The organism is Arthrobacter yangruifuii, assembly GCF_009192775.1.
GTDB classification, from domain to species: domain Bacteria; phylum Actinomycetota; class Actinomycetes; order Actinomycetales; family Micrococcaceae; genus Arthrobacter_B; species Arthrobacter_B yangruifuii.
The window spans coordinates 285942-343612 of sequence record NZ_VTFX01000004.1; the positions used below are offsets into that span (position 1 = coordinate 285942).

Here is a 57671-nt window from a genome sequence, read left to right on the forward strand (position 1 = left end):
CCGGACGCATGCGTCGTTTCGGCCGAGACCGGCTGGTCGAGGTGGAAGAGGTATGCCTGAAGCCCGAGGCACACGCAGCCAAGGATGGCGATGTGTGCGGTGATGTGCTGGCGCGGCATGGTGTTTTCCTCCCCTCCCACTTTCCCATAGGCAGTGGCCCAACAAAAACCTTGTTTCCTTCAAAACCCAACGATAAATTTAGGCGGCCGATCCTTTTCCGTTCCGCAGCACCGAAGGAACCATCATCAGCGACGCCGGGAAAACCTCCTCTACTTTGACCGCGCTTTGGATAATTCAATCCGTTCTCGCCATTATCGGTTCAGCGTCGTCGCTCGCAGTGTCCCTCGTTCTCTTCGAGAATTCGGCCAGTGCCGCGGTCCTGGCAGCCTCCACGTTCCTGGGCGCCGCGGCCGCGATCTACCTGGCGCCGCTGATCGGGGGTGTGACCGACCTCTTTTCGCGCCGCACCGCCATCTGTGCGGTCAACATCGCCAATGCGGGCGCGATGGCGGCGATGGCCTGGGCGACCGTCATTCACAGCATCGCCCTGATGCTCATCTTCGTTTTTGCCGCCTCCGTCTGTTCCACGGCCCTCGCGCTCACACTGCAGGCATCCGTCCGTGTACTGCGGACCGAGAAGGACCTCACCAAGGTCAATGGAATGCTGGCCCTCATTGATTCGGCGCCCGTCCTGGTAGGGCCGCTGCTGGGAGCAGTCCTCTATTCGCTGAAGCTGCCGGTTGCGGTGTTTCTGGCGGATGCAGCGTTGAGCCTCGTCGGTGCCGCCCTGGTGCTGCTGCTCGCGTGGCCTGCGGAGGAAGCCCGGGGCGGGAAGGCGCAGTATTTCGGCGGCAACCTGAAAGCCGGTTTCGGGTTCATTTACGCACGCCGTGACCTGCTGCGGCTGCAGCTCTCCTTTGCGGTCCATAATTTTGCCGGCGGGCTCTGCGTTCCGGTGGTGATTGTTTTCGTCCTTTCTTTTCCGGGCACCGGCACACCGGAATGGAACCTGACGGCGAGCAATATCGCCGGCGCACTGGGATTGATGGCCGGAGCGGCTTTAGTCACCAGATTCGGCACATCCATTCCGCGGGTAACCCTGGTCTGCGGGTCAACCTTCCTCGGCTCACTGTTCGGGCGTGCCCTGGTGGTCCTGGCTCCGACTCTTTGGCTCGTCATTCCCGGGATGTTCCTCCGCAACGCCATGGTCCAGGCCGGCAACGCCGGGTTGTCGGCCCTCTGGCAGGAACGGACCCCGCCCCGGATCCAGGGCATCGTCTTCGGCTGCCGGCGCCTCCTCGGCCAGGGTCTCTTTCCGGTTGCGATCCTGCTGGGCGGGCTGCTGGTCGACGCGCTGGCAGCACTGGACGGCATGGACCGGCTGAGTGCGGCGAAGGCGGTGCTTGTTATCGGCGGGGCACTCGAGATCGGGTGCATTGCCTATATCCGTTTTTCACGCACTAGCCGCGTCTTCGCGCCCCTTCCGGAGCCCGCCGGGGAAGCTGTGGAGCCCGCCGGGGAACCTGCCGGGGAAGCTAGGTGATTCTGGTTTTCCGCGAGAAGACCTTCTGCAGCAGGATGAACAGGAGCAGAAGCGCGCCGATGACTATCCGCGTCCACCAGGAGCTCAGGGTCCCCTGGTAGGAGATGAAGGTCTGCACAATGCCCAGGACCAGAACCCCGGCAAGGGATCCGACAACATATCCGTAGCCTCCGGTCAGGAGGGTTCCCCCGACCACCACCGCGGCAATGGCATCCAGCTCCATCCCCTGGGCGGCGAGGCTGTAGCCGGAGAGGCTGTAGAAGGAAAAGAGGATGCCGGCGGTGGCGGAGCAGAAGCCGCTGACCGTGTAGACCAGCACTTTGGTCCGCGGCACCGCCAGTCCCATCAGTTTGGCCGAGGCTTCACCCCCGCCGATCGCATAGACCGTCCTGCCGAAGCGCGTCTGGTGCAGCACGAAGAACGCGGCCGCGACAAACAGCAGGGCAATGATGACCCCGGGCGAGACGAACATATGCCCCGGCAGCCGGATGCGTGCCTGCGCCATGGAGGTGAAAAACGGGTCAGTGACCGTAATCGCGTCAAGGCTGATCACATAACAGAGCCCGCGGGCAAGGAACAGCCCGGCCAGGGTGACGATAAAGGGCTGGATCTCGAATACCTGGATCACCAGTCCCATCAGCAGTCCGAAAACCGCTCCGGTCAGCAGCACCACGGCGATCACGGCCAAGGGGTTCCATCCCTCCTGCAGCAGGGCGGCCGCAATCATCATGGACAGTGCGACGACGGAGCCCACGGACAGGTCAATCCCGCCGGTCAGGATCACAAACGTCATTCCCACGGCGAGCACAATGAGGAAGGTGTTGTCGATCAGCAGATTCAGGAACACCTGCCCGGAAAAGAATCCCGGATAGATCACGGACCCCGCGGCAAACATGGCAAAGAACAACACAATGGTCGCCGCCGTCGGCGCGTATCTGGCCTTGCCCTGCAGCCGGCTGATCCGTTGCCGCGTGGCAGGTGCTGACGGGCTGGTGAGGACAGACATCTAAACCGCCGCCTTCGTTTCGGGAAGCACGGGGACCCGCCGTCTGCGTTGCCGCAGCAGCGTCCGTGCCTTCGGGGATTGGAGCAGGCACACCAGGATGACCACGAGTGCCTTGAAAACCAGGGTCACCTCGGGCGGGATGCCGAGTGTGTAGACCGTGGTGGTCAGGGTCTGGATGATGAGGGCGCCGACCAGCGTGCCTACGAGGCTGTAGCGTCCGCCGGCCAGGGACGTGCCGCCGATGACGACGGCGAGGATCGCATCCATCTCAATGAACAGCCCGGCATTGTTCGCATCCGCTGCAGTGACGTTTGAACTGATCATCAACCCGGCGGCGGCCGCACAGAAACCGCTGAAAATATAGACGATCCACAGGATCCGCCGTGCACTGAGCCCGGACAGGCGGCTGGCCACGGGGTTGATCCCCACGGACTCGATCAGGGTGCCCAGTGCCGTGCGCCGGGTCAGCAGCGCGGCTCCGGCAAAGGCTCCGGCGGCAATCAGGATGGATATGGGAAGGGTGAGGAAGAACCCCGACCCGATGGCGTGGAAGGGTTCGTTTGACACCGAAATGATCTGCCCGTCGGTCACCAGCTGGGCCAGCCCCCGGCCCGCCGTCATCAGCACCAGCGTGGCGATAATGGGCTGGATGCCGATGACGGAAACCAGCAGTCCGTTCCAGGCACCCAGCACCAGACCCGCGGCCACTGCGAGGGCGACGGCGGAAGCCGCCGTCGAAAAGGAGCCGGGATTATCCGAGTTGTAGATGTAGGTGCAGGAAACGGCCCCCGCGATGGCCGCCACGGCTCCCACCGACAGGTCGATTCCGCGGGACGCGATAACGAGCGTCATACCCAGCGCGATCAGGAGGGTGGGTGCACCGTTGCGCAGGATGTCGATCAGGCTGCCGTAGAGATGCCCGTCCTGAAGCCGGACCACCAGGAAGTCGCTGCGGAATCCCTGGTTGAGCAACAGCAGCAGCACCAGGGCCAGGACCGGCCAGACCAGCCGGTGCCTGAGCACGCCGCTCACTCGCCTGTCCCGGCAATAATCGTCATGACATCCTCCATACTGACTCCCTGATTGGGCAGGTCGGCAACCATCCTGCGGTCCTTGAGGACGGCAATACGGTCGCTGAGGCGCAGCACTTCCTCGAGTTCCGCGGAAATGAAGACAATGGACATCCCCTGATCGGCCAGGGCGCTGATGTGCATCTGGATCTGCGTTTTGGCGCCGATGTCGATGCCGCGGGTGGGTTCGTCGAGGATAAGCAGCGCCGGGTCGGTGATCAGCCAGCGGGCCAGCAGCACCTTCTGCTGGTTGCCGCCGCTGAGGTCCCGGATCAGCGCATCCTTGTTCGCGGGGCGGATATCCAGCGCTTCAATGAACTTGTCCGCAAGCTGGTCCTGCACCTGCCGGGGCACCTTCCTCAACCACCCCTTCCGCGCCTGCAGGGCCAGGACCATGTTGTCCCTGACGGAAAGATCGGCCACCAGGCCCTCTTCCTTGCGGTTCTCCGAAGAGAAACCAATGCCCTGGTCGATAGCGGCCCGGGGGCTGCGCAGGGAGCGCTCCGTACCGCGGATACGGAGGGTCCCCTGGTCCGCATGGTCCGCGCCGAACAGCAGCCGGGCGGTTTCCGTGCGGCCGGAGCCCAGCAGGCCGGCGAGACCGAGGATCTGTCCCGGCCCGATGGAGACGGTGATGTTCTCCACCGACCCTTTCCGGCCCAGGTTTTCCGCCTGCAGCACGGGTTCGGCGTCCTGCGCGCTGCCGGCCGTCCGGGTGTCCCCGCGGTCCAGTTCCTCCAGGACTTCCAGGTCCTTGCCGATCATCTTCTTGATCAGGTCCATGCGGGGCAGGTCCGCCGTCAGGTACTCCCCCAGCAGGGCGCCGTTGCGCAGCACGGTCATCCGGTCGGAAAGCTCGTACACCTGCTCCAGGAAATGCGAGACGAAGAGAACGGCGACCCCGCGGTCACGGAGTGCGCGGACCACGCCGAAGAGCTGCTGCACTTCATCGGCGTCGAGGCTGGACGTGGGTTCGTCAAGGACGAGAACCTTCGCGTCCACCTGGACGGCCCGGGCAATGGCCACCAGCTGCTGGATGGCAATCGAATGGGTGGACAGCACCGAACCCGGATCGATATGGCCGAGCTGGAGCTGGGCCAGCACGGCACGGGCAGTTTTCCGGACCTCCTTCCACCGAATATGGCCGAACCTCCGGGGTTCGCGTCCCAGCAGGATGTTCTCTTCGACAGTCAGGTTCGGGCACAGGTTCACCTCTTGGTAGACGGTGCTGATCCCGGCCTCCTGCGCCGCCGACGGCGTCGCAAACTGCCGGGGCCGTCCGGCAACGGTGATGGAACCGCCGTCCGTCCGGTAGACCCCCGTGAGCGCTTTGATCAGGGTCGACTTTCCAGCTCCGTTTTCGCCCATGAGGGCGTGGACCTCGCCGGGAAAGAGACGGAAGTCCACGCCGTCGAGCGCTTTCACCCCTGGAAAGGCCACGGTGATCCCGTGCATTTCCACCACGGGAGAGGTTGTCCCCATGGTCAGTACTTGCGGGTCGGCAGGGCTTCCTTCGCCTGCTCGGACGTGAAGGTGGTTTCCTCGGTGACCACGCGGGCAGGGACATCTTCGCCGTTGACAACCTTCTCGGCCAGGTCCATGAGCTGGGCTCCCAGCAGGGGATTGCACTCGGCAATGAAGTTGATTTTCCCTTCCGAGAGGGCCGTCATGCCGTCCTTGACCGCATCCACCGTGATGATCTTGATGTCTTTGCCCGGCACCATGCCCGCGGCCTCGATCGCTTCGATCGCCCCGAGCCCCATGTCGTCGTTGTGGGCGTAGACCACGTCGATGTCGGGAGTGTTCTTCAGGAAGGCTTCCATCACCTGCTTGCCGCCGCTGCGGGTGAAGTCACCGGTCTGGGAAGAGACAATTTTCAGGTCCGGATCCGCTGCGATGGCCGCTTCGAAGCCTTCCTTCCGGTCGAGGGCGGGGGCGGCACCGGTGGTTCCCTGCAGTTCCACGATGTTCACGGGGCCGTCCGTGGCTGCACTGTCTTCAACCAGCCATTCGCCGGCGCTCTTGCCCTCCTGCACAAAATCCGAGCCCAGGAACGTGGCGTACAGGGATGTGTCCGCTGAATCCACGGACCGGTCGGTGAGGATCACCGGAATGCCGGCGTCCTTGGCCTCCTTCAGGACGGTGTCCCAGCCGGATTCCACCACGGGCGAGAACGCAATGACATCCACCTGCTGCTGGATGTAGGACCGGATGGCTTTGATCTGGTTTTCCTGCTTCTGCTGCGCATCGGTGAACTTCAAATCGATGCCGGCTGCCTTCGCCGCGTCCTGCACATCCTTCGTATTGGCCGTCCGCCAGCCGCTCTCGGCACCCACCTGGGCAAAGCCCATGGTGATGCCGTCCTCCGAGCCGCCGCCGGCATCCGAGTTGTCTCCGCCTCCGCAGGCGGAAAGAGCGAGGGCGGATACGGCCAGGGTTGTCATAAGGGATTTCCGAAACACTGCTGCCTCCTGGTAGTTGAACCGCAGCCAGGAAAACGCACCTTCATCGCTGCGCGGGCACCGTGCCCTGCCAGCAGTGTGACCGTTCACATTCCTGTGGTCAAGGGAAATTTCTCTCGGTTCGTCCCCCGGGAAACCGGCGGACGGATCCGGACGGGCGGCCGCCGGGGCAAGGCTCGGGTCGAGCCGGGGTTAAACAGCCATGGGCCGCTGCAGTGCAGCGGCCCATGGGGGTGTCCTTCAGGGACAGGTCAGACGGAGACCGTCTCCTTTTCCTGCACGGCAGGGGTTTCGGTGTCCACAGGGTGGGCCTCTGTGCGCGGCGGCTTGAAGTGGTCGATAACCGCCACTACTGCCAGCGACACGGCACCCCAGATGCCCAGGGTTCCCAGATGGGACCAAACGGTGTCGGAGCCGAAGTAGAGAATCGAGCGGATCGATTCCACCGCAGCCGGCATCGGCAGCACTCCATGCAGGAACCGGAAGATTTCCGGCTCCATGTAGATGGACATGGCCGCACCGGAGGCCGGCACGCCCAGGAACATCAGGATGCCGATCACCGGAAGAATGGCCAGCATCCCCATGAACCGCTCGAAGACCGTGGTGAACATGGCCACGCAGAAGATCGCGACGGCGCCGGCTCCCCAGAGCGGCAGGAAGTGTCCGTCAATTGCCCCCACGAATACGGCGGCGATGACCCAAAGGAACGCGGACATTCCCACGGCCCAGGCGGCGACAATCGGAATCAGCATCCGCAGCGGTCGGCTGGCCGGGGCCGCCGTCGAACCGACCACAATGATCATGAATCCGGCCATGATCCAGCCCATGGCCAGGTACATGGTGGCCATGCCCATGGAGTCCGAGTCTTTCAGCGGAGCGACGTTGTCCTGCGTCAGTTCCATCTGCTGGCCGGCGGCCACCTGACCGAACACGGAGGTAAGCACCTGTTGCTGGCTCATGCCCGCCGCCTGGTTGGTGATGAGGGTGGCGGCGGGGTTTTCGGCGGACGGCAGCACATAGGCACCGACAACCGTCCGGTCCTGCACCTGGTCGCGGGCATCGTCCGCGGAGTCCAGCGGGCGCAGATCAAACAGCCCGGACATGTTTTCCTCCAGCCCGTCCACCGCCTGCTCTGCCTGCTCAGCGGTGGCACCGACGACGGCCACGGGCATGTCCCGCGGTGTGGGTTCGTACATGGCGCCGAGCATGAAGGAAAGCATCATGGTCACCATGGCCAGCGGGAAGAAGGCGAGGGTGCCGTAGCGCCACCCGCGGCTCTTCGGGCGCGGCCCGCCGTGCAGCGAGGCCACGTTGATGGCCGGCGGAGCGGCGTTCGGCTTGCGGCGGCGCTTGCCCGCATCAAGGATGAGGGTGAGCAGCAGAGCCGCGACGGCGCCGATGATGAGCACCATCAGATGCGGCCACGCGCCGCTGCCGTCGAAGTAAAGATAGGAACGCAGGGATTCGCCGGTGGCGGCTGCGGGCAGGAAGCTGTGCAGGTACGGGTAGAGGCCCGGCATGGTGTGCACGGACATGCTCATATTGGACGCCGGAACCCCCAGCACCATCAGGAACAGCATGCCGGCGAGGACGGCCATGGGGCCGAGGATCCGCGTCAGGAACAGCTGGACGCTGCCGACGGCGAAGACCGTCAGCCAAGACACGCCCAGCACCGCGGCGGAATGCCCCTCGATCACGCCGAGCATCGGTCCCGTCACGGCCCAGACGAGGCCGGCGATGAGTGCGGCCCATCCGGCGAGCAGGGGAACAAAGCGACGGAAGCGCAGCAGCTCGGGCGAGTTGGACAGCACCAGGCTCAGCGGCATGTAGCCGGCCAGCATCAGGGCCGTTGTCAGGAACATTGCGCCCAGGCCGGCCATGTCATTGTCCGGCAGCGGGGCAAGGTCCTCGGACTGCAGGGCCAGGCCCTGTGCGAGTACCTGCGGGGCCAGCAGCGCAGTCACGGTGCTGGACTGCGAGGCGCCGGCTGCACTGGCGGTGTAGAGGGTCGCCGCCGTGCCGTCAATGGCGACGGCACCGGACACCTCGCGGTCGAGTACCAGCCGGCGTGCGTCGGCGTCGGATCCCACTACCCGGACGTCAACGGCGTCCGGGTCGGCGCTTTCCAGGGCATCGGCGAACCGATCCGCGTCCTGCGCCGACCCGCTCACGGCGATGGGCATGTCGTTCGGTGTCGGTGCGTGCATCGCGGCAAGATAGCCGCCCACCAGCATGGAAACCATCAGCAGCGGCATGAGGAACATCGCCACGTACCGGCCGATCTTCTCCGCCTTGGCGCGCTTGAGGGCCGCCGCGTCCGCGGTTGCCGCATCAGCAGTTTCGGAGTCCGCAGTTTCGGCGTCCGACGGCGCGGCGGTGGCCTCGTCGGCCGGATCCGGCGGAGAACCCGGGGAGGTCGGGGAAATACTGGTCAAGGACGTGCTCCTGTAGCTGAATTCAAGGGTGATGGTGCGAAGTGCGCGTCGACCGAACAGTCGAGGCGGGGTCTGTGGGACCGACTCGTCAAAATTACGCCATGTGGCGTAAATTAGATAATCGAAGCCGAAGCAGCGCCAACACAAAGGGATTCCACATGGGACAACACGGCGAGAAGGCACGCGAAATCCTGCTCGATGCCGCCGAGGAGCTCTTTGCCCGGTACGGCATCGACGCGGTTTCCAACCGGCGGATTGCGGAGCATGCCGGCACCGCCAACCATTCCGCCGTCGCGTACCATTTCGGCGGCCGGGATGAACTGCTGCGCACCCTTCTCACCCGGCATCTGGCGGACACCACCAGGCGCCGAAGTGCGCTGTTCGAGGCACTGCCAGCGGACGCCGGGCTTCCGGACCTGCTCGCCTGCCTGATCCTTCCCTGGACCGACCATCTGGCATCACTGCCCCTGCCGAGCTGGCGGGCGCGCTTTGTGCAGCAGATGCGTTCCGTCCCGTCCATGCACAGCATGCTCGGGCAGGCAGCGGTTGCCAGCCCGCTGACGGACGAGCTGGTGAAACGCGTGCATGCCGCGCTCGGTGGCGTTGCCCCCTCGGTCCTGTACGGACGCTCGTCGATTCTCGGCACCATGGTGCTGGGGGTCTGCGCCGACTACGAGGAGCGTGTGCAGGACGGCGTCGAGGAGCCAAACTGGACCGGCGTCGGCTATTTCCTGATCGACTCCTGCGCGGGCATGCTCTCAGCCCCCGTGACCCATCCCGGGGACTTCCTGGCCGCGCCGTCCTCGGTCTATCTGTTGTAGGGCTCCGCTCGCTGGCCGATTCGAAGGTGTTCAGCGAGCAGGTGCGGCCGGACCGGTTAGGACGACGGCGCCGTCTGCACGGCCCGATACCCGAAGGCCTTGTCATAAACGGCCGCGAAGATCATGGCCAGGGCCACGGCAATCAGCATGATAATGAGCATGCCGATGATGCCGCTCTGCACTCCGGCGTCAGCGTCGGCGTTGAAATAGAGCACCGCCCGGTTGGCCATGGTCATCTGGTACAGCGGTTCGCCGCGGGCTATGAAGGTGAAGAAGCCGGGCAAGGCCTCCAGCGGCACCACCCCGCTGGCCGCCGGCAGGCCCATAAACACCACGTAGAGCAGTGAAAGCACCATGCCCGCGCTGCCGAAAAGCGTAATCAGCGCCATGGTCACGGCTGACACGGTGACGATGGACAGCCACGTAGTGAGGAAGAACCACCCCCCGTGCGGTATCGGCATGCCGACCGCGGAAGCCACCCACATCATCAGTCCGGCAGTGGGCAGCGCGCCCAGGACCACCAGCCCCCACTTAAGCAGGTAGGTCTGCCAGCGGGCAGGCTGCAGCGGCCGGCCCAGCGAAAAGCGGGGACCCAGTTCCACGGGCGCCACCCCCAGCCGGGCATCCACGAGGAAGTGGATGGCCACCGTGCCGCTGAGTCCCACCACCATCAGGAGCACGGAATAGAAGAAGGCCCCCATGCCCAGCGCTGCGCCTTCCGGCGGCGCGTTGTAGACGGCGCTCTGGACAGCGATCGGCTCCGCCAGCAGGTCCGCGGACGTTCCGGTGACCTTCGGAGCCACCTGCTGCTGCAGCTCGGCCGGCAGATCGGCTCCCAGCCGTGCCAGCTCCTGCTCGAGCTCACCCTGGGCCTGGCCCTGGGCTTCACGGGCCGAAGTTGTCAGCTGTTCACCCAATCCCCGGTTGACCTGCTCCACAGCCGGATCCAGCGCGGAGGTAGCCAGGCTGCTCGCCAACGGTCCGGCCAGCGGGTTGGTGTAGACGGTGATTTCCGGCCGCGAAACCTCCGTGTCACTGAGTGTCCCGCTGACCAGGGCGGCCGCATCTGCGGAGAAGGATTCCGGGATGACCACGGTGCCGTGGATCTGCCCCTTCCCCATCTGCTCCTTCGCCTGGTCCCAGGACAATACCCGCAGGTCAATCTTGTCGTTGCCGTTGAAGCCCTGCTGCATCTGGTCAGTGATGTTCTCGCCAAGATTCTCCTGGCCGCCGCCGGGCATCTGTGTTCCCGCGTCCTCGTTCACCACGGCAACCGGGAAGTGCTTCAGGTGGTCCCCCGGGCTGCCCAGGCCGCCAATGTACAGGGCCGTACCCGCTCCGCCGAGCAGCAGGAGGACCAGCAGCGGCAGCAGCCACATGCGCGGTGACAGGTAGGTACCGGATCTCGACGGCGGGGGCCCTTGGCGGCTCTCCGTCGGCCGGGTTCCGGGCTGATCCGGTTGCGCTGAATATGCGGGCATGGGGATACCTCCCGGAAACCGAGCTGAACTGTGGATGCACGTTCTCACTCCTACCGTTCGAGGCTAACCGCCCGCCCAGCCCGGCCGATACGTTCCGGCATCCCGGGGCGGGTCGAAAGGCCAGATTCCCCGGCGCACACACCGGGAGGGCTCACGGGCCGGGCCGGGCCCCCGGCACAGCAGCACAAGCAGGTCTTGACCTTGACGCTGCGTCAACTTCTACGCTGGAAGGACAGGCAGAGGGAAGGACAGCGGAAGGAGGAGCGCGTGGATCTGTCCATCCAGGAGGTGGCGAAGCTGTCCGGGACCACGTCCCGGACGCTCCGCCATTACGACAGCATCGGCCTGCTGCCGCCCACACGGATAGGCAGTAACGGGTACCGGCGGTACGGCCCGGAGGCCTTGGTGCGGCTGCAGCGCATCCTGCTGCTGCGCGACCTTGGCCTGGCGCTGCCGCAGATCGGGAAAATCCTGGCCGGTGAACAGGATGACGCCGCGGCCCTGGCCCGGCATCTGGTCCAGCTGCAGGCGGAACAGGACCGGCTGCAGGCCCAGATCACCGCCGTCCGCGCAACGCTGGCGGCCTTGAAGACAGGAGAGGGAATCATGGCGGAGAAGATGTTTGAGGGTTTTGATCACACGCAGTACCGCGAAGAGGTGGAGGAGCGCTGGGGCCGGGAGGCCTCTGCTGCATCCGACAGCTGGTGGAGTGACCTGGACGAAGCGCAGAAACGCGGCTTCACCGCCGAACACGCGGCCCTCCAGGATGCCTGGGATGCGGTGCAGCGCAGCGGTCTGGATGCTGCGAGCGCCGAAGCGCAGGAACTGGCCCGGCGGCATGCACAATGGATTGCCGCCGGCACCGGGAAGCGGCAGCCCGATCCGCAGATGCTGGCCGGACTGGCGGACATGTACGCCGCCGACGAACGGTTCGCAGCGCATTACACCCGCGAGTTCTCCGGCGGAGCAGAGTTTGTCCGGGACGCGCTGCAGCACTACGCCCGGTCCCTGGCCGGTTAGGTCGGTTCCGGCATCCCCGGATCCAGCACCCGCAGCAGCGCATCCAGCACCTGCCCCTGGCCGCGAACCAGCTTGAGCCTGGCCTCAGGTTCCGGAAACCAGCCGGCCCGGTCGATCTCCGGATACTCGCGCACCTGACCCGAGCCTTTCGGCCATTCCAGCTCAAAGGTATTGCTCTGGATCCGCTCCGGAGCAAAGCCGGCCTCGGCGATGAAGACGGTGATGGTCTTCTGCGCGGACTGCCGGAAGCTGCCCAACAGCACATACTCGGCCTCCGGTGCCGGAGTGCCCATCTCCTCGGCGAATTCCCGCAGTGCAGCGGCCAGCGCTTCCTCCCCCGGCAGGTACTCCCCCTTGGGAAGGGACCAGGCGTGCTCCTCCTTGCGCGCCCAGAACGGCCCGCCCATGTGGCCGATCCACACCTCCAGCCCTTCCGGGCCCCGGCGGTACAGCAGGATCCCGGCGCTCATCGTCATGGCTGAAGCCTTTCTCCACCTATGGCGTCGGCAAACCCGAACGCGAGAATCGGCGGCAGCCCTGTCCGCAGCCGCTCCAGGACATACCTTTCATGCGGTACGACGGCGTCCGGCAGGTCGTCGAGGGAAAACCATTCCAGCCGGGCCGCCTTATCGGGTTCCTGGATCCGCGGTTCGCCCTGCCAGGCACTGCACAGGAAGAAGAAGTCCACCCGCTCATCCACGGGCCGGCCGCCGCCGTTGCTCCGGTGCATGGCGGTCAGGGGCACGACGTCGCCCGGCGCCACCTCGATGCCCAGCTCCTCCCGCGCCTCCCGCACGGCGGCCTGCACCGCAGACTCCCCCGCTTCCACGTGCCCGGCAGCCGCCGTCGCCCAGTAGCCGTCCCGATAGCCGGTGCCCTGCCGCAGTTGCAGCAGCACGGAGCCTCCTCGGCGGAAGAGCAGATAACTGGCAGGCACTACGGAGAACCGGTCGGTCAACGGAAATCGACTCCTCAAGGGGTGGCGCCCGGTGAAAGGCGGAAGCTTCAGCCTATCCACGCCGGACCCGGCCGGCATGCCCATCGAAGCGGGATTCATGCGAGGATCTGCCCTATGACCCAGCGCCTTATGCTCCTGGATACCGCGTCGCTGTACTTCCGTGCCTTCTACGGCGTGCCCGACAGCATCCGCCGCTCCGACGGTACACCGGTGAATGCCGTACGTGGACTGCTCGACATGATTGCCCGGCTCACTACCGACTACGCAGCCACGCACCTGATCGCCTGCTGGGACGATGACTGGCGTCCGCAGTGGCGGGTCGACCTGCTGCCCACGTACAAGGCGCACCGGGTAGCCGAAGAGGTCAGCGGACACCCCGACGTCGAAACCGTCCCGGATCCCCTCGAGGCGCAGATCCCGATGATCCGCCGGACGCTGGAGCTGGCGGGCATCGCCGTCGTCGGCGCCGCCGAACACGAGGCCGACGACGTGATCGGCACCTACGCGTCCACAGCCGACATGCCTGTGGATGTAGTGACCGGGGACCGGGACCTGTTTCAGGTGATTGACGACGACGCCGACGTCCGGGTCATTTACACGGCCCGCGGCATGAAGAACCTGGACGTGATGACGGATGCGTCGGTGGTCGCCAGGTATCGGGTGCTGCCCGGGCAGTATGCGGACTATGCCACGCTGCGCGGGGATGCCTCGGACGGCCTGCCCGGTGTCTCCGGGATCGGCGAGAAGACGGCGGCGTCGCTGCTGGGCGAATACGGCACGCTGGATTCCCTGCTGGAAGCGGCGGCGGACCCGGACAGCGGACTCTCATCCCCCGTGCGGTCCAAGCTCGCCAAGGCCTCGGACTATCTGGCGGTTGCCCCGAAAGTCGTGAAGGTGGTACGGAATCTCGATCTGCCGGCTCCGAAAAAGGCCGGGGCAAAGCTGCACGCCGTCACCGGGGAGGAACGCCGCGAATTGGAGCGCCTCGCCGGGGACTGGAACCTGGGCGGGTCCGTGAAGCGGCTGCTGGACGCCTTCGACCGCTACGCATGACCGGCCTGTCATCCTGAACGTCTCCACCGTGAGATGCTCGGCTTCATGACCACAGCCACACGCCTTCGCCCCGCCGGGGTCAGCGATCTGCCGTTCATTTTCAGCAAGGAACTCGAGTACATGGAGACCATTGAGCCTGATGGGCTCCAGGGGTGGATGTCCGCTATCGAGCCGAATCTCGCAATGTGGATTGAGTGCCTTCCCAGCACGATGTTCTGCGTTGACGACGACGGACGGCCGCTCGGGTACGCCATGTGGACTTTGGAGGAAAAGAGCGCAACCCTGGCCTCGATCCATGTCCTGGACAGCCATCGCCGTCGAGGACTTGGACGGCGGCTTCTGGATGCGTTCGAGCAGAGCGCCAGCCCTCGAGGAGAGCGCGTTGTGAAACTCGGCGTTCACCGAAGCAATCCGGCCCGCCTGCTCTATGAGGCTGCGGGCTACGAAACCGCGGGCCGGGACGGCGACTATGTGCTGTTCAGCAAGGTCCCTGCTGCTCCACAGTGACGGCTGTCGAGCGCCTGCGCCGGTACTCCACGGATACCTGCCGTGGCCGCGCCGGCCCGCAGCCCGGAACTAGAAGACCCGGATGGGAACCTCCGCCGGGTCCATCAGCAGCGACTCAATCTCGTCGTCGAGCTTCACCAGCGTGATGGACGCACCGGCCATGTCCAGGGAGGTGCAGTACTCCCCCACATAGCTGCGGCCCACGGTGATGCCCTGCTCCGCGAGGCGCTTGTGCGCCAGCCCGTACAGCAGATACAGCTCGCTGATCGGAGTACCGCCGAGTCCGTTGACCATGAGGGCAACGCGGTCGCCCTCAGTGAAGGGCAAGTCACGCACCACCGGGCCGAGGAGCTCCTCGACGATCCCGCTGGCGTCCATCATCTTCGCCCTGCGCCGCCCCGGCTCGCCGTGGATGCCGACGCCCATCTCGATCTCGTCCTCGCCCAGCTCGAACAGCGGGCTTCCCTTCGCCGGCGGCGTGCAGGCGGTCAGGGCAACACCCATCGTCCGGGTCACGGAGTTGACCTTCTCTCCGATGCGGATCACCTCGTCCAGGTCCGCCCCGCGCTCGGCCGCGGCGGCCACGGCCTTGATGACGAAGAAATTGCCGGCCACACCGCGCCGGCCGATCGTGTAGGTGGAATCCTCCACGGAAACGTCGTCGTTGATGAAGAGCGTCTTGACCTCCATGCCTTCGGCGGCAGACATCTCCTGCGCCATCTCGAACACCATCTTGTCGCCCGTGTAGTTATTCACCAGCAGCAGCACGCCCTTGGGCGAGGCCATGAGCTTGGTCGTTTCGTACACGTAATCGAGCGGCGGCGCTGCGAACACGTCGCCCGGGCAGGCGGCGTCGAGCATGCCCTTGCCCACGATCATCACGTGGGCCGGCTCATGCCCGGAGCCGGAGCCCTGGATGATGGAGACCTTGTTCCGGTCCGGGCCGTCGGCGCGCATGATCAGGTTGTACTCCGGCACGTATTTCAGGGTGTCCGGGTTCGCGAGGGCGAGGCCTTCGAGCATATCGGGGACGAACTGCTGCGGATCATTGACGAACTTCTTCATGGGGGCTCCACGTTGTTGGAAGGTGGCAGGAACAGGACTTGATGCGGGCGAAGGGTTGTCAGGGCCAGTCGGCGACCATTTGTTCGATGATGACGGCGACCGCCGCCGCCCCGGCGTCCGGGGAACCGATGCTGCGTTCTCCGCTGTAGCTTGCACGGCCCCGCCGAGCTTCCAATGCCGAGGTTGCATCAGCGCACTCGCGGGTCTTGGCGGCGAACGCGGCCCGGCATTGAACCGGTGACGCGCCCGCTGCGAGTTGGCGTTCTAGTTCGTCGGTCGCGGGTATCAGGGCATCCAGCAGGGTTTTGTCACCGAGTTCGGCGTTGCCGCGTGCCTTGATGCCGTCGGTGGCCCCGCGCAGCATGGTGACGACGGCGGTGCCGTCAATCGTGTCCATGGTCTTTGCGGCAGAGGACGCCCGCAGGAACGCCGTACCCCACAGCGGACCCGAGGTTCCGCCGATCCTGCTGGAAATGGTGAGTGCTATCTGCTGCAGGAAGGTGGCGACGTCGTCGCGCTTGAACGAGTCCCAGTCCGCCAGGACCTTCTCAAAACCGCGGGCGAGGGAATACCCGAGGTCACCGTCACCCACCACGGCGTCGAGGTCGCCGAAGTGCTTTTCCTTGTCGACGGCCGTCTGGGCCAGGGATCGGACAACGAATTCGACGTCGGCCAGGTCGGTGTCGCTCATGGTGTCTCCGTTTCGTGCGTCGTGGCGGGGAGGGCAAGCAATTTCTGCAGGGTGGCGAGGGTGACGACGCCGGACGGGCGGACGCCGTGCGGATCCGCGAGCACCTCGGCCTGTTCCCCATCGGGATCGCCCAGCGAGGACACCACGAGTGCCGCGCCCGCGAAATCCTCCCCGCGGGTGAAACCGCTGACCGTCACGACGGTGCGAAGCCCGGCGGCGACGGCGGCATGCAGCCCGTTTGCACTGTCTTCAAGGACAATTGCGTCCTGCGGTTCGATGCCGAGTTCCCTGAGCGCGAGGAGGTAGATGTCCGGCGCGGGCTTCTTCTTCGGCACCACGTCCCCGGCGAACACGGAGAAGTGCGAAGCGAGGTCCTCCCCGACGGCGTGCGCCAGGACGGCACGGACAGCCGGTTCCGCCGAGGTGGAGGCGACAGCGAGCGTCCACCCGGCGTCGTGCGCTTCCCGGGCGATCCGCGCAATGCCCGGCCGAGCGGGCATAACGCCGCTCTCCACCAGGGCCTTGTAGGTCTCGGTCTTCCGCTGGTGCCAGGAGGCAATCGCGTTGTCGACGGCGTCCCCATCCTGCAGACCCAGGGATGCGGCGAGCGACGGCGTAAGGATGCTGCGCATCCGCTCCTTGCCCCCGCCGATCTGCACCTTCTCCGCGTACTCCTCCACCGACCACTGCACGGGAACGCCGAAATCGGCGAAGGTCCGGTTGAAGGCGGGCAGGTGCCCGTACTGTTCGGTGTCGGCGAGCACACCGTCGCAGTCGAAAATGAGGGCGGGCATGGTCAGCGGCCGCCCTTGCCCGCGCTGCCGAACTGGGTGCAGAGGTCCGTGACCATGGAGACGACGTCGGCCCGGGTGTGCTGAAACAGCGACGGCGGATCCCACTTGTTGTTCTGCTCGGCCTTTGTGAGGAAGGCCAGGCTGGACTGCATGTACGTTTCCTTGAGCGCGGTGGAGATGTTGACCTTCGCGCAGCCGCGGGCGATGAGGTCCGCGAACTGTTCGGCGCTGAGGCCGCTTCCGCCGTGCAGGGCGATGGGTATATTGCGTGCCTCGACAATCTGCGTGACGCGTTCGGCGTCGAGCACGGGTGCCGCCTTGTAGCTGCCGTGGGCGTTGCCGATCGAGGGAGCAAAGACGTCTATCCCGGTGGCGTCGATGAAGGCGAGTGCCACGTCGAGGCTCTGCTGCTTGGAGACGTCGTCGGACCCGTGGTCATCTTCGACGCCGGTGATTGCCTCGATTTCGCCCTCGACCTGGGCACCGTAGCTGCGGGCCTCGGCGACAACCTCGATGGTCTGGCGCTGGTTCTCCTCGACGGGGAGGTTGGAGGCATCGAAGAGCACCGAGTTCCAGCCGGCCCTGAGGCACTCGGTGACCACCGCACGGTCCGGGCAGTGGTCCAAATGCAGGGTGACGGGCACCTCGATGCCGCGGGTCATCGACTGCCACATGTCGAAGAGGACCCGGGATCCGATGCTGCGCACGGTCTTGACCGAGGTCTGCAGGATCACCGGCGAGTTTGCCTCCACCGCTCCTGCGAGCACACCCTCCATGGTCAGGTCGTTGAAGATGTTGATGGCGGGCACCCCGTAGCGCTCCCGGAATGCCGGATCAACAATGTCCTTCAGCGGTACAACGCCCACAACTCTTCCTCCTGGCTTGGCTTCTGCCCACGCTAGGCGTGCTGCCTCCGCGCCGGAATGGGTGGTATCCCTCCCTCCGTCTGGGGGTAATCACCACCTCGCCGGCGCACGGAGACGGTGGTTGAATAGGCGCGGCCGCTCCGGCCACCGCGTCTTCCATTTCCAATGACGAAGGACACCCATGCCCCAGGGATCAGTGCTCGAGACCATCACCGCCGAGGAAGCCCGCCGCGTGATCGACGCGGCCGCAGCCAAGGCCACGGAGATCGGACAGCCGATGGACATCGCCGTCGTCGACGCCGGCGGAAACCTGAAGGCGCACGTCCGCATGGACGGTGCCAACATCGGCAGTATCACCATCGCGGTCAACAAGGCCTACACGGCCATCGCCTTCCAGTGCGAAACGGCGGACCTGCAGGGCGTCACCCGGCCGGACGGTCCCATCTTCGGGTTGAGCGACGCGCACGGCGGCCGGCTTGCGGTGTTCCCGGGCGGCATACCGCTGGTGCGTGACGGCAGCATCATGGGTGCCGTGGGCGTCTCCACCGGAACCATTGAACAGGACCAGGAGGTCGCCTCGGCAGGCGCGGCCGCTTACTGAGGCTTCTCCTGGCGCAGTGTCGCCAGCATGGTGCGGTTGCGGGCGCCGGTCTTCCGCAGCATCGCGCCCACATGCTTCTCCACCGTTTTCACGGAAATCCCAAGCCGCGTGGCAATCTGCTTGTCTGCCAGGCCGTCCGCCAGTAGGTTCCGCACCTGACGCTCCCGGACGGTGAGGCGGGCGGTACTGACCGCCGGCGCAGCGGCGGCGCGGCCCTCCGCAAGGCGGCTGAAGACCGCCCCGTCGAGCAGGGCGTCCCCGCGGGCCGCCGCAACCACCACCCGCGCCACCTCCGCGGGAGTCGAGGACCGCGAAATGAAACCCCGCACCCCCGACGACGCCGCCAGCGCCAGCTGCTGATCGGTCAGGTGATCGGTCACCACAACGACGGGCCGTTCGACCGTGTCACCGCCGATCAGCTGTGCCGCCGCGTAGTCGCCGAGCAGGAAGTCATCAAGGACAATCAGGTCCGGTTGGAGCAGCGACACGGATTCCGTGAGGTCCTCCAGGGTGGCCGGTTCGCCGAGGACCTGCACGGACGGCTCGGAGGTCTCGAGCAGCCGGACAAGCCCGGCCCGGATGAGCGGCTGGGTACACGCAACGAGGACTTTCCAGCGCTCCCGGGACGCGTCGCCGTTGGAGGAATACGGCACCTGCACGCGGATGCGGGTGCCCCAGCCCGGCGTCGAGTCCACGTGGAGTTCGCCCCGCAGATAGTGAGCGCGTGCGGCTATGCCGTGCAGGCCGAGCCGGCTGCCCTGCGCACTTCCAACGTCGCCCTCCGTGTTCGGGCGCTCGAATCCGCGCCCGTCATCCTCGACGACCACGCTGACGCCTGCTGCGTTGTAGAAGATCCCGACCCGGCAGGCGGTGGCACGGGAATGGGCCACCACGTTGGCCACGGCTTCCTGGATCACCATGAACAGCTGGTGTGCCACCACCGGTGCCAGATCGTGCTGCTCGCCGGTGACAAGGAACGTGATGATGATGGGATAGCTGGCACGCACCGTGTCGAGTTCCTGCCGGACAGCCTCCTCGATGGTGCTGCCGGCGAGGCTGGAAGGAGCGAGGCCAAGCACAGTGCGACGGGCCTCAAAGAGGGCTTCGTGGGCGAGCACCCGGGCGGAGTCGATGTGCGCGATGGAGGGCGAGCCGCCCGGCGTGGCCTTGTCCGCGCGGTCGAGGTGGAGCAGGAGGGAGCTCAGGGACCGGCCGATGGCCTCGTGGACTTCCTGTACGGCCCTTTCCCGCTCACCGGCAACCGCTGCCTCACGCTCCTTCGCCGCGGCGGCCTGATGGAGCCTGCTGTTCATGATGGCGATGGCGGCGTGGTTGGCAAAGAGTTCCACGAGCGAGGCGTCTTCGGCGGTGAAGACCCGGCCGGGTCCGTTGCTGAAGATGGCCAGGGTGCCGATGATGGTGCCGTCCCAGGCAATCGGCACACCAATGACAGCACTTCCCCATCTCGGATCGCCGGGATCGATGTGGCCCTCGGGCACGGACGCGTAGCGGTCGAGGAGAACCGTCCCCCGCGTCGCGACGATCCGGCCGGTCAGGCCTTCGGTCAATGAAAACGTCTGGCCCTGGGGGCATCCGACGCCCTGGTCCACTTCCTTGCGGTAGTACCCCTCGGTTTCGTGCACGATGGAGATGGATCCGCTCTCGCAGCCGAGGAGGGCGACGGCGTGCCCGAGCACGCGTTCAAGGAGCGGCACCAGGTCAAACCGGCCGGCGAGGTCACCGGCGAGGTCCGTGATGCGGTCGAGTTCCGAGACCGGAGGGTGGCTTGGGGAGTTCCGGATAATGCCGGGCGTGGGAAGCTGCTGCATGTTCGGCACCTGTCTCCTGCGGCGCAACGCTGCGCCGGGGCCTTTTACAATAGCTTGTCGGTCAAGGCCTGCACCGGGCATGTCCGGAACTGCGAAATCGATAATCCGGCCCCGGGAAACTCCGGACCATAACCTATCCACCCGGAAACAAAAGAAAACACCCCGGTCCGAAGACGGGGTGTTACGGAGACTCATCACAGCGGTGCCCGAAGTGGGACTCGAACCCACACACCTTTCGATACTGCATTTTGAGTGCAGCGCGTCTGCCAATTCCGCCATTCGGGCGTGCCCTGCGTCACGAAGTACGTGTACTTACCGTGTTGGGCGCAAAACAACTGTACATGCGGATACGCTGAATGTGTGAACTGTCGGTCTGCCGGCAGGAGAGACCGTATCTGAGGAGCATCTGTGTCTGAGTCCCCCGAGTCCGCGCCCGCCGCGTCGTCCAACGCTGCACCCGCAAACGCTTCCAACCGCCCTGCCCGCCGTGTGCTCGTCGCCGAAGACGAGACCCTCATCCGCCTGGATATTGTGGAGATCCTCACCGGCGAGGGTTACGACGTCGTCGGCGAGGCAGACAACGGCGAGAAGGCCGTTGAGCTCGCCAAGGAACTGAAGCCGGACCTGGTGCTGATGGACGTGAAGATGCCGCTGATGGACGGCATCACCGCCGCCGAGCAGATTGTGAAGGCCCGGATTGCCCCCGTGGTGCTGCTGACCGCGTTCAGCCAGAAGGAACTGGTGGAACGCGCCCGTGAAGCCGGTGCCATGGCCTACGTGGTGAAGCCTTTCACCCCGGCGGACCTGATTCCCGCCATCGAGATTGCCCTCTCCCGCCACGAGGAGATCAAGGCCCTCGAAGAAGAGGTCACTGATCTGAAGGAACAGTTCGCCACCCGCAAACTGGTGGAGCGCGCCAAGTCGCTGCTGACCACCAAGATGGGGCTGACCGAACCCGAAGCCTTCCGCTGGATCCAGAAGACCTCCATGGACCGCCGGCTGAGTATGCGCGAAGTCGCCGAAACCATTATCAACCAGGTCAACTAAGTCACTTAAGTCAGTTAAGCCTCCCGCGGCATAACGCCTCCGCCGCAGTAGCCTGAGGCGGCAATAGGAAAGGTCCCGTCCAATTGGACGGGACCTTTCCTATGTGAACAGGGGAACCGGGACCTTAGATGGCCTTGGCCTTGCCCTTCTTGCTTTCCTTGACCGGCCACGGGCCGACCTTTTCCTTGATCCGCTCCTGGCCTTCGTAGCGCTGGCCGGCGTCGGCAATGTCGCCCACGCGGTGCACCTTCAGGCTGTTGGTGGATCCGGCCTGTCCGGGAGGCGAACCGGCTGCGATGACCACCAGGTCATTGTCTTCCACCAGGCCCTCTTCAAGCAGGGTGCGGTCCACCTGGGCGGTCATCTGATCGGTATGCTCGGCGAACTCCACCAGCATGGGTGCCACGCCCCAGAAGAGCGTCATGTACCGGTAGGTTTCCTCCACGGGAGTGAAGGCGAACACCGGCTTGGACGGGCGGAGGCGGGACAGGCGGCGTGCGGAGTCACCGGACTGGGTGAAGGTACAGATGTACTTGGCATCCAGCTGGTCGGAGATCTCGACGGCGGCACGCGTGATGGCGCCGCCGCGGGTGCGCGGCTTGGAACCCAGCGGCGGAACGCGGTTCAGGCCGTGCTCCTCGGTGGACTCGATGATGCGCGCCATGGTTTCGACGGTTTCAATGGCGTACTTGCCCACGGACGTCTCACCGGAGAGCATGACGGCGTCGGCGCCGTCGAGCACGGCGTTGGCGCAGTCGGAGGCCTCGGCACGCGTCGGGCGGGGGTTGTCGATCATTGATTCGAGCACCTGGGTAGCCACGATGACGGGCTTGGCCCAGCGGCGTGCCAGTTCAATGGCGTTCTTCTGGACCAGGGGAACCTCTTCGAGCGGCAGCTCGACGCCGAGGTCACCGCGGGCAACCATGATGGAGTCGAACGCGTCGATGATTTCCTCGAGGTTCGCCACGGCCTGCGGCTTCTCGACCTTGGCGATCACCGGTACGCGGCGGCCTTCCTCATCCATGATCTCGTGCACGCGGGAAATGTCACCGGCGTCGCGGACGAAGGAGAGGGCAACCATGTCGACGCCGCGGTTCAGGGCCCAGCGGAGATCGTCCTCATCCTTTTCGCTCAGTGCCGGAACGTTGACGGCAACACCTGGCAGGTTAATGCCCTTGTTATTGGACACCTTGCCGGGGACTACCACCTGGGTGACCACATTGTTGGCAGTCACGTCCACAGCCCGCAGCTTGACCTTGCCGTCATCGATCAGCAGGAAGTCTCCGACTTTCACGTCACCCGGCAGGCCCTTGTACGTGGTGGAGCAGATGTCCTTGGTACCGGGAATGTCATCGGTGGTGATGGTGAAGGTATCGCCCACGTTCAGGAAGTGGGGTTCCTCGGTGAACCGGCCCAGCCGGATCTTGGGTCCCTGGAGGTCGGCGAAGATGCCTACGGGCATTCCCAACTCGGCAGAGGCCTTGCGCACGTTCTCATACGTGGCGTTGTGTACGGAGTGGTCGCCGTGGCTCATGTTCATACGGGCAACGTTCACGCCCGCGCGAAGAACCGCTACGGTGTTCTCGTAGCTGGCGATCGCAGGTCCAAATGTGGCAACAATCTTTGCGCGTCTCATACTTCTAGCCTAGTCTCCCTTGGCAGTTTGCGCATGGGAACAAGCTGTTGGCCACGCCCGAAACCCGGGCGTGGGCCCCGCCGAGCACTTGCTGACCCCGACCGGTAGTGGGATGGCCTGCACAGATTCCCAGAAAGTGCGCGAAGCTCGGGATTCCGGGGGCAGATAGGTGGCTCACCTGCCGGCGGTCGTGGGAATCTGTGCACGCGGATCAGGCGCAGGCCTGGCCCTAAGCGGGCTGAACAGCCTCCGCCAGCACGCAGTGGGTCTTCCCGTAGACGGTGAACATGCACTTGTTGCAGTGAATACAGAGACCGGGCTTGGTGGGGTCCTCCGCCAGGCGGTTGATCAGGTCCGGCTCGCGCAGTAGTGCCCGGCCCATCGCAGCGAACTCGAATCCCTCGGCCATGGCGGCCTCCAGGTGGAGCATATTGTTCACCCCGCCGAGCAGGATGAGCTTCGCATTCTTCACCACCGGGCGGACCTGCCGGGCGGCCTCCAGCATGTAGAGATCGTAGTAGGGGTATTCCCCCAGGATCCTCTTTCCCAGCATCTTCACGCCGGTCTTGAACGGCTCCTTCATAACGGCCGCCATTCCGTCCACCGGCACGTCGCCGCGGAAGAGGAACATCTGCCGCTTCACCGAGGAACCCATGGTCAGCTCGATGGCGTCCAGCACCTTGTCCGAGTCCAGCAGCTGGGCGGACTGCAGGGATTCATCCAGCCAGATGCTTCCCTTGATCCCGTCATCCATACTCATTTTGGCAATGACGGCAATGCGGTCGCCAACGGCGTCCTTCACCGCCTGGGCAATTTCCCGGGCGAAGCGGGTGCGGTTCTCGATGCTGCCCCCGTATTCGTCCCTGCGCTTGTTGATCCAGGGGCTCATAAACGAGCTGGGAAGGTACAGGTGGCCGAAATGCAGCTCGACGGCGTCGAATCCCGAGTCCACCGCAACGAGCGCCGCATCCCGGAACTGCCCGACGACGCCGCGCATCTGCTCCCGGGTGATCTCCTTGGAAAGCTGGAATGACGTGGGGTTCAGGAAAGTGCTGGGCGCCAGGGCCGAAGTCCCGGTCACGGCACGGCTGGCGACGACGCCGGCGTGGCCCAGCTGTGCGGAGATGGCGGCGCCTTCGGCATGGACGGCGGCGGTGAGCCGCTGCAGTCCCGGCACGGCTTCGGCGGACATGATGATCTGCCCCGGGGCGCTGCGGCCCTCCTGCGCCACCGAGCAGTAAGCCACCGTCGTCATGCCCACGCCGCCGCGGGCAAACCCGACGTGGAAGTCGATGAGATCCTGGGTAACGAGTCCTTCCGGCGACCTGCCCTCCGACGTTGCGGCTTTAATGATCCGGTTGCGCAGGCGGACCGGCCCCAGTGTCTCCGGGGACAGCGGCGACGGTACGGGCGGACGGGTACCCAGGGTGACATCAACAGACATGGCAGAGACTCCTTGGTGGCGGGAAAGACGCTCAGTACCAGGAACTGTAGACCACAGCCTCCGGCGGATCAGTTCATCCGGCGCCGGTAAATGGCCGTGGCGCCGCTGTGCGGCCGGAACCGGGTTACCCGTCCGCAGCCTCGTCCTCGCCCGCGAGGACGAACATGTCTCCGGACTTTACGATCAGCACCGGATGCAGGGCACCCATGATGAACACACAGGCGATGCTGAACACCCAGGTGGGCAGGTCCGAATCCGCCGACAGCAGCAGTGCTGTCCACAGCAGCACACCGATGGCGCCGATGAACAGGACCACACCGCGGAATCCCCGAGGGCGAAACCGGATCTGTGACCTCCGGTGCGGATGCTTTTTGTCCACCTTTCGGAGCTTTTTCAGGAAAAGGCCGAGCGCAATGATGCCAACCGTAAATGCCCCGCAGACAAACGTTGCAACAACTCCTGCCACCATGCGCTCTCCCCCAACGTGCTCATCGGAAAACGCAGCCGCGTGATCCACCGCGTAGTCTACCCAGTCCCGGCGGGAGCGGACCTACAGTGCGGTGATGGCCCGGTCGGTCGGCGCCACCGGTGCCGGCAGGCGGGTGGAGCCCATGAGCCACTGGTCTACGGCTGCCGCGGCCGCCCGTCCCTCGGCGATTGCCCACACGATCAGGGACTGCCCTCGCCCGGCGTCGCCGGCGGCGAACACGCCCGGGGTGCCGGTCATGTAATACCCGTCGCGGACCACGTTGCCGCGCTCGTCGAATTCCGCGGAGACCTGATCGGCCAGCCCGGCGGGTTCCGGGCCGGTGAAGCCCAGGGACAGGAACACCAGGTCCGCCGGGAGAATCCGTTCAGTACCGGCCTTGGGCAGCCGCTTGCCGTCCACGAACTCGGTTTCAGCCACCTTCACCCCGGTGAGTTTCCCGTTCTCCCCCACGAACTCCACCGTGGAGGCCAGGAAGGTGCGTTCGCCGCCTTCCTCGTGGGCGCTGGCCATCTCGAACAGCGTGGGGTACATCGGCCAGGGCTGGTGGGCGGCACGCTCGGCGGGCGGCTGCTGGCCGATCGCCAGCGTGGTGACCGAGGCGGCCTGCTGGCGGTGCGCGGTGCCGAGGCAGTCCGCGCCGGTGTCGCCGCCGCCGAGGATGACCACGTGCTTGCCCTCGGCCGTGATCTGGTTCTTCACGGTGTCACCGGCCACGGCACGGTTGGACTGCACCAGGTAGTCCATGGCGAAGTGCACGCCGGACAGTTCCCGGCCGGGGATGGGCAGGTCACGGGGCACGGTGGCTCCGGTGGCGATCACCACGGCGTCGTAACGGCGGCGCAGCTGCTCCCAGCTGATGTCCTTACCCACTTCGACGCCGGTGCGGAAGCGGGTGCCCTCGGCGCGCATCTGTTCCAGCCGGCGGTCCACCTGGATCTTTTCCATCTTGAAGTCCGGAATGCCGTAGCGCAGCAGCCCGCCGATCCGGTCCTCCCGTTCGTACACGGCCACGGTGTGTCCGGCGCGGGTGAGCTGCTGGGCGGCGGCAAGGCCGGCGGGGCCGGAGCCGACGACGGCGATGGTCCGGTCCGTCAGCCGCTCCGGCGGGTGCGGGGTAACCCAGCCCTCGCCCCAGGCTTCGTCGATGATGGAGACCTCCACCTGCTTGATGGTCACCGGCGGCTGGTTGATGCCCAGCACGCAGGACGCTTCGCAGGGGGCCGGGCAGAGCCGGCCGGTGAACTCCGGGAAGTTGTTCGTGGCGTGCAGCCGTTCAATGGCTTCGGCGCCCTTGTCCCGCCACATCAGGTCATTCCATTCCGGAATGAGGTTGCCCAGCGGGCAGCCCTGGTGGCAGAACGGAATGCCGCAGTCCATGCAGCGTCCCGCCTGGGCCTGCAGCACGCCCTTTTCCTGCGCTTCGTAGACCTCCTTGTAGTCCATGATGCGCACGCTGACGGGTCGCCGCGGCTGGGTTTCACGATCGCGTACCTTCAGGAATCCGCGTGGGTCAGCCACCGGTAACCTCCAAAATCTTGTTCCAGGCCTCGGCGCCGTCGGGATCAAGTCCCGCTTCGGCGGCGGAGGCGCGGGCGCCGAGCACTGCGGCGTAATCCCGCGGCAGTACCTTGGTTATGCGGGACACGGTGTCCTCGAAGTTTTCCAGCATTTTCCGGGCCAGGTCGGAGCCGGTTTCCTCGAAGTGTCGGATCAGCAGCCCGCGGACAATGTCGATGTCCTCGGCGTCCGGCGCCTCGAGCCGCAGCTCGCCGCGTTCCAGGGATTCCTTGTTGACGTTGGCCGGTTCCAGGTCCGCCACGTACGCGGTGCCGCCGGACATGCCGGCGCCGAAGTTCCGGCCGGTGGGTCCCAGAATCAGGGTCTGCCCGCCGGTCATGTACTCGCAGCCATGGTCGCCGATGCCTTCGACGACGGCGGTGGCTCCGGAGTTGCGGACCAGGAAGCGTTCGCCCACCTGGCCGCTGAGGAACATCTCGCCGCTGGTCGCGCCGTAGCCGATTACGTTGCCGGCAATGACATTCCGGTCCGCTGCAAAGACGTTGCCGCGGTCCGGGCGGACAATGATCCGGCCGCCGGAGAGGCCCTTGCCCACATAGTCGTTCGAGTCGCCGAACAGCCGCAGGGTGATCCCGGCGGGCAGGAACGCGCCGAGGGACTGCCCGGCCTGGCCGGTGAGGGTGACGTCGATGGTGTCCGGTGCGAGGGTTTCCGCTCCGAACGTCTTGGTGACGGTGTGCCCGAGCATGGTGCCCACGGAGCGGTCCGTGTTGACCACGTCCAGGGCGATCCGCACCGGCGCCCGGTTCTGCAGGGCATCGGCGCTCATCTCGATGAGCCGGTTGTCGAAGTGCTGATCGAGTTCGTGGTTCTGCGGCACCATGTTCCTAAGCGGCGCGCCGGGGTCAACCTCGGGACCGCGCAGGATGGGTTCCAGGTCCAGTCCGTCGGCCTTCCAGTGGTCGACGGCGGCCCGGGTGTCCAGCAGTTCCGTGTGGCCGATCGCCTCTTCCAGGGTGCGGAATCCGAGGTCGGCGAGGATTTCGCGGATCTCCTCGGCGATGAACTCGAAGAAGTTCACCACGAATTCCGGCTTGCCGGTGAACCGTGCCCGCAGTTCGGGGTTCTGCGTGGCCACGCCCACCGGGCAGGTGTCCAGATGGCAGACGCGCATCATGACGCAGCCGGAGACCACCAGCGGTGCGGTGGCGAAGCCGAATTCCTCCCCGCCCAGCAGCGCGGCCATCACTACGTCGCGGCCGGTTTTCAGCTGCCCGTCCACCTGGACCACCACCCGGTCCCGGAGTCCGTTGAGCATCAGGGTCTGCTGGGTTTCTGCCAGGCCGAGTTCCCAGGGAGCCCCGGCGTGCTTGAGCGAGTTCAGCGGGGAGGCGCCGGTACCGCCGTCGTGCCCGGACACCAGGACGACGTCGGCCTTGGCCTTGGTCACGCCGGCCGCCACCGTGCCGATTCCGGCTTCGGAGACCAGCTTCACGTGGACCCGGGCGCTCGGATTGGAGCGCTTGAGGTCATAGATCAGCTGGGCCAGGTCCTCGATGGAGTAAATGTCGTGATGCGGCGGCGGGGAGATCAGTCCGACGCCGGGCGTGGAGTGGCGGGTGCGGGCAACCCATGGGTAGACCTTCTGCGCCATCAGCTGGCCGCCCTCCCCGGGCTTGGCGCCCTGGGCCATCTTGATCTGGATGTCCTGCGCGTTGGTCAGGTAAAGGCTGGTGACTCCGAAGCGGCCCGAAGCCACCTGCTTGATCGCCGAGTTGCGCTCGGGATCCAGCAGCCGCTCCGGGTCCTCGCCGCCCTCACCGGTGTTGGACTTGCCGCCCAGCCGGTTCATGGCGACGGCCAGGGTTTCGTGGGCTTCCTGGGAGATGGAACCGTAGCTCATGGCACCCGTGGAGAAACGTTTGACGATGCTGGAGACGGGCTCCACCTCGTCCAGCGGCACGGGGGTGCGGTCCCCGGTGCGGAAGTCCAGCAGCCCGCGCAGGGTCATGAGGTTCCTGGACTGATCGTTGACGCCGCGGGTGTACGCCTTGAACACGTCATACCGGCGTTCACGGGTGGCGTGCTGGAGCCGGAACACGGTCTCGGGATTGAACAGGTGCGGCGGTCCTTCCCGGCGCCACTGGTATTCGCCTCCGTTGTCCAGGGCGCGGTGGGGCTCCTCGACGCCGTCGCCCGGATAAGCGTCGGCGTGCCGGGCGGCCGCCTCGGCGGCAATCACGTCCAGGCCGACACCGCCGAGCTGGGTCTGGGTGCCGTGGAAGAACTCGTCCACCAGTTCCTGGCCCAGGCCGAGGGCTTCGAAGGTCTGCGCCCCGCAGTAGGAGGCGACCGTCGAGATGCCCATCTTGGACATGATCTTCAGGACGCCCTTGCCCAGGCCCTTGATCAGGTTGGTGACGGCCTGTTCGCCGGTGACCCCGGTGATGTCGCCGTTGCGGACCAGGTCCTCGCAGGTTTCCATCGCCAGGTACGGGTTCACGGCGGAGGCACCGTAGCCGATCAGCAGGGCCACGTGGTGGACCTCGCGGACGTCGCCGGCTTCCACCAGCAGGGAAATCTTGGTCCGGTTGGCGCTCTTGAGCAGGTGGTTGTGCACCGCGGAGAGCAGCAGCAGGGACGGGATGGGGGCCCACTGCGCGTTGGAGTCGCGGTCCGAGAGCACAATGTACTGCACGCCGCGGTTCACCGCCCCGGAGACCTTTTCGCAGATTTCGCTGATCCTTGCCCGCAGTTCGGCTTCGCCGCCCTGGGGACGGTAGAGGCCGCGGACCTTGAGCGCTATCCGGTCGCCGTCGTCGTCCGTGAGGTTGGCGATCTTGGCCAGTTCGTCATTGTTGATCACGGGGAACTTCAGCGCGATCTGGCTGGTCTTCACCTGCTTCAGGGACAGCAGGTTGCCGTTGGGGCCAATGGAGGCCTGCAGGGAGGTGACCAGTTCCTCGCGGATGGAGTCCAGCGGCGGGTTGGTGACCTGGGCGAAGGACTGCACAAAGTAGTCGAAGAGCAGCCGCGGCCGCTTCGAGAGGACGGCAATGGGAGTGTCCGAGCCCATCGCGCCCAGCGGCTCGGCGCCGTTGCGGGCCATCGGACCCAGTAGGATCCGCAGTTCCTCCTGGGTGTAGCCGAAGGTCCGCTGGCGGCGGTTGATCGAGGCCTTGGTGTGCAGCACGTGCTCACGCTCGGGCAGCTCTTCCAAACGGACCTGGTTTTCCCTCACCCAGTCCGCCCACGGGTTGGCAGCGGCGATCTCGGCCTTGATTTCCTCGTCTTCGATCAGCCGTCCCTCGGCCGTGTCGACGAGGAACATCTTGCCGGGCGAGACGCGGCCCTTGCGGACCACCTTCGCGGGGTCAATGTCCACCACGCCCACCTCGGAGGCCAGCACCACCAGCCCGTCATCGGTCACCCAGTAGCGGGCGGGGCGCAGCCCGTTGCGGTCCAGCACCGCCCCCACCTGCACCCCGTCGGTGAAGGACACGGCGGCGGGACCGTCCCACGGCTCCATGAGCATGGAGTGGTACTGGTAGAACGCCCGGCGGGCCGGGTCCATGGTGGCGTGGTTCTCCCAAGCCTCCGGGATCATCATCATGATGGCGTGCGTGACGGGCCGGCCGGAGAGCATCAGCAGCTCGGCGACCTCGTCGAAGGACGCGGAGTCGGACGCGCCGGGGGTGCAGATCGGGAAGAGTTCTTCCGGAGTCTGCCCCAGCAGCGGGTTCTTCATCTGCGACTGCCGGGCCCGCATCCAGTTTCGGTTGCCCTTGACGGTGTTGATTTCACCGTTGTGGGCGATGGCGCGGAACGGCTGGGCCAGCGGCCAGGACGGGAAGGTGTTGGTGGAGAAGCGCGAGTGCACAATGCCCAGGCGGGTCTTGAACCGGGGATCGGACAGATCGGGGAAGAAGGGTTCCAGCTGCGCGGTGGTCACCATGCCCTTGTAGACCATGGTCTTGGAGGACAGGGAGGGGAAATAGACGCCGAACTTGTTCTGTGAACGCTTGCGGACGCGGAAGGCACGCGCGTCCAGGTCCTCGGTGCCGATGCCGTCTTCGGGGGCGAGGAACACCTGTTCGAAATGCGGCATGCAGGCCCGGGACATGGCGCCTACAAGATCGGCCACGACGGGCACCCCGCGCCAGCCCAGCACGCGCAGGCCCTCGCTGGCGGCAATCAGTTCGACGCCGGCGCGGGCGGTCTGCTGCTCCCGGTCCTCGGTGGGGAGGAAGGCGGTGCCGACGGCGTACCCTCCGGCGGCGGGAAGGTCGAAGTCCGTGACCGCACGGAAGAATTCGTCGGGAACCTGGGTGAGGAGGCCGGCGCCGTCGCCGGTGCCTTCGTCGGCTCCCACGGCACCGCGGTGCTCGAGGTTGCGCAGGGCGGCGAGGGCGGCGTCGACAATCCCGTGCGTGGGTTCGCCGCGCAGGGTGGCGATGACAGCCAGGCCGCACGCGTCCTTTTCATTCTCCGCCCGGTACAGTCCGGCATCCTGGGGAAGCGCGGCAAAGCGGGTAAACGGTGACACGACCGTGTTCGGGTATGCAGACAGGGAATCAGCCATACGTGAGTCCTTCCCCCTTGGTAGAGCGTTGGGAGGGGACAGCGCTGGCCCCGGCGGAAATTCCCGAGAGGGACCTTCCGCGGCATTGATTGATTTTACGGCTCACTCCACCCTGATAAACCCGGAAACTGATCCGTTTTTATGAGGAATTCCTGTGCCGTCAACCGCCGCTTTCCGGAAAGGGGTGGCCCCGGTGCTGCAGCAGCGTTTTGGCGCCACGCCTATGTGGCTTCCGCCTGCAGCACCGGGGTTACCGGGCTCTAGGCCGAAGGTCCGTTGTCCTTGGACCGGTGAGGATGGGACTCCTCGGTTTTTGTCTTTGCGAGATTAGCACGCACCGGACGGTCAGTTGGCGCGGATCCGGTATTCCCGGCTTCTGTTTCACTCTTGTTACCGGCGGTGCCAACACCGCCCGCGGGCTCCGGCTCATGGCCATGAAGGTACAGCGAGCCCTCACCGCCCTTGCGGGCCTTGCCGGTGAGGTAAATAAAGATGCCTACGGAGGCTGCCAGGATGAGCAGGCTGGTCCACACATTGAGGCGTTGTGTGACGCCGAGCAGCGTAATCATTTCGGCGTCATCAATGCGCAGCAGTTCAATCCAGAGCCGTCCGGCCGTGTAGAAGGCCGCGTAGATCCAGAACAACCGGCCGCCGCGGAGCCGGAACCGGCGGTCCAGCAGCAGGAGCAGGGCAACGCCGGCGAGGTTCCAGAGCGACTCGTAGAGGAAGGTCGGGTGGAAGGTGGTGCCGGGGGCTGCGTCGGCGGGGAAATTCGCGTTGTCCGGATCGATCTCCAGCCCCCAGGGCAGGTCCGTTTCCGAGCCGAACAGTTCCTGGTTGAACCAGTTGCCCCAGCGGCCCACAGCCTGGGCCAGCAGCAGCCCGGGGGCGGCGGCGTCGGCAAAGGTGGAAAGCTTGATCCCGGCACGGCGGCAGCCGATCCAGGCACCGACAGCACCCAGGGCCACTGCACCCCAGATACCCAGGCCGCCGCGCCAGATCTGCGGGATGAGGGACAGGTCCCCGTCCGCACCGAAGTAGGCGTCCGGGGAGGAGATGACGTGGTACAGCCGGCCGCCGATGATGCCGAAGGGAATGGCCCAGATGGCGATGTCCCAGACGGACTCCTCCGGCAGTCCGCGGGCCTTCCAGCGGCGGGAGGTCAGCCAGAGGGCGATCATGATGCCGGCCAGGATGCACAGCGCGTACGCGTGGATGGTCAGCGGCCCCAGCGAGAAGCTGCTGAACTCCGCAGGCGGGCTGGGGATGCCGGCGTACACGGACAGAGGGTTCATCGGCTCGCCTTCGCGGTTCCGGAGCTGAGGTCGCGGGTGAGGGCGGCCACGGCGTCGGTGCCGCCGTCGCGCAGGGCAGCCACCAGGGCGGTGCCCACAATGACGCCGTCGGCGTAGGCGCCGATCTCACGGACGTGCTCGGCGCGGGAGACGCCCAGCCCCACACAGACCCGCTCGGCACCGGCGCCGCGGGCGGCGCTGACCACGCTTTGGGCGGCGTCGCTGACACTGTCCCGGGCGCCGGTGACGCCCATGATCGAGACGGCGTAGACAAAGCCGCGGCTGGCGGCCACGGTGCTCTTCATCCGGGCTTCGGTGGAGGACGGGGCAACCAGGAACACCCGGTCCAGGCCGTATTTGTCGGAGGCTTCGAACCATTCGGATGCTTCGTCCGGGACCAGGTCCGGAGTGATCAACCCTGCTCCCCCGGCTTCGGCCAGGCGGCGGGAGAACTCGTCCACGCCCATCCGGACCACGGGATTCCAGTAGGTCATCACCAGCACGGCGGCATCGGTGGCGGCAGTGATGCCGGCGACGACGTCGAACACCTGCGCTACCCGGAAGCCGTCTGCCAGCGCCTGCGTGGTGGCGGCCTGGATGACATGGCCGTCCATGACGGGATCCGAATAGGGAATGCCGATTTCAATCAGGTCCGCGCCGTTCTCCGCCAGGGCGATGCCGGCGGCGATGGTGGCTTCCACCGTGGGATACCCGGCGGGCAGGTAGCCGATGAGCGCAGCGCGTCCTTCGGCGGCGGCCCGGTCAATGGCTGCGGCGGACTTGCTCTGCGGTGCCTCGGTGCTCACAGCTGTTCCCCTTCTTTGCCGATTTCCGCTTCGGCTGATTCGTTGTCCAACAGGTTGAACCACTCCGCGGCGGTGGCCACATCCTTGTCGCCGCGGCCGGAGAGGTTCACCAGCACAATCTTTTCGGCGGCGTCACCCTCCTCGGCGGCAAGCCGCTGGCCCACCTTGATGGCGCCGGCAAGGGCGTGGGCGGATTCGATGGCCGGGATGATGCCTTCGGTGCGGCAGAGCAGCCGGAAGGCCTCCATGGCCTCGGCATCGGTGATCGGTTCGTAGCTGACCCGGCCAATATCGGCCAGGTAGGCGTGCTCGGGTCCGACTCCGGGGTAATCCAGACCGGCGGAGATGGAGTGGGACTCGACCGTCTGGCCGTCGTCATCCTGCATCAGGTAGGAGCGGGCGCCGTGCAGCACGCCGGGGCGGCCGAGGGTGATGGTGGCGGCGTGGCGGCCGGTTTCGACTCCGTCGCCACCTGCCTCGAAGCCGTAGATCCTCACTTCGGGATCATCGAGGAAACCGTGGAAGATGCCGATGGCGTTGGAGCCGCCGCCAATGCAGGCGCACACGGCGTCCGGCAGCCGGCCGGCCTGCTCCAGCATCTGGGCGCGGGCCTCTTCGCCGATGACCTCGTGGAAGTAGCGGACCATGGCCGGGAACGGGTGCGCCCCGGCGGCGGTGCCCAGCAGGTAGTGGGTTTTGTCCACATTGGCGACCCAGTCCCGCAGTGCCTCGTTAATGGCGTCCTTAAGGGTCTGGGAGCCGCTGGTCACCGGAATGACCTTGGCGCCGAGCAGTTCCATCCGGGCCACGTTCAGGGCCTGCCGGCGGCAGTCCTCGGCGCCCATGTAGACCACGCACTCGAGGCCGAGCAGGGCTGCGGCGGTGGCGCTGGCCACGCCGTGCTGTCCGGCTCCGGTCTCAGCGATGACCCGCGTTTTACCCATCCGCTTGGCAAGCAGCGCCTGGCCCAGCACGTTGTTGATCTTGTGCGAGCCGGTGTGGTTGAGGTCTTCGCGCTTGAGGAAAATCCGCACTCCGCCGGCATGTTCGGAGAACCGCTTGGCTTCAGTGAGCAGGGACGGGCGGCCGGAGTAGTTCTTGTTGAGGTCCGCCACCTGGGCGGTGAACTCCGGATCGGCCTTGGCCTTCTCGAAGGTGTCTTCCAGCTCGTCCAGCGCCGCGATCAGGGACTCGGGCATCCAGCGGCCGCCGTACTCCCCGAAGTACGGGCCGGAGGCGTGGCGCAGCGAGGACACTCCCCCGTTCAGGAAGGCCTCCGTAACGCTTCCGCTTCCGGACTCCGCGGCAGCACCGGCTGCCTGTGCCTGTTCCGACTTCCCGATCATGGGCTTTGTGTCCTGTCCTGCTTGGGCCCGGGCCGTTCCTGCCCGGACAGGGGGTGTGGGGCGGAGCGTCAGCTTCCGCCGTTGTTCCGGCTGCGGGCAGCAATTGCCTTGGCGCCGATGGAGGTGAATTCGCCGATGGTTTCGGCCGGAGAGGAGTGCTTGACGAGGGCCTCGCCCACCAGCACGGCGTTGGCTCCGTTGGAGGCATAGTGTTCGACGTCGGCGGCGTCACGGACACCGGATTCGGCGATCACCACGGGGCCGGCCGGGATGCTTCCGGCGAGGGCGGCGAACACCGAGCGGTCGACGTCGAGCGTCTTCAGGTTGCGCACGTTGATGCCGATGATCCGTGCACCCAGGGCCAGGGCCCGGTCCACTTCTTCGGCCGTGTGCGTTTCCACGAGCGCATTCATGCCCAGTTCGTGAGTGAGGTCCAGGAAGGTGCGCAGCTGCTCATCCTCCAGTGCGGCCACGATGAGCAGGACCAGGTCGGCGCCATGGGCGCGTGCTTCCCAGATCTGGTACTCGTCCACGGTGAAGTCCTTGCGCAGCACGGGAATCCCGACGGCGGTCCGGACGGCATCCAGATCCGCCAGGGATCCCCGGAAGCGGCGCTGCTCGGTGAGGACGCTGATCACAGCGGCTCCCCCGCGCTCATAGGCGGCCGCAAGGGACGCCGGATCGGCGATGTCTGCCAGTTCGCCCTTGGAAGGGCTGCTGCGCTTGACCTCGGCGATGACGTGCAGCCGGGTGCGCGGAGCCGCGGTTCCGCCCAGCGCAGCGTAGGCATCAAGCGGCGCCGGAGCCTGCAGCGCCAATCCGCGGACCTGCTCGAGCGAAACGCGTTGCCGGCGTTCGGAAAGATCCTCCCGCACGCCGGCAATGATGTCGTCGAGAACGCTCACTCAGTGGCCGCTGTTCTTCAGCTTTGATCCGTTGACGCCGTAGCCTGCCTTGCGCATGATGAAACCGACGACCAGGCCGATCAGCATGACGGCAATGCCGGCAAAGAAACCGATGAAGCTGGCCATGATGAAAGCAACGGAGGACACCGCGGCACCGACGATCATGATCAGGACGCAGGTCCACGCCGCAGGCGTGTTTCCGTGCCCGATGGTCTCATCGTGGATGCTGGCGTGGCTGGCGGTCCCGTTTTCCTGACCGGGCTTCAGGCGCTGGTCTGTGGCGTTTGTGCTCATGATGAATCTCCTCGTTAACGAATCTGGTTTCCATTCTGCCATTACTGGCCGGAAACCCTTTCACATATTGCACCGGCGGTCCGGGGCAATCAGGTTCTCTGGCGGGCGGACGCAGGATCCGCGGGTCCTACTTGGTGTCGGTGGGGTCCTCGCCGCGGGTCAGCCGGTCCCAGCTGTCGATCTCGTCGACGGGCGGGCCTGCTGCTGAGTCCTTGCCCGGGTCTGCCGGGGCGGCCGCGGTGGTTCCGGGGCGGGAGCCCGCAGCGGACCCGGTGCGCCGGGCATCCGTGTCCGGGGCGTCCGTACCGGCGCCGTCAGTACCGGCGTCCGTCGTACCGGCGTCGGTCCCGGCGGCGCCGGGCTCGGCAGCCGGGGCGTAACGGCGCGACGTCGTCCAGTACCGGCCAGCGAGGGCCAGCCAGATGCCGGCCAGGGCAATCAGGATCCCGATGACCACTGCGGCGTACGGCATGGCTGTCAGTTCCGCTACGGTGCCTTCGGCGGAACTCACGCCGATGGCCTTGCCGATGGCGCCGGCGGCACCCTGCAGGGGGTCGCTGATGATCCGGTAGCTGGACACGGCTACACCTACCCCGGAGACCGTGACAATGACGGCAATGATCCAGCGGGCAATCCGGCCGGCTATTCCGGCCGCCAGAGCGGCAGCCACACCCACCACGGCGAAGGCCGTGACGGCGGTGGCAGCATCACTGCCGGAGACGGCGACGTCGGGCGTCACCACACCCGTGGCGGGCAGGGTGACGTTGAGCCAGGTACGGGTGGTGGTGCCGAAGGCCAGGGCTGCCAGCAGGACGGTCCCCATGATGACGGTGCCCTTGCGGCCCCAGCGGGGGGTGGTGGTGCTCACTTGTCTGCTTCCTGTGCGGTGATGCGGGTTGGAGGTGCCTCAACGGTCTCCAGTGAAGCGGCGAGGAGGGCGGCCCGCAGCGGCGCGGCCGCCTTATTGACGGTTTCCTGCGCTTCGGCTTCGAGATCCGAATCGTTGACAATGCCGCCGCCGGCCTGGACATAGGCCTTGCCGTCGCGCAGCAGGGCGGAACGGATGGCGATGGCCATGTCCATGTCCCCGGCGAAGTCGAGGTAGCCCACTACCCCGCCGTAGATTCCGCGGCGGTGCGGTTCCACTTCGTCCAGGAGGCGCAGGGCACGGGGCTTGGGGGCGCCGGACAGGGTTCCCGCGGGAAAGGTCGCGGCCAGTACGTCGTAGGCGGTGGAGGCGTCAGCGAGCCGCCCGACGACGGTGGAGACCAGGTGCATGATGTGGCTGAAACGCTCCACCTCCATGAACTGGGTGACGTCGATGCTGCCGGGGCGGCAGACCTTGGACAGGTCGTTGCGGGCCAGGTCCACCAGCATCAGGTGTTCGGCCCGTTCCTTTTCGTCTTCCAGCAGTTCGTCCGCCAGGGCACGGTCCAGTTCCGAGGTCTTGCCGCGGGGCCGGGAGCCGGCGATCGGGTGCGTGATCACGTCGCGGCCGGTCACGGTCACCAGCGCCTCCGGGGAGGAGCCCACCACGTTAAAGGGGTTGCCGTGCGCGTCCTCGAAGTTGAACAGGTACATGTAGGGGCTGGGGTTGGTGGTGCGCAGCACCCGGTAGACGTCCAGGGCCTCGGCCCGGCAGTCTGCCTCGAAGCGGCGGGAAATGACCACCTGGAAGACTTCGCCGTCCACTATGGCCTGTTTGCCGCGCTGCACTGCGCGGGTGTAGTCCGGCTTGGGCCAGCTCTCCTTGACGTTGGCAGCCACGTCAATGGTGGTGCCCGGCGCCAGCACGGAGACGGCCTGCGGGATAGGGGACGCGAGCCGGCCGAGCATCGAGCGGACGCGGGCCACGGCGTCGTGCCAGGCTTCGTCCATGCGCTCGTCCGAGCCGTCGAAGTTGATGGCGTTGGCCACCAGGGTGACGGTGCCGTCACTGTTGTCATGGATGGCCATGTCCGAGACGAGGTTCATGGCAATTTCGGGCAGGTCCAGGTCATCCGCCGGCGGGTTGGGCAGCTTCTCCCAGTGGCGGACGGTTTCCCAGCCGACAAAGCCGACCATGCCGGAGGTGAACGGGGGAAGCTCGTCGAAGCGGTCCGTGGCCAGCAGCTCAACGGTGCGGGCGAGGGCCTCCACCGGGCTGCCGTCCACGGGCACGCCGGCCGGCGGGGAGCCCAGCCAGTGCGCCTGTCCGTCCAGCGTGGTCAGCGTGGCACGCGACCGGGCGCCGATGAAGGAATAGCGCGACCAGACGCCGCCGGACGCGGCGGATTCCATCAGGAAGGTCCCCGGCTCGCCGTTGGTGAGTTTGCGGTAGATCCCGATCGGGGTGTGCGCGTCCGCCAGCACGGTGAGGCGGACGGGGATCACCCGGCGGTCGCGCGCCAGGGCCCGGAATTCGTCCAGGCCGGGGCGGATGGCTCCTAGCTCCTGCATGTTTTTCTACTTCTTCCCTGCGTTGGTGGTGGAGCGGGGTCTTAGGCGGCGCCGACGACGGCGGGCAGCTCACGGCCGTCGAAGCAGGTGCGGGTGCCTGTGTGGCAGGCGGCGCCTACCTGGTCTACACGGATCAGGAGGGCGTCGCCGTCACAGTCCAGGGCCACGGACTTCACCCACTGCACATGCCCGGAGGTATCCCCCTTGCGCCAGTACTCCTGCCGGGAGCGGGACCAGAAGGTCACCCGTCCGGAGGTCAGGGTGCGGTGCAGTGCCTCGTCATCCATCCAACCGAGCATGAGGACCTGGTTGGTATCGAACTGCTGGACGACGGCGGCCACCAGGCCGGCGTCGTCGCGCTTGAGTGCCGCCGCGAGCTCCGGATCGAGGACAGCCGGCGGATTCTGGGGGGAAGGTGTGGGAAGCATCGCTACCGATTCTACTGCCCGGCGCTAAAACGCCGCGTTACGCGCGGATTAGAGCCGAAGCCCCGGCGAAAAGCAGGGTTCCATGCTAGTTTCAGCAGTGATGCATTTTGTTGACCCGTCCCGTGAAGTCCTGGCCGAGACGCTGCTTGCAGCCGGGCCCCATGCACCCACGCTTTGCGAGGGGTGGCAGACGAAAGAGCTCGCAGCCCACCTCTACCTGCGCGAGCACCGTATGAGTACTGCCCTGGGCATGTTCATCAAGCCCCTGGCAGCGCGGACGGACAAGGCCCTGGAGGAAACAGCGCAGAAGGCATCCACCACGGAGAGCTACGGCAAACTGGTCCGCGCGTTCCGGGCCGGGCCGCCGCGCCTGTCCCCCATGCACCTCAAATCAGTGGACAACAGCGCCAACCTCAGCGAGTACTTTGTGCACACCGAAGACATCCGGCGCGCCTCGGACCGCTGGGCGCCGCGCGCCCTCGATTCCGATTATTCTGACGCGTTGTGGGCGGAGCTCATCAAACGTGCGGCCATCCTGTACCGCGGCGTGGACCTGGGCATAGTGCTGGTGCGTCCGGACGGTCCCCGGCATGTGGCAAAGCGCGCTCCGGTGTCCGTGGCGATTGTCGGCGAACCGTGCGAGCTGCTGCTGCACGCCCACGGCCGGACCGGGCATGCCCTGGTGATGTACGAGGGCCAGCCGGACGCCGTCGCACTGCTGGAAAGCGCCGACATCGGGCTTTAGACGGTTTCGCCATGACAACGGACCGGACTCGACGCTGATTGGCGCGGCTGGTGGGGCGAGGATCCGCCCTTCCATATTCCCGTTTTTGTGCTGGAGCGAGCCTGACGCTGCCCGGTCTGCTCCTGGATTGTAGAGAATCCGCACGCACGCAAAAAGGGGCGGCCCCCTTAGCAAAGGAGGCCGCCCCTGAGACAGGAGTCCAGGTTAGCCGGCGGGGTCGGCGTCCGGTTTCTCCGGGTTGTGCCCGGCTGCTGCGGCCCTGGAGTCACCGTCCTCATGTCCGTCCTTCTTGCCGAAGGGCAGTACCTTTTTCAGCGGGTGCAGAATCGCCATGACAACCAGGCCCCAGGCCAGTCCGACGATGGCCGAGCAGAGCGTATTCACGAGCCAGCCCAGGATGCCGCCCACAACTGCAAGGCCGGCCACGGGGTGCTCCAGCGTGTGGACCAGGTCATACGGCGCGTGCCAGCCGAGGTCGGAGACACCCACCAGCATGATGTGGCCGCCCACCCAGAGCATGGCGATGGTTCCCACGAAAGTAATGGCTGCCAGGACGGCCGGCATTCCCTTCACCAGCAGACCGCCGATTCGCTGGGATCCTGCTGAGTCCTTTTTGGCGAGATGCAGGCCGATGTCGTCCATCTTGACGATCAGCCCGACGGCCCCGTAGACGAGGATGGTGATCGCAATAGCCACGACCACGAGGATGACCGCGCGGACCCAGATGGACGCGTCGCCCACCTCGTTCATGGAGATGACCATGATCTCGCAGGACAGGATGAAGTCGGTGGTGATGGCACCCTTGACCACCTTGGACTCGGCGTCGGGCCCCCGCTCTACCGCAGGGGCCTCCTTGTCCTCATGGTGGCCGAAGAACTTGTGCCAGACCTTCTCTGCGCCCTCGTAGCAGAGGTACGTGCCGCCGAGCATCAGGATGAACGGGATCACACCCGGAATGAAGGCGCTGATCAGCAGCAGTGCCGGAAGGATAAAGAGCAGTTTGTTGCGCAGCGAACCCCAGAAGATCTTTTTGATCATCGGCAGTTCACGGGACGGGTCGGCACCGGATACGTACTGGGGGGTCACTGCGGCATCGTCAATCACGACGCCGGCGGCCTTGGCTCCAGCTTTCGCGGCTCCCGCGGCAATGTCATCCACGGAGGCGGCGGCTATGCGTGCAAGCGCGGCAACGTCATCCAGCAGGGCGACGAGTCCCCCGCTCACAGTCCGGCTCCGTGCTGCGGGACGGGCAGGTGTTCGTAGATGGCGTCCTCGAGACGCAGAATTGGCATAACGAAATTATAGGTGGGCCGGGATAGTCGTCGGGAACCGATACCGGGCCGAACCTGGTCCGTGTTGTATTCTCCCTGCCATGAGCTACGACATTTTGGCGTTCGACGCGGACAGTGTCACGGACACGGATTTTCCTGCCTGGTGGCGCGAGCAGTCCAGTTGGTCGGAGAGCCATTCCTATGACGACGTCGCTGTAACCACTCCGGCCTTGAGGGAGTTTTACAGGGAGCTTATTGCAGCGTTTCCCCCGATGAACGGCCCGGGCTCTCCGACCGATGACGAATTCGATGAGGACCCTGAGTTGGAGACCCGGGTCACCGATTACACCATCGGAACGGCTGTGGTCTATGCGGCGTTTGCGTGGAGCCATGATGCAGAGGCAAGGTCGCTTTTCACCTCCCTTGCTGCCAAGCACGGTGTTGCCGTGGCTTTGGTGAGCGACGGTGATGAGATCCTGCGGCCATAGGCGTCCCGGAGCGCTTCATACACTCGGTCTCCATCTGCTCTGGCACTGTCCATCCGCGAGTCCTCAGGGCTTGTCGCAACGACCCTCGACCCCGCTGCCTTGCTCCGAAGGGTGCAGGGTCTCCGGCCTAATACTCAGCCAACTCGCTACCCGGAAACACAAACCCTGTTGAGAACTCGACCCAGTCCTCGTACTTGCCCTCCTTGTAGAGACGACCGGCGATCCTCTGACATTCCTGCAGGTCATTCTGAGTGCCCTTCGGGTCTAGTCCCAGGGCTTTATCCAACCGTTTCGCTGGCACCGTTTCAACTACTCCGGGACTCGTCATCACGTCGTACACATAATCCCCCCAGACCAGCAGGCCACGACGCTCAGGTACACGTACTTGCCGAACATGTCTTTTCCCCCTAACCGCTACTCCACTCTCCATAACAACAGGGGTTCACGCACGGAGGGCTAGGCTGCCTGGGCCGCATCAGCTACTGGCCATCCGAGCCGGCTCCTAGGGGTATAACAACTCATCAATCACAGCCCCTGACGGATAGCCTACCCAGGCCGACCGCCCCTGGAGGAAAAGTTCACTAGCCCTATCAAGGCACATATAGGCATCTGTTCGTGAGCTGTCGTGATCGGGAACGAGGACTCTGAGTAAGTCGATTGTATTCAAGCGGTCTTCCGTGCCTTGCTCATTAATAAGCGCATACATCCAGTGGTGCGACAAACCAAACAAACCGGCACGCCGATGCTCGACGGCCTTTAAATACCTTTCCCGGTAAGCCATAACCCACTACTCGCATTCCATGATGCTTGCGGACCAAACTATCGCCACGATAGCCCGAACCCCACCCCCACCACCAGAACACCAATGACGTTCCCTGGTATGAGTACCAGCCAAGGCTGAGGAGGTGTACACGTTTATTCCGAGACGGGCCGACCGTACGGATAGTCCACCCAAGTGCCGGGGGTTCCGTCTCCCGCGACCGCCTGCGCACCGTTCTTTACCGTCTGGTAATCGGCCGGGTAACGGGCACCCTGCAATACGTCGTCCAAATTCACATCATTTTGAACTCGGCCATCCTGAAACTGAACATCATACGAGTAATATGTCCTACCGAATACGAGAGAAGGTCGCTTTCTCGTTACCCTGGTGGCCCTGACCTGTACGGGCATGCCTCTCATGTATATCTCCGAAAAACCTGACCGCCCGGGTGGGGTCGACGGTCCACATGTCACTGTTCGGTGAGAAGTTACCTATATCCGTGCATGTCAGCGCAAGGAGTGACACGACCCTCCATCCATCAACCCATCACCTTAGGGGTCCGCCCGTAGCCAGCTCGATCGCCGTTGTTCGAAGCTGCCTTAATAAGAGAGTCAGCTCATCGTTGGCCGACATATCGACTTGGCCATCAGCCATAATAACTAAATCATTGAGACTGCCCATTCCCCGATAGGCCGAGAGAATACTCCTAGAGACATCCTTCAGCGCGTCAGGGTCACCTTCTGCCCTCGCCAGGGAAGCGCGAACCGATTTGAAATAACGTTCTTCCGACTCGTAACCATAACGTCCCAGAAGCATCGCCAAATCTGCTGCTCGTTGTGCCATTCGTGAAGTCACTTGAGCCCCTTGATTCGCCACACCACCTGTATGTACGACAGTACCTGCGGGAGACTGGACGTAACGGGACCCCTAAGCACCATTTGCGAAGTCGGTCAGTTTTTGAAGGAGGGTTTCGTATTCGGCGTTCAATGCCTCATCGATTACTCCATCACGATAAACATACCGATCGCCGAGGCTGCTACTGCCTCGTCCGAAACTGCTCGCGACCCAACCCCGCGCCTCCTTCACAGCCTCACGCGACTGATCATTTCGCAGCTTCCCGGCAAGTTGCTCATACTTCTGAGCCAAATCAGATAAACCCATCACTCTTAGAATAAAAGCGAAGCGAGACATATCTTCAGTCAACAAACCAATTTTATTCTGCATGACCCATTCCTTTAAACCCGAGTTTCCTATAGTCCCTCCGACATTCTTAGCATCCGGAATGTACAACTGGTGAGTATCACCAGGGTAGACACGTCCATCAGCACTCGTCTGGGGTGCCGTAGATCGTTCAGAGACAGCTGTACCGGGCTGGGAAGCTGGCAACATAACCGCTATCGATGGGGTTGCTATGTCATCGGGCACGATAATAGGTCGCATCTTCGGTCAGGTAACGACCCGTATAGACACCATCGGTAAAGTTGTCTACCGGATTACCCGGCATACCCTCCATTTTCGGCGGAAGTTCCCGAGGTTTGGGTCACTTAACTTGTGATTCCGGCTTGGCAGAAAGCCCTCCAAATGGCGCAGCGCCAGTGGCCCCGCCCACCGCGGCGGCTTCCAACGCACCCGGGTCTGTGTGCGGACCCGGTCCGGCGCAATACTCTCCTGCCCCGGTGACTGCGCCCTCGACCTCGTTCTCCACGGCCTGCTGGATCACGGGATTGCTGACGATCTTGCCGGCCGCCGCGCCGAGACCCAATCCACTTCTCATTCGCCCATACGTGTAGGCCGATGTGATGCGGTTCTGACAGGTGCTTTCTCATGAACTGATAAATGGCGTCCGGCGACGACTCGTAATAACCCATAGAAGCCAAACCCACCGTCATTGGCCAGATTCTCCACTATTGGCACTCCATCAAGCAGATGAACAGAGAGGAGCTCATCCAGTCGTTGGTCACCGTGACCGGATCGACCTGACAGCGGCTTTCCAACAACGCTTTGGCAACCCGCTGCCAGGAACCGTGAACGAATCTCCGGCTCTCATGATCATCGGAGAGTCTATCCAGCACGAGACCGCAACCAGCATCCTTGTGCTGCGGGTAGGGGGTGGTCGGTCACGACGTTCTGTCGGGTCCCCATTGACCAGAACGACCGACGCTTTTAGCTAACCAATGCCCAAAACTTCACGCCTTTCGTGACCTTCAGCTTCGTGTACGAGCGGTACCGCGACTGGGTTCATGCACAGGCGGACGAAGGCATGCACCTCCACCAAAGCGGGCTATTTGCCCGTCAGCTGTCAGCAATCACCGCCCAATCCGGCGAGTGGACACGCGTTTACGTCGCTCATCGCAGCGATATGGCGGCCTACAACACTCCTCGGACCAACAGACCACGGCGTACAGGGACGTGAACTTGATGAACATGAGTGCTCCTATTGCTTGCGGAGATTCCCAAACACGTTGGGCGAGTTGCCTTCACAACGTGTGCCCGGGATCAGCCTCTGCATACGCCTCCTGCGGCACGCCACAAATGGGTCAGTGGTTGATGTATTCTCCCTGCCAGCCATCAAGCCATCAAGCCATCAGAGATAATCGCCTAAATCGGCGACTACCGCCCCGGACGGATACCCGACCCACTCAGGCCTGCCCTCCCGGAAGAGCTCGACGGCACGATCCATACATCTGAACACGTCCTGATTCGCTGCATCCGGTCGATGCTTCAGGGCTTGCCGCAGCTCGGCTCTATCCATTATGAATTCGTCCCCATTGGGACCGATAAGCACAAACGTCCATTGGTGTTTCAACCCGAAGGCGCCCGTCCTCGTATGTTGAACCACCTTGAAGAACTTTTCCCTATACATGCCATCCACCTCGGAGTTTTCCAACTCATCAATCACAGCCCCTGAAGGATCGCCTACTCACACCGATCAAGCTTGGAGAAAGAGCGCCTTGGCCCTATCGAGACACATATAGGCATCGGTTCGTGAGCGATTTTTATCGGGAACGAGCGCGCCTTCAGGTATCTCTCTATACGCAGTATCAACTCCTCAAATTCCATGATGCCTGCGGATCCTGACTATAGCCAGGATAACCTGACACTTGCTCTAGTCCATATCATAGTAAGGACTCGGATCTGTCGGTATCCCCCGGACCGCAGGTCCCATCGGGGCTCCTATGTCAACAAGAGACTTTCCCTGTTTCATTTGATAATCGATCCATTTCTTGTTGGCCCAGAGATGGATTCTTTCATGACTATTCGGGAGATAGTCCTGAGTGAAGTCATAAAACTTATCCGGCAGGGCTTTGTAATAGCCCATGCCGTTCGCATCAGCGTAAGGCACCACGAGGTACTCCATGCTCCGGCCCATCGCCATTGTGCCCGCATCAGGGCGCGCGGTGACCGCCGCCATCAATTTATTCTCGATCTTCTGTCCGACTACACGGATGAGGTTCGGGATAGGAAGCGCACCCGCCCCTGCCCCGGTCGCCGCAGCTTTGAAAAATCCTGTAGGAGTATGCGGGGCCGGCCCAGTGAAATAACCGCCGGCTCCGCTTACTGCCCCCTCGACACCGTTCGTCATGGCCTCACGCACCAGCGGATTGTTAAACGCCCTGCCCACCGCCGCGCCGGCACCGAAACCAAGCATTCCCAGGCCGCCGTTGATCCCCGCCTGGGTCCAGTTCACCTCCCCCGTGGTGGCTTTCTGGATGACGACGTCGGCACCGAAACTGATCAAACCCGCGCCGAAGATCTGTCCGCCGGGAACAAACATCAGCGCGGCTCCGCCAATAATCGCCACACCGCCGACGATGTATTCCCAGTTGTCCTTAACCCAGTCCCCCGCAGCGGCCAACGCGCCGCGGTTGGCCGCGTCGTAGGCTTTCAGATCCTCATCCGTGAGCGGACGCAGACCCGTCGGGTCACTGGCATTCAGCGGGTCATTCCCCGCATACGCGTAGGGGTTACCGTCCCAACCCGCACCCAGCACCGGGGCCAGCGGATCTATGGAAAGGAAACCGCGGGCCGCCGGATCATAGGCACGGGCACCGAGCCATTCCAGGCCGGCAACATCCAGGCCACCGCTACCGGTCAAACTGATCCCGCCCGGCAAACCGCCGGACATCGCGCCCGCCCCGGACATAGCACCCGTTCCGGATACTCCGTCCGGGATCCGTCCGCCTCCGGCACCGAGAGCAGCTGGCCGGCGGCATCGTAGGCATAGGTTCGCGGCCCGGTGGGAGGCGAGGACCAGCCGGCCGCCAGCGTCGTACTCCCTCTCCGAGACCTGCGCCCTGACGGTCGGCGCGGCATCCCACTTCCCCAAATTCGAGTCGCAGCAGCGACCACCTGACTCGCCCCGTCGGACCCGTACCGGGTCACCGGGCCCGCCCGGGTCAGCCCCGTGATCCGGCCGCCCCCATCCCCGTGGCAATCGGCATCCGCCGGTTCAATCTAACCCGGACGCTACCGGCAGACGTCAGCCGGTAGCGTCCAGGACCTCTACCGCCGTCGCGGGAACGGGACCGGACAGCCAAACTCCGGAATCCGACCGATAAAAGGAAACACCGCGCGAGACCGCCATACCGGTGTCAATGGCAAGAATCATGGGAGAGCTGTCCTTACGCTGCCCGACTTCCCTCGCCTGCTCCACGGTCTCAGCCAAATGCACATACCGGCGCCCCATAGGCAAGATCCCGGCGACCCGAATCACCGGGACAGTATCTCGCGCGGTCCCGTGGAAAAGCACCGCGGGCGGCTCAGCGGGTTCCTCCGCCGGTCGGACCGGCACGGAATGTCCGTGCACCGCGCGAATCCGTCCATCACTTATCTGATGGCGCTTTTTCCCAGCAGCCTCAAGCACCCCGTGAAGCATCACCTCGTCAACGGCTTCCCACTCCGGACCTAACCGATGCAGGGCAGCAAGCACTCGAGGAACCGGCGCCCAGCCTTCCGGATCCAGCACCAGCCCATACTCACCCGGGGCATGACGAAGCGCATGGGACAACACCCTGCTGATCTCGGACCGGCTCGGAGTACTCGTCAATTGCGTGGTGCCTTTCGGTGTGCCGGGCGGAACTGTTCATTTTCTCCCCTGGGAGCAATCCGGGTACAAGGGCCAACCCCCCTATCAGACCCTTCTGGGGGCCCAGGTCAACTCCAGTCGAACTCGATGAAGTCTCGGGCGGCAGCAAGGAACCATTCCTCCATGGAGGCGTACTCCCGCCCCACACGGCGTATCGGCATCCCGTTCTCATCCGGCCAGACATCCCAGTCATCTATCACAACAACCTTGCTGCCGGTCCAGCACGCCACGTCGTCATCATCGGTCCTCCGCGCAAAAGGAATGATCCCCCAACCTGGGAGTACCTCGTCGATATGTTGTGCGCGCCGCATCTGGGCTTCTCCCTGCAGGAGAAACCAAGGATGAAGATCGATTATCCCGCACTCGATCATGTGGGAATACAGAGCAGGCAGCGATTGAGTTTCTGTCATTAAATTCTCAGTCTCCTAAAAACTGTTAGTCCCCGGCCCAACCGATAAACGGTGACCCCTGTGGGTAAGTATTCCTAAAGATAGAACCTTGATCATTGATTCTATTCTCAATCGCTTGCCCCCACGTCTCAGCAGGCTGGCCTTTGTTTTTCCCTCGGGGCACAGGGAAACGCTCGCCCACTTCTGGTTTCTCAAAAGGGTCAGAGTGATGATGGACATGAGCATAAAGGGGATTATCCGTCGCGCGTGCGGCCAGCACTCGCCTATGGTCCAGTGTCGTGTACCCGCCGTCAGGCATGATGACAACGTCCGCAGGATCCAGGTCCCTTGTCCAGCCATGCTCGGCCATGTTATCAATTCGGTTTTGCAAGTCCTTGACACTTCGCTGACTGAAACGCACATCGGCAGGGTCAAGCACAGTTACCGGAAAGTCTCCAAGTTTTTTGTACGGCAGCCCTCCTATAGGCGCCGCGCTCGTGGCCCCGCCTGTTGCGGCGGCTCTCAACGCACCCGAGGCTGTATGCGGACCCGGACCGTTGTAATAGTCCCCCGCCCCGGTAATTGCCCCTTCTACCCCATTCTCCACGGCCATCCGGATCACGGGATTGCTGACCATCCTGCCTGCGATCATTCCCACGCCGGCGCCGGCCATACCCAGACCGCCGGAAATTCCGGCCTGGACCCAGTTCACGTCCCCCGTGGTGGCTTTCTGGATGACGACGTCGGCACCAAAGCTGATCAGACCGGCGCCGAAGACCTGGCCGCCGGGAACAAACATCAGAGCCGTCCCGCCGATGATCGCGGCACCGCCGACAATGTATTCCCAGTTGTCCTTAACCCAGTCCCCTGCAGCTGCCAGCATGCCGCGGTTGGCCGCGTCGTAGGCCTTCAAATCCTCATCGGTCAGCGGACGCAGACCCGTAGGGTCACTGGCGTTCAGCGGATTATTGCCCGCATAGGAGTACGGGTTGCCGTCCCAGCCGGCGCCCAGGACCGGCGACAGCGGGTCGGTGGAGAGGAAACCACGGGCTGTCGGGTCATACGCCCGGGCGCCCAGCCACTCCAAGCCAGCAACATCCAGGCCGCCGTTACCGGTCAGACCGATGCCGGCCGGCGAACCGCCGGCCATCACACCAGCGCCGGACATAGCACCCGTTCCGGACACGGCACCCGGCTCCGGAATGACCGAGGCACCCAGCACCGCCCACGGATCAGCCTGGTCCGTTGCCCGGGCAGCACGCCACCCCGGAGCGATCCACGCCTCACTGATCCCGGTCACCCCGCCGGGCAGGCTCACCACCTGCTCCTCACCGACGCCGGCCAGCGTGGGAATGGGGTTCGCACTGTCCCACCACACCGGGCAGCCGTCCACCGCCGCCAGCTCGCCCAGGGCATCTACCCACAAGCGGTGCCGGGCTGTTTCGGCGCCGTCCGGGGTGCGGTCCACGGTTCCGTGCAGGTACCCGGTCTCGCCCCAGGCGTATTCGGTCCAGGACCCGTCCGCGCGAATCAGCCGCGACCTCCGGCCAAGCCCGTCGTAGACATATTCCGTCCGGGACCCGTCCGGCTCGATGACGGAGGTCAGTTCACCGGCAACGTCATAGGCATACAGCCGCGAACCAGCGGGTGTGAACTCGCGGACCAGCCGGCCGCCGGCGTCGTACTCCCACTCCGAAACCTGCGCGCGGGCGGTGGCCGCGGCATCCGACTTCCCCACAGGCGTGGTGGCAGCAGCCACGAGCTGGCCTGCCCCGTCGTAGCCGTACCGGGTCACGGCACCGGCACGGGTCAGACCCGTTATCCGGCCGTCCTCATCCCGGCCGATCATCGTGATATCTGCAGGACTGTCGGTATCACCCCGGTTGGTGCGCGTGTGTTCGGCCAGGTAGCCGTTGCGGTACGCCCATTCCTGGACCAGGTCCCCGGCCATGACAGCGGTCAGCCGGCCGGAGGCGTCATGGGTGAACTGCGCTGACCCCAGCCGGGGGTTGTGCACTGTCCTGATCCGGCCGGCTGCGTCCCGGGCATAGGTGGTGGTGGTCCCGGCGGTGTCAGTGAAGGACGAACGGTTCCCGTCGGCGTCATAGGACCATGACATGCCTTCGGCGCCTCGGGCGCGGGAAGTCAGCTGGCCCCGGCGGTTGAAGCCGAGTTCATGCTCGACCGTCAGCCCGTCGTCCCCGGTGAAGTCGGTGACCACCACCCGCCGGTTCATCCGGTCGCGGTCCACCGATGCCAGCAACCTCCCGTTCCACGAGGTGCTCTGCTCCCGGCCTGCCGCGTCATACGTCCAGGTGGTGGTGTTTCCGTCCGGGTCGGTCTGGGAGAGCTGCCGTCCCGCCGGATCATAGGTGGCCGTGGTGACCCGGCCCAGCGGATCACTAACCGAATCCACCTTATCCGTCTCGGTATAGGTGCGGGCGGTCACCCCGCCCAGCGGATCGGTGATCCGGATCAGCCGGCCGCGGACGTCGTACTCGAACCGGGTCCGCCCGCCCACACCGTTGACGGTTTCGGTCAGTTCCCCGGCCACGTTGTAGCGGAAACGCCGCGTCCCGTACCAGGAATCCTGCGAGAAACTCAGCCGTCCCGCCTTGTCATACCCGTAGCGGGCATTGCCGCGGCCCGGCGTGACGCGCAGGATGAGCCGGCCGCAGGCATCGTACTCGAACGTCTCCGTCTCCCCCGTGGGAAGGATCCGGGCCGTGACGCGCTGATCGGCGTCGTAAACCAGTTCCGTGACAGCACCTAGCGGGTCGATGGTCTTCCACGGCCGGCCGCAGACATCGTACTCGTACCGGGTCACAGCCCCGGAGGGCGAGGTCACCGAAGTGATTTTCCCGGCGGGGTCGCGTTCCAGGCGGGTCAGCCCGCCTTCGCCGTCGAGCAGTTCCACGGGGTTGCCGGCGGCGTCATAGGTGGTCAGTTCCGCGGACCCGTCTGCGGCTTCGGCACGCACCGGGCGGCCGTATTCGTCGAAGCTGTAGGTCGAGGAGGAGAACGCATCCGCGACGGTGGCAGTGCCTGCCCCGCGGTCGGTCACGGTATCGGAGCGCACGCCGGTGGGGTCGACGACGGCGGTGAGGTTGCCGACCTTGTCGTACTCCCGGATCCAGTCGTGCCCGGCCGGGTCGGTGATGCCGGTCAGCCGGGAGAGCGTGTCATGGGTGAAGCCCCAGCGGGCACCATCGGGCAGGATCGCCGCGGTGACGTTGCCCAGTTCATCGAAGACCCGCTCAATGGCCCGGCTGAGCGGGTCAATGGTTCGGACCAGTTCCCCGTTGGCCGCGTATTCCAGTGCGGTCCGGCCCCCATCGGGGGCGACGGAGGCGGTGAGCCGCCCGGCGGCGTCGTACTCGAAGGCCCAGACTGCACCATCCGGGTCTTCGCGCCGGACCAGCAGGCCCGCAGTGTCATATGTGAAGCGGGTCTCCGCGCCCGAGGGAGTGATCGAGGCAACTGGGCGGCCGGCAGAATCGCGCACTATCCGTGCCGTGTCACCGAGGGCGTTGCGTGTCGCAATCAGGTCGCCGTAGTTGTCATAGTCGAACTCAACGGATACCCCGGCCGGGTCCGTGACCCGGGTTAGGAGTCCGTGGTCCCAGGTCAGTTCGGTGCGGCCGCCCAGCGGATCCTCGATCACTGACGGGTCCCGGGTGAACTCATCGCCGTATTCGTAGCTGACGACGGACCCGGATTCGGTGACCAGGGTGGTGATCCGGTCCTGCTCATCCCAGCCGTAGGTCAGGTCCGCCCCCTCGGGCGTGACGGTACGGATCTTCCGGCCCCGGTCATCGTAGGCGTGCACGGTAACGGACCCGTCCCGTTCAGTGAGGGACACCAGGTTGCCGTGCCGGTCATAGGCCATGGACTGACGCTGGTCATGCGAATCCAGCACCCCGACCAGCCGGCCCTTGGGATCGGCGATCCAGGAGTTGGAGCGGGTGCCGTCTTCATCCGAAACCACGGTGACCCGGCCTGAGAGGTAGGCGAAGCGGGTGCGGCGGCCGTGCTGGGTGACCTGCAGGATTACCCGGCCCTGCTCGTCATAGGTGTTCTCCGCTTCCAGCACACCGGCGGCAGAGTAAACGGCGTCGATCAGCCCCTGCTCGTTCCACCGGTAGGAGCGGGTGCCGGTCTCGGTAGTGACCGACACGAGGCGGCCGGCGTCGTTGTACCCGTATTCGGCCCGGCGCCCGTCCGAGGCCCGGACGACGACGGCACGGCCGCCCACGTAGTCGACGTCCAGGAACCGGCCGCGCACATGGGACAGGCGGGTTACTTGGCCGGCGCCGTCGTCGGTGTCTGCCCATGCCATCGGCTCCCGGTGGACAGAGACTGTCCGGCCGGGACCGGACCCGGCTCCGAGCCAGACCCCGGACAGGCTATACGCCCACCAACCGCCCTGGTTGTCCCGGACCACCAGCAGGTCCGTGCTGTCCTCAGGCAGGGATGCCAGTTCCGCGAGTACTCCCACGGTGGCCGGTTCGCGGGTCAACCAGTAGCTCTCCCCCACCGCCCGTCCCCAGATCTCGCCCTCGCGGGGGAAATCCACGGCCCGGCCGTCAGCCACGATCCACCGGCAGCCCTCATCCGAGAGCACCAGCTGCTGGTCCAGGACCGAGGACCAGCCCGGACCGAAGACACCGGAAGCCTCCTGCGGCGCCAGAGAGTTGTACATCCGGGACAGAACCAGGTTCGAGGCGGTGCCCGCGAATCCGAGGTCCGTTTCCGGCTCCACGAAGTTACCCGTGGCCGTGTTCACCGGGTCATTGGCGTACCCGGTGGTCGGGACCGCGCCGTAGGCTGTGGGCGGGTCAATCTTCAGTCCATCGCGGGTCGCATCCACGCCCGCAGCGGCGAGGGCGGCCGCCAGCGCAGCGTCAGAAACCGTTGAGACGTTGCCTTCTCCTCCGGCCTTGGCGAAATTATCCGCCAGAGTCAGCGCCCACTGTGCATCATTCTCGTTGGCATCCAGATAGGCCCTATAGGCAGTCATCACCCCATCCGCCTCGATCCGTCCCCATCCGCAGCGGGCCGCGAAGTCAGTTAGGTGTCCCTCCAGCATGCCGGGCACGGCGGTCAGGGCGTCATCCAGGGAACGGGAATTTGTTGCGAACGTGCGCAGGTTCTGCGGCCGTGCCGAGGACGTGCCGCCGCTGCCTCCCATTCCGGGCTGGGTGTCCCGGGACCCCACGGAAGCCGTGGTCGAATCAAACGTGGGAGCCGGGCCCCGTTCGGCGTTGGGCCGCTCTTCCCCGCCCCCGAATGCATCCCCGATACGCTCGGCAAGATCGCGTTCGTTTTGCCGCCGGACCCACTCGTTGTTCTCCCTGCGGCGGGCGTCCTCCTCCCGCGCTGCACGGATCATCGTCCCCACATAGTCGGCAACAGTGCCCAGCGCCTGTGCCAATGCCTGCGCATCATTGGCCGCCGTGTCAGCATTGGCCTGGAACACCTCGGAGAAGAACCCCGCGAAATCCTCCTTCGCCGCGGATACATACGACGTCCGCGACGCTGCTTGATCGGTCAGACGAGAAGCTTCGGCCCTGAATGCGGACCTCATTGCCACCGCCACACCGTAATCAAACCGGCCCCGGGAATCCTCCGGCAACAACGGCACCTCAACGAAACGATCTTCCAACCCAAACATGCGCAATGCCCCCCACTGGACAAACCGAAAAAGTCAAAAATGCGACGCCGCTGTTCCACCCCGGGACGTAACACCGGAGGCAAAACTGCAGGAACAACTCTCGCGGATCTAGCTCCCCGGACACCGGCCGCGAAAACCGGGACAGGCGGCCAGTAACTGCAGCGCAGCCGGCCGCTCGCGTGAGCGGACCGGCTGCGCTGCAGTTACCTAGAGACGAAGGGAAACTTTAAGCACCGCCACCGGCGGAGAAAATGTCCTGCGAGATCTTCTCCAGCTGGGTCCGCAGTTCTTCCAGTTCCTGCTTGGCCTTGTCCAGGGCGGCCTTGGTTTCCGGCCAGGTGGATCCGCGGAACTGTGACGCCAGCGGGCCGTCCCAGATGTTCGGGTCCGAGAGGATCTTGCCCTGCGCATCAAGCGCCGAGATCTGGTCTGTAAAGCCGCCGTTGACGATGGACTGTACCTGGCCGATGGCAGACTTGGCCTGCTCTGTAGACAACACACGTGACATAAGAATTCCCCCAATTCGAGACATTTATGCGCCGGGCACATTATGCCGGCGACCGGTCGTGGAAGAACCTACCAATGCCGACGGATAAAGCCAATAGGCAATTTAAAACCACTCGGTTGGGTCGGTGACACGGCGAGGCCTCTACGCAGGCTCAACTCAACGAGAACTCGACGAAACCCTCGGCGGGAGCATGGAACCAGTCCTTTATTGAGGCATATTCCCGTCGGCACTACCGGTTCACGGCCCGAACCGGACGTCGTCCGCTCCTGGCCATGGGGATACCTTCCTTCGCCTTTAGATTCTTGCGATTTTGGTAAACCGAACCCGGACCGGGACTGCTGCGGTGGATTGCGGGCCGGTCCAATTCAAATAAATCCGGAACCGGACTCTTTCACCGGCAGCGCGCGGCTTGAACGTCGCCATGCTAAATGAGAAAACGTCCTCCGCTCCCCCAGCCTGCCGCATATGAATCGTTCTGCCATCTTCACTGACCATCTCAATGAACGAACGTGTTATACCCGTAACTCCGACGGCGGCGGCAGTCATGACAATCGCGTAATTGCAGTACTCATTCAAGGTGAACGTTCCGCCGTCCTCAAACGCAACCAGGTTTGGGTTCACGCTTTCGGATTCATCGGGAACCACCCAGCTCATAACGGTAGGCCTACCCTTTGGAACCGGTACCCCTGGCGGATTCTGCCACTCCGAATGGTTGCCGCCGGTAACCGGCATGGAAAGAGCCGCAATGATCTTGTTTCGGGCCATGGGTGAGGAAAGCGCATAGACGCTTCCATGCCGGAGGGTCTGGTCCCGGTGGAGGACATAGGGGGCAGTCACTACCTTGGTTGCTGGGGACCACGGCCCGTTGAGGCTGGCGGCTTCGCTCCAGTGCAGCCCCAGATTGTTTACGTACCGGTCAAAATACATCCGGTATGTGTCCCCGTCCTTCAAAACGGCAGGTCCCTCGATACCGCTTCCCCACCCGGCCCAGTTGCCTGAACGATCGGTTCGCCAGGGGCCCGTGATGGTGTCGCTTGCGGCCCGGTCAATACTGTTTCCTGTGGAATAGAACAGATACCATCGCCCGTCCGTCCCGCTGACCGGTACACCGTCAATGTAACTCACGGGTTCGTTCGCAAAGGTAACGGCAACGGGAGTGCTCCAGGCAGTCAAGGCGGCATTGGCCGCCTTGACGTAGTACATATCGCCTACGTTTGCGGACGTGATCCGGCTGAAGAACACGTAAACGTCATTGCCATCCACCACCAGTTCCGGGGCCCACGCTTTGACGAGTCCGGGCGCGGCGGCAACAGAAACCCTGGTCAGCAGACTCCACGACCCGGGGTGTCCTGTGGAGCTCGACGCAATGGCAAAGTCCTTATTCCGGCCATCCATACTGGTGTAAGCCACATACCAACGATCATTCCGGTACAGGATGGACGGGTCCCGGAGTCCGCCACCATCCGCCGGCACATACACCGGGTTATTGTCTCCGCCGAACAGCGTTTTCCCGTCCGGTGAGTAAAACAGGTTCAGGGTTTCCCCTGCTGAACCGTTTCCAACAAAGGTGGCAAAAACAAAACCAGTCTCTGCACCCTCTTCAGTAGCGGCTTCCTCAAAGTCGGTTTCCATAACCTGCCGTTCCCGTTGGTGGAAGGGCAAACTATCAATCCGTGCGGATAAAGCCAAGAGGAAACAACTAACCGCAGCACCACCTATGTCACTGCGAGACCGCGCCGGATCATGTGCGGGCCCAGAAGGGAGGCCGCCGGCGTCGTCGGACCATCTAAGCCGGGTGAAACGCAAAAGGCACCCCGCCAACCGGCGGGGTGCCTTTGACTCTAAGAAATTAGATAGTCGCTGCGTCAATGACGAACCGGTAGCGGACGTCGGATTTCAGCACACGCTCGTAGGCGGTGTTGATGTCCTCGGCCTTGATCAGCTCGATCTCGGGGGCGATGTTGTGCTCGGCGCAGAAGTCCAGCATTTCCTGGGTTTCGCGGATGCCGCCGATGTTCGAGGCGGCGTAGGAGCGCCGCTTGCTCATCAGCGTGAAGACGGAGATCGGCAGCGCCTCGGGCGGGGCACCCACGCTGACCATGGTGCCGTCCAGACGCAGCAGGGACAGGTACTGCTGCAGGTCGATCGGCGCACTGACCGTGTTGATAATCAGGTCAAACGTGTTCGCGAGCTTCTCGAACGTGCTCTCGTCACTGGTGGCGTAGTAGTGCTCGGCACCGAAGCGCAGGCCGTCTTCCTGCTTGCTCAGCGTCTGGGACAGCACGGTAACCTCGGCGCCCATGGCGACGGCGATCTTCACGGCCATGTGGCCGAGCCCGCCCATGCCGACGACGGCGACCCGCTTGCCCGGACCCGCGTTCCAGTGTGCGAGGGGCGAGTAGGTGGTGATGCCGGCGCAGAGCAGCGGAGCGGCTGCTTCATACGGGATGCTTTCCGGAACGCGGAGCACGAAGCCGTCATTCACAACCACGGAGGTGGCGTAACCGCCCTGGGTGATGGTGCCGTCGCGGTCCTTGCTGGCATAGGTGCCGACGTTGCCGTTCAGGCAGTAGTTCTCCATGCCTGCCTGGCAGTTTTCGCATTCGCCGCAGGAGTTGACCATGCAGCCCACGCCTACGCGGTCGCCGATCTTGTGTGCGGTGACCTCGGTGCCGACCTCCGCCACGGTGCCCACGATTTCGTGGCCGACAACCTGCGGGTACGCGATGGGTCCCCATTCGCCGCGGACGGTGTGGATGTCCGAGTGGCAGACACCGGCATAGGCAATGTCGATGAGGACGTCATGCGGGCCGACCTCGCGGCGTTCGATCGTGGTGGGAACCAGAGGATCGGTGGCGGAGGTGGCTGCGTAAGCGCGTGCGGTAGTCATATTTCTCCAAGCTGTGGGGGAACCGTGCCGTAGGGCACTTAAAGCACAAGTCCGATCCGGCGTCGTTTATTTCCTCCGGGTTCCGACGACGGCGGATCCGGCCCGCGTTGAGCCCAGCCGCCGGTACGCCAGGCCGATGCCGCCGCACATCAGATGGGCCGCGCCGATGCACAACCACCCGGCGAGGAAACCGCCGGAGTACTGGAGCAGCAGGCCCATGGCCAGCGGCCCCAGCGCGAAACCGGAGTACATGCCCAGCGAGACCGCCCCGGATGCCGCACCCACCCGTTCCGGCGGCACTTCCCGGAGCACCCCGGCCATCACCACCACGTTCACGCCCAGTACGGAGGCGCCGTGGAAGACGACGCCGGACCACAGCAGCCCGGGTGCTCCGGTCTGTCCGGCGGCGAGCAGCAGGGCGGCTCCGCAGACGGCGCCGGCGGACAGGATCAGCAGCAGGGTGGAGGCGCGGACGCCGTCGGCCATCCTTCGTCCCCAGAGCACCCGGGAGGTCACGCCGACGACGCCGGCCACTGCCGCGGTGACGCCGCCCATCAGCAGCGAGAAGCCGATCTCCCGCTGGGCGAACAGGGGCAGGTAGACGTTGGTGGCCTGCATGCCCGCACCGGAAAACAGGGCGAACGCGGCCAGCAGCCAGACCGCGCCCGGGAACTTGCGGTCTGCCGCCCGTCCTGCCGAGGCCGGCCGGTGTGCGAGCCGCGGTTCGGGAGGCACCCGGAACCACGCGTAGGCCAGCAGCAGGAACAGCACGACGACGGCGCCGACGGCGGCTCCGCGCCACCCGGCGACCAGCGCGGCTGCCGGGAAGAAGAGGCTGGAGAACAGCTGGCTGGCCTGTACACCGGACTGCTTGATGCCCATCCAGCCGGGCCGTTTGCCCGGTTCGACCGCGTGGATAATGATCCGGTTCGTGGTGGGATTGGATATGGCCTGCGCCGGACCGGAAAGCAGAACGGCGGCCAGCAGCCACAGATAGTTGCCGGACAAGGCGGCGAAGCCGAGGGCGAGGGCGGTGCCGCCGAAGATGATCAGCAGTTGGGAGCGGGCGCTGATCCTGTCGCTCAGCCGGCCCAGCCACATCGAGAACACTGCAGCCCCGGCGAAGCAGGTGGCCGCCAACACGCCGAACTGCGCGTCGCTGATCCCCAGATCGGCCATGATCAGGGTGCTCGTGGCGGAGAGCCCGTAGTTCATCATCGGGCCGGCGCCCATGGCGCAGACCAGCACAAACAGGAGGCCGGGTCCGGCTGTGGAGCGCACGCTTATCCCTTCGTGGAGTAACAGGATCCATTGTGGCCTGTGACTCCGGAGGTTAACGAGTGAGACACCCGGGGCGTCCGGATATCATTGGTGGGCGCAGCATCTCCCCACTGCCGATCGCAACCCGCCGCTTCACCGCTAGGAAAC

Annotated in this window: 47 protein-coding genes and 1 tRNA gene (1 of these 48 only partly in view); 9 read left to right on the forward strand and 39 right to left on the reverse strand. The window is 64.9% G+C overall.

From position 1 onward, the window contains the following. A protein-coding gene (locus GD627_RS09270; protein ID WP_152272261.1) for a M15 family metallopeptidase crosses the window boundary here: on the reverse strand, nucleotides 1–119 show its start. Its footprint begins 610 nt before the window's first position; 119 of the gene's 729 nt are visible here — the first part of the coding sequence; its start codon is at nucleotides 117–119; the stop codon falls past the left edge of the window. 155 nt (nucleotides 120–274) lie between these two features. On the opposite strand from GD627_RS09270, the gene GD627_RS09275 reads away from it, so the two are divergent. Continuing rightward, nucleotides 275–1543, forward strand: coding sequence for an MFS transporter (locus GD627_RS09275; protein ID WP_194266014.1), 1269 nt, complete (start codon nucleotides 275–277; stop codon nucleotides 1541–1543). Here the strand turns inward: GD627_RS09275 and yjfF are convergent. From yjfF to GD627_RS09300, 5 genes are all read right to left on the reverse strand, one after another. Continuing rightward, nucleotides 1536–2549 (reverse strand): galactofuranose ABC transporter, permease protein YjfF, encoded by a 1014-nt coding sequence (gene yjfF / locus GD627_RS09280; protein WP_152272263.1) that lies wholly within the window; start codon nucleotides 2547–2549, stop codon nucleotides 1536–1538. The genes GD627_RS09275 and yjfF overlap by 8 nt on opposite strands. Next, nucleotides 2550–3581: an ABC transporter permease gene (locus GD627_RS09285; RefSeq protein WP_152272264.1), complete on the reverse strand. Its 1032-nt coding sequence runs from the start codon at nucleotides 3579–3581 to the stop codon at nucleotides 2550–2552. It lies immediately after the preceding gene. Continuing rightward, nucleotides 3578–5101 carry a sugar ABC transporter ATP-binding protein gene (locus GD627_RS09290; protein WP_152272265.1) on the reverse strand — a complete coding sequence of 508 codons (1524 nt, stop codon included), beginning with the start codon at nucleotides 5099–5101 and terminating at the stop codon, nucleotides 3578–3580. The genes GD627_RS09285 and GD627_RS09290 overlap by 4 nt, the downstream gene beginning before the upstream one ends. 2 nt (nucleotides 5102–5103) lie before the next feature. After that, nucleotides 5104–6063: an ABC transporter substrate-binding protein gene (locus tag GD627_RS09295; RefSeq protein ID WP_152272266.1), complete on the reverse strand. Its 960-nt coding sequence runs from the start codon at nucleotides 6061–6063 to the stop codon at nucleotides 5104–5106. A gap of 269 nt (nucleotides 6064–6332) precedes the next feature. After that, a complete protein-coding gene (locus GD627_RS09300) occupies nucleotides 6333–8516 on the reverse strand; it encodes an ABC transporter permease (RefSeq protein WP_210250481.1) in 2184 nt (727 codons plus the stop codon). 158 nt (nucleotides 8517–8674) lie between these two features. On the opposite strand from GD627_RS09300, the gene GD627_RS09305 reads away from it, so the two are divergent. Next, nucleotides 8675–9337 (forward strand): TetR family transcriptional regulator, encoded by a 663-nt coding sequence (locus tag GD627_RS09305; RefSeq protein WP_146362180.1) that lies wholly within the window; start codon nucleotides 8675–8677, stop codon nucleotides 9335–9337. A gap of 56 nt (nucleotides 9338–9393) precedes the next feature. Here the strand turns inward: GD627_RS09305 and GD627_RS09310 are convergent, their stop codons facing one another. After that, entirely contained in the window at nucleotides 9394–10716 is a 1323-nt protein-coding gene (locus tag GD627_RS09310; RefSeq protein WP_194266015.1) for a YhgE/Pip domain-containing protein, read from the reverse strand. A 369-nt stretch (nucleotides 10717–11085) separates the two neighbouring features. On the opposite strand from GD627_RS09310, the gene GD627_RS09315 reads away from it, so the two are divergent. Continuing rightward, entirely contained in the window at nucleotides 11086–11838 is a 753-nt protein-coding gene (locus tag GD627_RS09315; protein WP_152272268.1) for a MerR family transcriptional regulator, read from the forward strand. Here the strand turns inward: GD627_RS09315 and GD627_RS09320 are convergent. Together GD627_RS09320 and GD627_RS09325 are read right to left on the reverse strand one after the other, a co-directional pair. Continuing rightward, the gene (locus GD627_RS09320; RefSeq protein ID WP_152272269.1) at nucleotides 11835–12314 is read right to left on the reverse strand and encodes an NUDIX hydrolase; all 480 of its coding nucleotides are present in this window, start codon (nucleotides 12312–12314) and stop codon (nucleotides 11835–11837) included. The genes GD627_RS09315 and GD627_RS09320 overlap by 4 nt on opposite strands. Further along, nucleotides 12311–12775, reverse strand: a complete 465-nt coding sequence (locus GD627_RS09325) for an NUDIX hydrolase (RefSeq protein WP_425481912.1) — start codon at nucleotides 12773–12775, stop codon at nucleotides 12311–12313. The genes GD627_RS09320 and GD627_RS09325 overlap by 4 nt, the downstream gene beginning before the upstream one ends. A gap of 135 nt (nucleotides 12776–12910) precedes the next feature. On the opposite strand from GD627_RS09325, the gene GD627_RS09330 reads away from it, so the two are divergent. Both GD627_RS09330 and GD627_RS09335 read left to right on the forward strand, forming a co-directional pair. Next, nucleotides 12911–13849, forward strand: coding sequence for a 5'-3' exonuclease (locus tag GD627_RS09330; RefSeq protein WP_152272270.1), 939 nt, complete (start codon nucleotides 12911–12913; stop codon nucleotides 13847–13849). Nucleotides 13850–13894: 45 nt separating this feature from the next. Further along, nucleotides 13895–14356 (forward strand): GNAT family N-acetyltransferase, encoded by a 462-nt coding sequence (locus GD627_RS09335; protein WP_194266016.1) that lies wholly within the window; start codon nucleotides 13895–13897, stop codon nucleotides 14354–14356. A 69-nt stretch (nucleotides 14357–14425) separates the two neighbouring features. On the opposite strand, the gene dhaK is transcribed toward GD627_RS09335, so the two are convergent. Genes dhaK through GD627_RS09355 form a run of 4 tightly spaced genes read right to left on the reverse strand, consistent with a single transcriptional unit; the run spans nucleotide 14426 to nucleotide 17772 of the window. Then, nucleotides 14426–15421, reverse strand: coding sequence for a dihydroxyacetone kinase subunit DhaK (gene dhaK, locus GD627_RS09340; protein WP_146362186.1), 996 nt, complete (start codon nucleotides 15419–15421; stop codon nucleotides 14426–14428). Nucleotides 15422–15479: 58 nt separating this feature from the next. After that, nucleotides 15480–16112 carry a dihydroxyacetone kinase subunit DhaL gene (gene dhaL, locus GD627_RS09345; RefSeq protein WP_152272272.1) on the reverse strand — a complete coding sequence of 211 codons (633 nt, stop codon included), beginning with the start codon at nucleotides 16110–16112 and terminating at the stop codon, nucleotides 15480–15482. Beyond that, nucleotides 16109–16906, reverse strand: coding sequence for an HAD-IA family hydrolase (locus tag GD627_RS09350; protein ID WP_152272273.1), 798 nt, complete (start codon nucleotides 16904–16906; stop codon nucleotides 16109–16111). The genes dhaL and GD627_RS09350 overlap by 4 nt, the downstream gene beginning before the upstream one ends. 2 nt (nucleotides 16907–16908) lie before the next feature. Then, a complete protein-coding gene (locus GD627_RS09355) occupies nucleotides 16909–17772 on the reverse strand; it encodes a class II fructose-bisphosphate aldolase (protein WP_152272274.1) in 864 nt (287 codons plus the stop codon). A 181-nt stretch (nucleotides 17773–17953) separates the two neighbouring features. Here GD627_RS09355 and GD627_RS09360 point away from each other — a divergent pair, with 181 nt between their 5' ends. Continuing rightward, nucleotides 17954–18373 (forward strand): GlcG/HbpS family heme-binding protein, encoded by a 420-nt coding sequence (locus GD627_RS09360; RefSeq protein ID WP_152272275.1) that lies wholly within the window; start codon nucleotides 17954–17956, stop codon nucleotides 18371–18373. On the opposite strand, the gene GD627_RS09365 is transcribed toward GD627_RS09360, so the two are convergent. Then, a complete protein-coding gene (locus GD627_RS09365; protein WP_194266017.1) occupies nucleotides 18367–20202 on the reverse strand; it encodes a hybrid sensor histidine kinase/response regulator transcription factor in 1836 nt (611 codons plus the stop codon). The genes GD627_RS09360 and GD627_RS09365 overlap by 7 nt on opposite strands. Before the next feature lie 203 nt (nucleotides 20203–20405). Continuing rightward, nucleotides 20406–20487, reverse strand: a tRNA-Leu gene (locus tag GD627_RS09370). A 204-nt stretch (nucleotides 20488–20691) separates the two neighbouring features. On the opposite strand from GD627_RS09370, the gene GD627_RS09375 reads away from it, so the two are divergent. Further along, nucleotides 20692–21249 (forward strand): ANTAR domain-containing response regulator, encoded by a 558-nt coding sequence (locus GD627_RS09375; protein WP_186764285.1) that lies wholly within the window; start codon nucleotides 20692–20694, stop codon nucleotides 21247–21249. A 124-nt stretch (nucleotides 21250–21373) separates the two neighbouring features. On the opposite strand, the gene pyk is transcribed toward GD627_RS09375, so the two are convergent. The 13 genes from pyk to hisI form a co-directional block, all read right to left on the reverse strand. After that, complete coding sequence (pyk, locus tag GD627_RS09380; RefSeq protein ID WP_146362193.1) at nucleotides 21374–22885, reverse strand: pyruvate kinase; 1512 nt, start codon at nucleotides 22883–22885, stop codon at nucleotides 21374–21376. A gap of 229 nt (nucleotides 22886–23114) precedes the next feature. Beyond that, nucleotides 23115–24329 (reverse strand): NADH:flavin oxidoreductase, encoded by a 1215-nt coding sequence (locus GD627_RS09385; protein ID WP_152272277.1) that lies wholly within the window; start codon nucleotides 24327–24329, stop codon nucleotides 23115–23117. Between the two features lie 124 nt (nucleotides 24330–24453). After that, on the reverse strand, nucleotides 24454–24798 hold the full coding sequence (locus GD627_RS09390; RefSeq protein ID WP_152272278.1) for a hypothetical protein: 345 nt from the start codon (nucleotides 24796–24798) through the stop codon (nucleotides 24454–24456). 81 nt (nucleotides 24799–24879) lie between these two features. Beyond that, nucleotides 24880–26337 carry a glutamate synthase subunit beta gene (locus tag GD627_RS09395; RefSeq protein WP_152272279.1) on the reverse strand — a complete coding sequence of 486 codons (1458 nt, stop codon included), beginning with the start codon at nucleotides 26335–26337 and terminating at the stop codon, nucleotides 24880–24882. Continuing rightward, nucleotides 26330–30919 carry a glutamate synthase large subunit gene (gene gltB, locus GD627_RS09400; RefSeq protein ID WP_152272280.1) on the reverse strand — a complete coding sequence of 1530 codons (4590 nt, stop codon included), beginning with the start codon at nucleotides 30917–30919 and terminating at the stop codon, nucleotides 26330–26332. Before gltB ends, GD627_RS09395 begins: the two co-directional genes overlap by 8 nt. 260 nt (nucleotides 30920–31179) lie before the next feature. Continuing rightward, entirely contained in the window at nucleotides 31180–32214 is a 1035-nt protein-coding gene (gene lgt, locus GD627_RS09405; protein ID WP_152272281.1) for a prolipoprotein diacylglyceryl transferase, read from the reverse strand. Next, on the reverse strand, nucleotides 32211–33020 hold the full coding sequence (gene trpA / locus GD627_RS09410; protein WP_152272282.1) for a tryptophan synthase subunit alpha: 810 nt from the start codon (nucleotides 33018–33020) through the stop codon (nucleotides 32211–32213). Before trpA ends, lgt begins: the two co-directional genes overlap by 4 nt. Then, nucleotides 33017–34366 (reverse strand): tryptophan synthase subunit beta, encoded by a 1350-nt coding sequence (gene trpB / locus GD627_RS09415; RefSeq protein ID WP_246165412.1) that lies wholly within the window; start codon nucleotides 34364–34366, stop codon nucleotides 33017–33019. Before trpB ends, trpA begins: the two co-directional genes overlap by 4 nt. A 68-nt stretch (nucleotides 34367–34434) precedes the next feature. Continuing rightward, nucleotides 34435–35271: an indole-3-glycerol phosphate synthase TrpC gene (gene trpC / locus GD627_RS09420; RefSeq protein ID WP_152272283.1), complete on the reverse strand. Its 837-nt coding sequence runs from the start codon at nucleotides 35269–35271 to the stop codon at nucleotides 34435–34437. Next, complete coding sequence (locus GD627_RS09425; RefSeq protein WP_146362200.1) at nucleotides 35272–35565, reverse strand: HGxxPAAW family protein; 294 nt, start codon at nucleotides 35563–35565, stop codon at nucleotides 35272–35274. Between the two features lie 127 nt (nucleotides 35566–35692). Further along, nucleotides 35693–36433, reverse strand: coding sequence for a Trp biosynthesis-associated membrane protein (locus GD627_RS09430; RefSeq protein WP_152272284.1), 741 nt, complete (start codon nucleotides 36431–36433; stop codon nucleotides 35693–35695). Continuing rightward, entirely contained in the window at nucleotides 36430–38004 is a 1575-nt protein-coding gene (locus GD627_RS09435; protein WP_146362202.1) for an anthranilate synthase component I, read from the reverse strand. Before GD627_RS09435 ends, GD627_RS09430 begins: the two co-directional genes overlap by 4 nt. A gap of 41 nt (nucleotides 38005–38045) precedes the next feature. Beyond that, nucleotides 38046–38432 carry a phosphoribosyl-AMP cyclohydrolase gene (hisI, locus tag GD627_RS09440; protein WP_146362203.1) on the reverse strand — a complete coding sequence of 129 codons (387 nt, stop codon included), beginning with the start codon at nucleotides 38430–38432 and terminating at the stop codon, nucleotides 38046–38048. 100 nt (nucleotides 38433–38532) lie between these two features. On the opposite strand from hisI, the gene GD627_RS09445 reads away from it, so the two are divergent. After that, nucleotides 38533–39177 (forward strand): TIGR03085 family metal-binding protein, encoded by a 645-nt coding sequence (locus GD627_RS09445; RefSeq protein ID WP_146362431.1) that lies wholly within the window; start codon nucleotides 38533–38535, stop codon nucleotides 39175–39177. A 204-nt stretch (nucleotides 39178–39381) separates the two neighbouring features. On the opposite strand, the gene GD627_RS09450 is transcribed toward GD627_RS09445, so the two are convergent. Then, nucleotides 39382–40401: a DUF808 domain-containing protein gene (locus GD627_RS09450; protein ID WP_152272285.1), complete on the reverse strand. Its 1020-nt coding sequence runs from the start codon at nucleotides 40399–40401 to the stop codon at nucleotides 39382–39384. Between the two features lie 148 nt (nucleotides 40402–40549). Between GD627_RS09450 and GD627_RS09455 the strand changes: the two genes are divergently transcribed. Then, nucleotides 40550–40936 (forward strand): hypothetical protein, encoded by a 387-nt coding sequence (locus GD627_RS09455; protein ID WP_146362205.1) that lies wholly within the window; start codon nucleotides 40550–40552, stop codon nucleotides 40934–40936. Nucleotides 40937–42242: 1306 nt separating this feature from the next. Here GD627_RS09455 and GD627_RS09460 read toward each other — a convergent pair. From GD627_RS09460 to GD627_RS09510, 10 genes are all read right to left on the reverse strand, one after another. After that, nucleotides 42243–42551, reverse strand: a complete 309-nt coding sequence (locus GD627_RS09460; RefSeq protein WP_152272286.1) for a DUF6966 domain-containing protein — start codon at nucleotides 42549–42551, stop codon at nucleotides 42243–42245. A 72-nt stretch (nucleotides 42552–42623) separates the two neighbouring features. Next, nucleotides 42624–42920 carry a hypothetical protein gene (locus GD627_RS09465; protein WP_152272287.1) on the reverse strand — a complete coding sequence of 99 codons (297 nt, stop codon included), beginning with the start codon at nucleotides 42918–42920 and terminating at the stop codon, nucleotides 42624–42626. A 1882-nt stretch (nucleotides 42921–44802) separates the two neighbouring features. Next, nucleotides 44803–45840, reverse strand: a complete 1038-nt coding sequence (locus GD627_RS09470; RefSeq protein WP_152272288.1) for an RHS repeat-associated core domain-containing protein — start codon at nucleotides 45838–45840, stop codon at nucleotides 44803–44805. A gap of 336 nt (nucleotides 45841–46176) precedes the next feature. Then, nucleotides 46177–46743: an RNA 2'-phosphotransferase gene (locus GD627_RS17035; protein ID WP_152272290.1), complete on the reverse strand. Its 567-nt coding sequence runs from the start codon at nucleotides 46741–46743 to the stop codon at nucleotides 46177–46179. A 107-nt stretch (nucleotides 46744–46850) separates the two neighbouring features. Further along, nucleotides 46851–47192, reverse strand: a complete 342-nt coding sequence (locus tag GD627_RS09485; protein WP_152272291.1) for a hypothetical protein — start codon at nucleotides 47190–47192, stop codon at nucleotides 46851–46853. A 25-nt stretch (nucleotides 47193–47217) separates the two neighbouring features. Then, nucleotides 47218–52758, reverse strand: coding sequence for a DUF6531 domain-containing protein (locus tag GD627_RS09490; protein WP_194266019.1), 5541 nt, complete (start codon nucleotides 52756–52758; stop codon nucleotides 47218–47220). A gap of 313 nt (nucleotides 52759–53071) precedes the next feature. Beyond that, complete coding sequence (locus tag GD627_RS09495; protein ID WP_146362217.1) at nucleotides 53072–53353, reverse strand: pyrophosphorylase; 282 nt, start codon at nucleotides 53351–53353, stop codon at nucleotides 53072–53074. Between the two features lie 294 nt (nucleotides 53354–53647). Then, entirely contained in the window at nucleotides 53648–54985 is a 1338-nt protein-coding gene (locus GD627_RS09500; RefSeq protein WP_152272293.1) for a family 43 glycosylhydrolase, read from the reverse strand. Between the two features lie 217 nt (nucleotides 54986–55202). After that, nucleotides 55203–56243, reverse strand: a complete 1041-nt coding sequence (locus GD627_RS09505) for an NAD(P)-dependent alcohol dehydrogenase (protein WP_146362218.1) — start codon at nucleotides 56241–56243, stop codon at nucleotides 55203–55205. Nucleotides 56244–56309: 66 nt separating this feature from the next. After that, nucleotides 56310–57524, reverse strand: coding sequence for an MFS transporter (locus GD627_RS09510; protein ID WP_246165413.1), 1215 nt, complete (start codon nucleotides 57522–57524; stop codon nucleotides 56310–56312). Between the last annotated feature and the right edge of the window lie 147 nt (nucleotides 57525–57671).

What these genes read in the sequence shown, in the direction of transcription:
- yjfF (WP_152272263.1), bottom strand. Translation starts at nt 2,549, where the DNA reads ATGTCTGTCCTCACCAGCCCGTCAGCACCTGCCACGCGGCAACGGATC.
- GD627_RS09290 (WP_152272265.1), bottom strand. Translation starts at nt 5,101, where the DNA reads ATGGGGACAACCTCTCCCGTGGTGGAAATGCACGGGATCACCGTGGCC.
- GD627_RS09295 (WP_152272266.1), bottom strand. Translation starts at nt 6,063, where the DNA reads ATGACAACCCTGGCCGTATCCGCCCTCGCTCTTTCCGCCTGCGGAGGC.
- GD627_RS09305 (WP_146362180.1), top strand. Translation starts at nt 8,675, where the DNA reads ATGGGACAACACGGCGAGAAGGCACGCGAAATCCTGCTCGATGCCGCC.
- GD627_RS09310 (WP_194266015.1), bottom strand. Translation starts at nt 10,716, where the DNA reads ATGTGGCTGCTGCCGCTGCTGGTCCTCCTGCTGCTCGGCGGAGCGGGT.
- GD627_RS09320 (WP_152272269.1), bottom strand. Translation starts at nt 12,314, where the DNA reads ATGACGATGAGCGCCGGGATCCTGCTGTACCGCCGGGGCCCGGAAGGG.
- GD627_RS09330 (WP_152272270.1), top strand. Translation starts at nt 12,911, where the DNA reads ATGACCCAGCGCCTTATGCTCCTGGATACCGCGTCGCTGTACTTCCGT.
- GD627_RS09335 (WP_194266016.1), top strand. Translation starts at nt 13,895, where the DNA reads ATGACCACAGCCACACGCCTTCGCCCCGCCGGGGTCAGCGATCTGCCG.
- dhaK (WP_146362186.1), bottom strand. Translation starts at nt 15,421, where the DNA reads ATGAAGAAGTTCGTCAATGATCCGCAGCAGTTCGTCCCCGATATGCTC.
- dhaL (WP_152272272.1), bottom strand. Translation starts at nt 16,112, where the DNA reads ATGAGCGACACCGACCTGGCCGACGTCGAATTCGTTGTCCGATCCCTG.
- GD627_RS09350 (WP_152272273.1), bottom strand. Translation starts at nt 16,906, where the DNA reads ATGCCCGCCCTCATTTTCGACTGCGACGGTGTGCTCGCCGACACCGAA.
- GD627_RS09360 (WP_152272275.1), top strand. Translation starts at nt 17,954, where the DNA reads ATGCCCCAGGGATCAGTGCTCGAGACCATCACCGCCGAGGAAGCCCGC.
- GD627_RS09365 (WP_194266017.1), bottom strand. Translation starts at nt 20,202, where the DNA reads ATGCAGCAGCTTCCCACGCCCGGCATTATCCGGAACTCCCCAAGCCAC.
- pyk (WP_146362193.1), bottom strand. Translation starts at nt 22,885, where the DNA reads ATGAGACGCGCAAAGATTGTTGCCACATTTGGACCTGCGATCGCCAGC.
- GD627_RS09385 (WP_152272277.1), bottom strand. Translation starts at nt 24,329, where the DNA reads ATGTCTGTTGATGTCACCCTGGGTACCCGTCCGCCCGTACCGTCGCCG.
- GD627_RS09390 (WP_152272278.1), bottom strand. Translation starts at nt 24,798, where the DNA reads ATGGTGGCAGGAGTTGTTGCAACGTTTGTCTGCGGGGCATTTACGGTT.
- gltB (WP_152272280.1), bottom strand. Translation starts at nt 30,919, where the DNA reads ATGGCTGATTCCCTGTCTGCATACCCGAACACGGTCGTGTCACCGTTT.
- lgt (WP_152272281.1), bottom strand. Translation starts at nt 32,214, where the DNA reads ATGAACCCTCTGTCCGTGTACGCCGGCATCCCCAGCCCGCCTGCGGAG.
- trpB (WP_246165412.1), bottom strand. Translation starts at nt 34,366, where the DNA reads ATGATCGGGAAGTCGGAACAGGCACAGGCAGCCGGTGCTGCCGCGGAG.
- GD627_RS09425 (WP_146362200.1), bottom strand. Translation starts at nt 35,565, where the DNA reads ATGAGCACAAACGCCACAGACCAGCGCCTGAAGCCCGGTCAGGAAAAC.
- GD627_RS09435 (WP_146362202.1), bottom strand. Translation starts at nt 38,004, where the DNA reads ATGCAGGAGCTAGGAGCCATCCGCCCCGGCCTGGACGAATTCCGGGCC.
- hisI (WP_146362203.1), bottom strand. Translation starts at nt 38,432, where the DNA reads ATGCTTCCCACACCTTCCCCCCAGAATCCGCCGGCTGTCCTCGATCCG.
- GD627_RS09445 (WP_146362431.1), top strand. Translation starts at nt 38,533, where the DNA reads ATGCATTTTGTTGACCCGTCCCGTGAAGTCCTGGCCGAGACGCTGCTT.
- GD627_RS09455 (WP_146362205.1), top strand. Translation starts at nt 40,550, where the DNA reads ATGAGCTACGACATTTTGGCGTTCGACGCGGACAGTGTCACGGACACG.
- GD627_RS09465 (WP_152272287.1), bottom strand. Translation starts at nt 42,920, where the DNA reads ATGCAGAATAAAATTGGTTTGTTGACTGAAGATATGTCTCGCTTCGCT.
- GD627_RS09470 (WP_152272288.1), bottom strand. Translation starts at nt 45,840, where the DNA reads ATGTCCGGGGCGGGCGCGATGTCCGGCGGTTTGCCGGGCGGGATCAGT.
- GD627_RS09485 (WP_152272291.1), bottom strand. Translation starts at nt 47,192, where the DNA reads ATGACAGAAACTCAATCGCTGCCTGCTCTGTATTCCCACATGATCGAG.
- GD627_RS09490 (WP_194266019.1), bottom strand. Translation starts at nt 52,758, where the DNA reads ATGAGGTCCGCATTCAGGGCCGAAGCTTCTCGTCTGACCGATCAAGCA.
- GD627_RS09495 (WP_146362217.1), bottom strand. Translation starts at nt 53,353, where the DNA reads ATGTCACGTGTGTTGTCTACAGAGCAGGCCAAGTCTGCCATCGGCCAG.
- GD627_RS09500 (WP_152272293.1), bottom strand. Translation starts at nt 54,985, where the DNA reads ATGGAAACCGACTTTGAGGAAGCCGCTACTGAAGAGGGTGCAGAGACT.
- GD627_RS09505 (WP_146362218.1), bottom strand. Translation starts at nt 56,243, where the DNA reads ATGACTACCGCACGCGCTTACGCAGCCACCTCCGCCACCGATCCTCTG.